The sequence below is a fragment of the Ktedonobacter sp. SOSP1-52 genome, from assembly GCF_016587395.1.
This window is the reverse complement of sequence record NZ_BNJH01000009.1, coordinates 1-56,529: the sequence shown is the minus strand read 5'-3', so window position 1 is coordinate 56,529 and position 56,529 is coordinate 1. Positions and strand designations below refer to the sequence as shown.

57 protein-coding genes and 8 pseudogenes (1 of these 65 only partly in view) are annotated in these 56,529 nt (G+C 54.0%); 31 read left to right on the top strand and 34 right to left on the bottom strand.

The features are described from left to right. Positions 1–110, top strand: the 3' end of a protein-coding gene (locus JMJ16_RS53375; RefSeq protein WP_201394816.1) for a hypothetical protein. It extends 331 nt beyond the left edge of the window; only the last 110 of its 441 coding nucleotides appear in the window; the start codon falls outside the window, past its left edge; its stop codon occupies positions 108–110. A gap of 43 nt (positions 111–153) precedes the next feature. Here JMJ16_RS53375 and JMJ16_RS53370 read toward each other — a convergent pair. Beyond that, positions 154–1,636 (bottom strand): annotated as a pseudogene (locus JMJ16_RS53370) (ISNCY family transposase). Between the two features lie 255 nt (positions 1,637–1,891). Next, positions 1,892–2,698, bottom strand: coding sequence for an SDR family NAD(P)-dependent oxidoreductase (locus JMJ16_RS53365; protein WP_201394815.1), 807 nt, complete (start codon positions 2,696–2,698; stop codon positions 1,892–1,894). A 165-nt stretch (positions 2,699–2,863) separates the two neighbouring features. Between JMJ16_RS53365 and JMJ16_RS53360 the strand changes: the two genes are divergently transcribed. The 7 genes from JMJ16_RS53360 (at position 2,864) to JMJ16_RS53330 (ending at position 8,810) form a co-directional block, all read left to right on the top strand. Continuing rightward, positions 2,864–4,042 (top strand): helix-turn-helix domain-containing protein, encoded by a 1,179-nt coding sequence (locus JMJ16_RS53360; RefSeq protein ID WP_374229203.1) that lies wholly within the window; start codon positions 2,864–2,866, stop codon positions 4,040–4,042. Between the two features lie 657 nt (positions 4,043–4,699). Next, positions 4,700–5,410, top strand: coding sequence for an MFS transporter (locus JMJ16_RS53355; protein ID WP_201394814.1), 711 nt, complete (start codon positions 4,700–4,702; stop codon positions 5,408–5,410). After that, positions 5,407–5,763: an MFS transporter gene (locus JMJ16_RS56395; protein WP_201394813.1), complete on the top strand. Its 357-nt coding sequence runs from the start codon at positions 5,407–5,409 to the stop codon at positions 5,761–5,763. The genes JMJ16_RS53355 and JMJ16_RS56395 overlap by 4 nt, the downstream gene beginning before the upstream one ends. Beyond that, positions 5,751–6,005, top strand: a complete 255-nt coding sequence (locus tag JMJ16_RS53345; protein WP_201394812.1) for a hypothetical protein — start codon at positions 5,751–5,753, stop codon at positions 6,003–6,005. Before JMJ16_RS56395 ends, JMJ16_RS53345 begins: the two co-directional genes overlap by 13 nt. A gap of 163 nt (positions 6,006–6,168) precedes the next feature. Next, positions 6,169–6,477 (top strand): hypothetical protein, encoded by a 309-nt coding sequence (locus JMJ16_RS53340; protein WP_201394811.1) that lies wholly within the window; start codon positions 6,169–6,171, stop codon positions 6,475–6,477. Between the two features lie 903 nt (positions 6,478–7,380). Beyond that, on the top strand, positions 7,381–7,944 hold the full coding sequence (locus JMJ16_RS53335) for a GNAT family N-acetyltransferase (protein ID WP_201394810.1): 564 nt from the start codon (positions 7,381–7,383) through the stop codon (positions 7,942–7,944). Between the two features lie 224 nt (positions 7,945–8,168). Continuing rightward, positions 8,169–8,810 carry an HAD family phosphatase gene (locus JMJ16_RS53330; protein WP_201394809.1) on the top strand — a complete coding sequence of 214 codons (642 nt, stop codon included), beginning with the start codon at positions 8,169–8,171 and terminating at the stop codon, positions 8,808–8,810. A gap of 265 nt (positions 8,811–9,075) precedes the next feature. Here JMJ16_RS53330 and JMJ16_RS53325 read toward each other — a convergent pair whose 3' ends face one another. Together JMJ16_RS53325 and JMJ16_RS53320 are read right to left on the bottom strand one after the other, a co-directional pair. Beyond that, on the bottom strand, positions 9,076–9,429 hold the full coding sequence (locus JMJ16_RS53325; protein WP_201394808.1) for a phosphotransferase: 354 nt from the start codon (positions 9,427–9,429) through the stop codon (positions 9,076–9,078). 590 nt (positions 9,430–10,019) lie between these two features. After that, positions 10,020–10,163, bottom strand: a complete 144-nt coding sequence (locus tag JMJ16_RS53320) for a hypothetical protein (protein ID WP_201394807.1) — start codon at positions 10,161–10,163, stop codon at positions 10,020–10,022. 45 nt (positions 10,164–10,208) lie between these two features. On the opposite strand from JMJ16_RS53320, the gene JMJ16_RS53315 reads away from it, so the two are divergent. Next, positions 10,209–10,670: a hypothetical protein gene (locus JMJ16_RS53315; RefSeq protein WP_201394806.1), complete on the top strand. Its 462-nt coding sequence runs from the start codon at positions 10,209–10,211 to the stop codon at positions 10,668–10,670. Here JMJ16_RS53315 and JMJ16_RS53310 read toward each other — a convergent pair. Together JMJ16_RS53310 and JMJ16_RS53305 are read right to left on the bottom strand one after the other, a co-directional pair. Further along, on the bottom strand, positions 10,660–11,406 hold the full coding sequence (locus JMJ16_RS53310) for a DUF2306 domain-containing protein (RefSeq protein ID WP_201394805.1): 747 nt from the start codon (positions 11,404–11,406) through the stop codon (positions 10,660–10,662). The genes JMJ16_RS53315 and JMJ16_RS53310 overlap by 11 nt on opposite strands. A 104-nt stretch (positions 11,407–11,510) precedes the next feature. After that, on the bottom strand, positions 11,511–12,056 hold the full coding sequence (locus JMJ16_RS53305; protein ID WP_201394804.1) for a TetR/AcrR family transcriptional regulator: 546 nt from the start codon (positions 12,054–12,056) through the stop codon (positions 11,511–11,513). Between the two features lie 143 nt (positions 12,057–12,199). Between JMJ16_RS53305 and JMJ16_RS53300 the strand changes: the two are divergent. From JMJ16_RS53300 to JMJ16_RS53290, 3 genes and pseudogenes are all read left to right on the top strand, one after another. After that, a pseudogene (locus tag JMJ16_RS53300) lies at positions 12,200–12,917 on the top strand (IS6 family transposase). Positions 12,918–13,210: 293 nt separating this feature from the next. Continuing rightward, on the top strand, positions 13,211–13,738 hold the full coding sequence (locus JMJ16_RS53295; protein ID WP_201394803.1) for an SMI1/KNR4 family protein: 528 nt from the start codon (positions 13,211–13,213) through the stop codon (positions 13,736–13,738). Between the two features lie 183 nt (positions 13,739–13,921). Continuing rightward, on the top strand, positions 13,922–14,059 hold the full coding sequence (locus JMJ16_RS53290; protein ID WP_201394802.1) for a hypothetical protein: 138 nt from the start codon (positions 13,922–13,924) through the stop codon (positions 14,057–14,059). 462 nt (positions 14,060–14,521) lie between these two features. Here JMJ16_RS53290 and JMJ16_RS53285 read toward each other — a convergent pair whose 3' ends face one another. The 3 genes from JMJ16_RS53285 to JMJ16_RS53275 form a co-directional block, all read right to left on the bottom strand. Further along, the gene (locus JMJ16_RS53285) at positions 14,522–15,178 is read right to left on the bottom strand and encodes a response regulator transcription factor (RefSeq protein WP_201394801.1); all 657 of its coding nucleotides are present in this window, start codon (positions 15,176–15,178) and stop codon (positions 14,522–14,524) included. A gap of 3 nt (positions 15,179–15,181) precedes the next feature. Beyond that, positions 15,182–17,326, bottom strand: a complete 2,145-nt coding sequence (locus tag JMJ16_RS53280) for a sensor histidine kinase (protein ID WP_201394800.1) — start codon at positions 17,324–17,326, stop codon at positions 15,182–15,184. Between the two features lie 175 nt (positions 17,327–17,501). After that, a complete protein-coding gene (locus JMJ16_RS53275) occupies positions 17,502–18,173 on the bottom strand; it encodes a hypothetical protein (protein WP_201394799.1) in 672 nt (223 codons plus the stop codon). A 309-nt stretch (positions 18,174–18,482) separates the two neighbouring features. Between JMJ16_RS53275 and JMJ16_RS53270 the strand changes: the two genes are divergently transcribed. Further along, entirely contained in the window at positions 18,483–19,055 is a 573-nt protein-coding gene (locus tag JMJ16_RS53270) for a radical SAM protein (RefSeq protein ID WP_201394798.1), read from the top strand. 42 nt (positions 19,056–19,097) lie between these two features. Continuing rightward, entirely contained in the window at positions 19,098–19,295 is a 198-nt protein-coding gene (locus JMJ16_RS53265) for a hypothetical protein (RefSeq protein WP_201394797.1), read from the top strand. Positions 19,296–20,423: 1,128 nt separating this feature from the next. Here the strand turns inward: JMJ16_RS53265 and sigZ are convergent. The 3 genes and pseudogenes from sigZ to JMJ16_RS53255 form a co-directional block, all read right to left on the bottom strand. Next, positions 20,424–21,002: pseudogene (gene sigZ, locus JMJ16_RS53260) on the bottom strand (RNA polymerase sigma factor SigZ); the annotation flags it as partial. Positions 21,003–21,305: 303 nt separating this feature from the next. Beyond that, a complete protein-coding gene (locus tag JMJ16_RS56390; protein ID WP_255553356.1) occupies positions 21,306–21,440 on the bottom strand; it encodes a hypothetical protein in 135 nt (44 codons plus the stop codon). A gap of 48 nt (positions 21,441–21,488) precedes the next feature. Further along, positions 21,489–22,650: pseudogene (locus tag JMJ16_RS53255) on the bottom strand (IS630 family transposase). A gap of 310 nt (positions 22,651–22,960) precedes the next feature. Here JMJ16_RS53255 and JMJ16_RS56460 point away from each other — a divergent pair. From JMJ16_RS56460 to JMJ16_RS53235, 4 genes are all read left to right on the top strand, one after another. After that, positions 22,961–23,320, top strand: a complete 360-nt coding sequence (locus JMJ16_RS56460) for an ATP-binding cassette domain-containing protein (protein WP_305068480.1) — start codon at positions 22,961–22,963, stop codon at positions 23,318–23,320. Between the two features lie 29 nt (positions 23,321–23,349). Continuing rightward, positions 23,350–25,308, top strand: coding sequence for a glycosyltransferase family 39 protein (locus tag JMJ16_RS53245; protein ID WP_201394796.1), 1,959 nt, complete (start codon positions 23,350–23,352; stop codon positions 25,306–25,308). Positions 25,309–25,396: 88 nt separating this feature from the next. After that, positions 25,397–26,551, top strand: a complete 1,155-nt coding sequence (locus tag JMJ16_RS53240; protein WP_201394795.1) for a bifunctional lysylphosphatidylglycerol flippase/synthetase MprF — start codon at positions 25,397–25,399, stop codon at positions 26,549–26,551. A 57-nt stretch (positions 26,552–26,608) separates the two neighbouring features. Then, complete coding sequence (locus JMJ16_RS53235; RefSeq protein ID WP_201394794.1) at positions 26,609–27,202, top strand: GtrA family protein; 594 nt, start codon at positions 26,609–26,611, stop codon at positions 27,200–27,202. Here the strand turns inward: JMJ16_RS53235 and JMJ16_RS57835 are convergent. Next, positions 27,199–27,426, bottom strand: coding sequence for a hypothetical protein (locus tag JMJ16_RS57835; protein ID WP_374229202.1), 228 nt, complete (start codon positions 27,424–27,426; stop codon positions 27,199–27,201). The genes JMJ16_RS53235 and JMJ16_RS57835 overlap by 4 nt on opposite strands. A 92-nt stretch (positions 27,427–27,518) precedes the next feature. Between JMJ16_RS57835 and JMJ16_RS53225 the strand changes: the two are divergent. Continuing rightward, positions 27,519–27,878: pseudogene (locus tag JMJ16_RS53225) on the top strand (DDE-type integrase/transposase/recombinase); the annotation flags it as partial. Between the two features lie 146 nt (positions 27,879–28,024). On the opposite strand, the gene JMJ16_RS53220 reads toward JMJ16_RS53225, so the two are convergent. From JMJ16_RS53220 to JMJ16_RS53205, 4 genes are all read right to left on the bottom strand, one after another. Further along, entirely contained in the window at positions 28,025–29,047 is a 1,023-nt protein-coding gene (locus tag JMJ16_RS53220; RefSeq protein ID WP_201394793.1) for a C-terminal binding protein, read from the bottom strand. Between the two features lie 123 nt (positions 29,048–29,170). Beyond that, positions 29,171–30,910: a dihydroxy-acid dehydratase gene (gene ilvD, locus JMJ16_RS53215; protein ID WP_201394792.1), complete on the bottom strand. Its 1,740-nt coding sequence runs from the start codon at positions 30,908–30,910 to the stop codon at positions 29,171–29,173. Positions 30,911–31,108: 198 nt separating this feature from the next. Further along, entirely contained in the window at positions 31,109–32,227 is a 1,119-nt protein-coding gene (locus tag JMJ16_RS53210) for a glucose 1-dehydrogenase (RefSeq protein ID WP_201394791.1), read from the bottom strand. Positions 32,228–32,305: 78 nt separating this feature from the next. Further along, positions 32,306–34,180 carry a glycoside hydrolase family 15 protein gene (locus JMJ16_RS53205; RefSeq protein WP_201394790.1) on the bottom strand — a complete coding sequence of 625 codons (1,875 nt, stop codon included), beginning with the start codon at positions 34,178–34,180 and terminating at the stop codon, positions 32,306–32,308. Between the two features lie 236 nt (positions 34,181–34,416). On the opposite strand from JMJ16_RS53205, the gene JMJ16_RS53200 reads away from it, so the two are divergent. The 5 genes from JMJ16_RS53200 to JMJ16_RS53180 all read left to right on the top strand — a co-directional run bounded on the left by JMJ16_RS53200 (position 34,417) and on the right by JMJ16_RS53180 (position 36,761). Then, positions 34,417–34,602 (top strand): hypothetical protein, encoded by a 186-nt coding sequence (locus JMJ16_RS53200; protein ID WP_201394789.1) that lies wholly within the window; start codon positions 34,417–34,419, stop codon positions 34,600–34,602. Positions 34,603–35,088: 486 nt separating this feature from the next. Continuing rightward, entirely contained in the window at positions 35,089–35,322 is a 234-nt protein-coding gene (locus JMJ16_RS53195) for a DUF308 domain-containing protein (protein ID WP_236602245.1), read from the top strand. 21 nt (positions 35,323–35,343) lie between these two features. After that, a complete protein-coding gene (locus JMJ16_RS53190; protein WP_201394827.1) occupies positions 35,344–35,784 on the top strand; it encodes an aldo/keto reductase in 441 nt (146 codons plus the stop codon). A 50-nt stretch (positions 35,785–35,834) separates the two neighbouring features. Continuing rightward, a complete protein-coding gene (locus JMJ16_RS53185) occupies positions 35,835–36,221 on the top strand; it encodes an FAD-dependent oxidoreductase (protein WP_201394787.1) in 387 nt (128 codons plus the stop codon). 18 nt (positions 36,222–36,239) lie between these two features. Next, positions 36,240–36,761 carry a DUF2721 domain-containing protein gene (locus tag JMJ16_RS53180; RefSeq protein ID WP_201394786.1) on the top strand — a complete coding sequence of 174 codons (522 nt, stop codon included), beginning with the start codon at positions 36,240–36,242 and terminating at the stop codon, positions 36,759–36,761. 371 nt (positions 36,762–37,132) lie between these two features. Here JMJ16_RS53180 and JMJ16_RS53175 read toward each other — a convergent pair whose 3' ends face one another. From JMJ16_RS53175 to JMJ16_RS53165, 3 genes are read right to left on the bottom strand one after another with little or no spacing between them, the layout of a single operon-like run. Further along, on the bottom strand, positions 37,133–37,486 hold the full coding sequence (locus tag JMJ16_RS53175; RefSeq protein ID WP_201394785.1) for a hypothetical protein: 354 nt from the start codon (positions 37,484–37,486) through the stop codon (positions 37,133–37,135). Positions 37,487–37,515: 29 nt separating this feature from the next. Beyond that, positions 37,516–38,118 (bottom strand): PD40 domain-containing protein, encoded by a 603-nt coding sequence (locus JMJ16_RS53170; RefSeq protein WP_201394784.1) that lies wholly within the window; start codon positions 38,116–38,118, stop codon positions 37,516–37,518. 16 nt (positions 38,119–38,134) lie between these two features. Beyond that, positions 38,135–38,320, bottom strand: a complete 186-nt coding sequence (locus JMJ16_RS53165; RefSeq protein ID WP_201394783.1) for a hypothetical protein — start codon at positions 38,318–38,320, stop codon at positions 38,135–38,137. Between the two features lie 300 nt (positions 38,321–38,620). Between JMJ16_RS53165 and JMJ16_RS53160 the strand changes: the two are divergent. Next, positions 38,621–38,980, top strand: a pseudogene (locus JMJ16_RS53160) (IS6 family transposase); the annotation flags it as partial. A gap of 16 nt (positions 38,981–38,996) precedes the next feature. After that, positions 38,997–39,659 (top strand): hypothetical protein, encoded by a 663-nt coding sequence (locus tag JMJ16_RS53155; RefSeq protein WP_201394782.1) that lies wholly within the window; start codon positions 38,997–38,999, stop codon positions 39,657–39,659. A gap of 30 nt (positions 39,660–39,689) precedes the next feature. On the opposite strand, the gene JMJ16_RS53150 is transcribed toward JMJ16_RS53155, so the two are convergent. Then, positions 39,690–39,920: a hypothetical protein gene (locus tag JMJ16_RS53150; RefSeq protein WP_201394781.1), complete on the bottom strand. Its 231-nt coding sequence runs from the start codon at positions 39,918–39,920 to the stop codon at positions 39,690–39,692. A gap of 614 nt (positions 39,921–40,534) precedes the next feature. On the opposite strand from JMJ16_RS53150, the gene JMJ16_RS53145 reads away from it, so the two are divergent. Continuing rightward, positions 40,535–41,290, top strand: coding sequence for an alpha/beta fold hydrolase (locus JMJ16_RS53145; protein WP_201394780.1), 756 nt, complete (start codon positions 40,535–40,537; stop codon positions 41,288–41,290). 35 nt (positions 41,291–41,325) lie between these two features. On the opposite strand, the gene JMJ16_RS53140 is transcribed toward JMJ16_RS53145, so the two are convergent. From JMJ16_RS53140 to JMJ16_RS53130, 3 genes and pseudogenes are all read right to left on the bottom strand, one after another. After that, complete coding sequence (locus JMJ16_RS53140) at positions 41,326–41,721, bottom strand: hypothetical protein (protein ID WP_201394779.1); 396 nt, start codon at positions 41,719–41,721, stop codon at positions 41,326–41,328. A gap of 9 nt (positions 41,722–41,730) precedes the next feature. Further along, a pseudogene (locus tag JMJ16_RS53135) lies at positions 41,731–42,122 on the bottom strand (DDE-type integrase/transposase/recombinase). Positions 42,123–42,250: 128 nt separating this feature from the next. Continuing rightward, a pseudogene (locus JMJ16_RS53130) lies at positions 42,251–42,925 on the bottom strand (tetratricopeptide repeat protein); the annotation flags it as partial. 440 nt (positions 42,926–43,365) lie between these two features. On the opposite strand from JMJ16_RS53130, the gene JMJ16_RS53125 reads away from it, so the two are divergent. Continuing rightward, the gene (locus JMJ16_RS53125; RefSeq protein ID WP_201394778.1) at positions 43,366–43,512 is read left to right on the top strand and encodes a hypothetical protein; all 147 of its coding nucleotides are present in this window, start codon (positions 43,366–43,368) and stop codon (positions 43,510–43,512) included. A 23-nt stretch (positions 43,513–43,535) separates the two neighbouring features. Here JMJ16_RS53125 and JMJ16_RS53120 read toward each other — a convergent pair whose 3' ends face one another. The 8 genes from JMJ16_RS53120 to JMJ16_RS53085 all read right to left on the bottom strand — a co-directional run bounded on the left by JMJ16_RS53120 (position 43,536) and on the right by JMJ16_RS53085 (position 49,757). Next, positions 43,536–43,946 carry a transposase gene (locus JMJ16_RS53120; protein ID WP_201394777.1) on the bottom strand — a complete coding sequence of 137 codons (411 nt, stop codon included), beginning with the start codon at positions 43,944–43,946 and terminating at the stop codon, positions 43,536–43,538. A 31-nt stretch (positions 43,947–43,977) separates the two neighbouring features. Further along, positions 43,978–44,334: a transposase gene (locus JMJ16_RS53115; protein ID WP_201394776.1), complete on the bottom strand. Its 357-nt coding sequence runs from the start codon at positions 44,332–44,334 to the stop codon at positions 43,978–43,980. Between the two features lie 308 nt (positions 44,335–44,642). Next, positions 44,643–44,861, bottom strand: coding sequence for a hypothetical protein (locus JMJ16_RS53110; RefSeq protein WP_201394775.1), 219 nt, complete (start codon positions 44,859–44,861; stop codon positions 44,643–44,645). Between the two features lie 44 nt (positions 44,862–44,905). Further along, positions 44,906–45,166 carry a hypothetical protein gene (locus JMJ16_RS53105; RefSeq protein ID WP_201394774.1) on the bottom strand — a complete coding sequence of 87 codons (261 nt, stop codon included), beginning with the start codon at positions 45,164–45,166 and terminating at the stop codon, positions 44,906–44,908. After that, positions 45,166–45,621, bottom strand: coding sequence for a glycosyltransferase family 2 protein (locus tag JMJ16_RS53100; RefSeq protein ID WP_201394773.1), 456 nt, complete (start codon positions 45,619–45,621; stop codon positions 45,166–45,168). The genes JMJ16_RS53105 and JMJ16_RS53100 overlap by 1 nt, the downstream gene beginning before the upstream one ends. Positions 45,622–45,623: 2 nt before the next feature. Beyond that, on the bottom strand, positions 45,624–46,127 hold the full coding sequence (locus JMJ16_RS53095; protein ID WP_201394772.1) for a GtrA family protein: 504 nt from the start codon (positions 46,125–46,127) through the stop codon (positions 45,624–45,626). Positions 46,128–46,191: 64 nt separating this feature from the next. Further along, a complete protein-coding gene (locus JMJ16_RS53090) occupies positions 46,192–48,228 on the bottom strand; it encodes a glycosyltransferase family 39 protein (protein WP_201394771.1) in 2,037 nt (678 codons plus the stop codon). 272 nt (positions 48,229–48,500) lie between these two features. After that, positions 48,501–49,757, bottom strand: coding sequence for a serine hydrolase (locus JMJ16_RS53085; protein ID WP_201394770.1), 1,257 nt, complete (start codon positions 49,755–49,757; stop codon positions 48,501–48,503). Between the two features lie 521 nt (positions 49,758–50,278). On the opposite strand from JMJ16_RS53085, the gene JMJ16_RS53080 reads away from it, so the two are divergent. Together JMJ16_RS53080 and JMJ16_RS53075 are read left to right on the top strand one after the other, a co-directional pair. After that, on the top strand, positions 50,279–51,445 hold the full coding sequence (locus tag JMJ16_RS53080; protein ID WP_201394769.1) for a sensor histidine kinase: 1,167 nt from the start codon (positions 50,279–50,281) through the stop codon (positions 51,443–51,445). Next, positions 51,442–52,134, top strand: a complete 693-nt coding sequence (locus tag JMJ16_RS53075; protein ID WP_201394768.1) for a response regulator transcription factor — start codon at positions 51,442–51,444, stop codon at positions 52,132–52,134. Before JMJ16_RS53080 ends, JMJ16_RS53075 begins: the two co-directional genes overlap by 4 nt. Before the next feature lie 216 nt (positions 52,135–52,350). On the opposite strand, the gene JMJ16_RS53070 is transcribed toward JMJ16_RS53075, so the two are convergent. Further along, a complete protein-coding gene (locus JMJ16_RS53070) occupies positions 52,351–53,103 on the bottom strand; it encodes an IS6 family transposase (protein WP_201394767.1) in 753 nt (250 codons plus the stop codon). A gap of 416 nt (positions 53,104–53,519) precedes the next feature. On the opposite strand from JMJ16_RS53070, the gene JMJ16_RS53065 reads away from it, so the two are divergent. Next, the gene (locus tag JMJ16_RS53065) at positions 53,520–55,304 is read left to right on the top strand and encodes a serine/threonine-protein kinase (protein WP_201394766.1); all 1,785 of its coding nucleotides are present in this window, start codon (positions 53,520–53,522) and stop codon (positions 55,302–55,304) included. Between the two features lie 468 nt (positions 55,305–55,772). Here the strand turns inward: JMJ16_RS53065 and JMJ16_RS53060 are convergent. Then, the coding region (locus JMJ16_RS53060; protein WP_201394765.1) for a tetratricopeptide repeat protein at positions 55,773–56,529 on the bottom strand (757 nt) is incomplete at its 5' end.

Here is a 56,529-nt window from a genome sequence, read left to right as displayed (position 1 = left end):
AAGATCCGGCTTTCGCCAAACGTCGCCAGTCCTACATGACCTGGCGAAGGGCTGAGCTGGTTGACGAACTGCTTCGCGTCCGAACAGCCCATGAATGCGCAGACCTATAGGCTGCTATGAGTCTGTTTCCACGGCTCATCGACCGTTTTTTTCCTAGGGCCGCATTGTTTGCTGGTAGAGTTTTTCTTCCAAGGCGGCAAGATACTCCACAGGGGCCTTTCTGAAACGATACTGCTCACGACGAGCTTCGTGGCGACCATCCACCTGAGTATGCAGTCTTCGCCATTGCGTGAGGTCGTGTGGTTGGAGTTCTGGCCCACTGAAGTGATAGCGCTGGCTGGCAACCGAGGCGACGATTCGCACAGCATCTCGTACAACGAGGTCAGGGGATGCCTGTTTCCGACCGGTGCATTGCCGTTCATGATAGCAGGTTGAGCCAAAGAGATGTTCCAGGTCATTGTTCGTACGTGGAAGATCAGACATATCATAACAAGGAAAGAGTCCCGACAGTAACTGACAGTCACTTTGAGAAACGTGGCGATCATCTGACGAAGCGGCTCAGATGCGCATGCTTCCTGTTGCATTTCGTCGAGGAGGGATTGGTAGAGCTGCTGCACCTCACTAGCAGATCGTTGTTCAGTATTGGTAAGGAGGTGTGCGGCCCGATGGACCCATTGATATCCAGCCTGCACATCGGGCCAGAGGTCAGCAGTTGTGGTTAACCCCTTCGTCAGAAGATGGTGCAGACGCTCAAGCGCGGTTGGCAAGCCTCTTTTTTGCGCCACGCGTTCGAGGGAAGCAGCGATGAGTGTGAGTCGCTCGTGCAACTTGAGCCCAGCCGCAGAGAGCGGAGGATGCCCATCATCCGTGAGGGCACCACGCACTGCCGAACAGTAACTGCGAATGATTGCCGCTTCGTCATCATTCTGTTTCTCGATTGTGCGCTCAATGGGACGGACGCCACGCACCTGCTTCTTCAATTCTTTCTTGGCGTGGCGATCTGCCTCATAGATCGGCTTGGCCGCTTCTCGAAGGTAATGAAAGTGGCAGAGTTGATGGGGCGCTTCTGGCAGCGCAGAGGCGACCGCATTGCGAATGGAGTGTTGTCCGTCAGAAATCACTCCCCGTATCGGCACGGGCAAAACGGCCTGCACTTCCGCAATCAATGCTGCCAGATCAGCTTCGCATTCACTGAGGAGAGGGCGTGCTAGCAGAATTTCTCCAGACACACATTCACGAAAGACCCACAACACCTCATGGCCTACGTCGGGGCGCAACCCATCAAGAGCTAAAAAGGCTGAGTTTTGTTGGGCAAAAATCTTTTGGATGCGGGACTTTTCGGCCAGATGGAGGGACACCAATTCCTCATGACGGGCCAGAAGGTTGAGCACCGTTCGTTCTCCAATGGCAATACCACGATCACATAAGGCCAGGTGCAGTTCTGCCAGACTGTGGTGATAACGATAGCGTAACATCCCGATGAGTGCAATCACATCCAGGCCGTATTCTCCATAGGGCAGTGCCCACCGTCCCTCCTCTGGAGGCTCGGTAAGGCCGGTGATAACGGGGGCAGGATTCCTGATGACACCATCGAACTGGAAGTCGAGAGACGGAAATGGCCTTGCAGGATCGTCACACGCCGCTGTGTATGATAAGCAACCCGCGCTGTGTTGCCGCACGCAAGACATTTTGTCGAGAGTGGTTGTAAAGAGACAACCGTTTCCGTATCGGAAACCCGCGTTGGGCGACCCACATCGTCCTCCTCAATCTGTTGAACTGCACCTTGCCGCGTATCATGGACCGTAGCGCACGTTTCCATGATACGCGGCGGGGCAGCACGGCCAATGGTATTCAGCCTCCGCACTGCCAGGGAAGAAGCATCGTTGCAGTTTTAGATCACCGAACGAATCGTGCCGCCATCGACGCGGATCGTTGCGCCACTCACATAATCAGCGAGCGGGCTCGCCAGATAGGCGACTGCGGCGGCGATCTCCTCTGGCCGACCGAGGCGTCCTACGTCATTAGGAGCCAGGGCCTGCGTTGCGTTGTGTTCAATTTCCTCCCACGTCTCGCCCCCCCAGCCATGAGCCTGTGCCAGATAGGTGAGCTGTGCCCGAGCTGCCTCGCTTGAAAGGATCGCGCCGGGAGCCACGACGTTGGATGTCACGCCGGTGTTCTTCAGTTCACGTGCGAGGGACACCGCAAGGTTGTGGCGAGCTGCCAATGTCGCGTTGTAGTTTGGCCCGCCAGCCTGGGGCTGCTGCGACAGGCCACCGCCAATCTGGATCACCCGACCCCAGTGTCGCTCGCGCATCTGCGGGACCAGGCGCTGGATCATCCGCACGCCAGAAATGACGTTGCTGTTGTATATCTGAGCCCAGTCTGTGGCCGTCGTCTCCGTCCATGAACGGCGTGGAATGACTCCGGCATTGTTGACCAGAATATCAATCGGTCCGAAAGCCTGCGCCGCGACGGCTACCGCGTCAGCTCCAGCATCGGTGGTGAGATCACCCAGAGCGACCTCAGCTTCCCCTCCTTTGGCGCGGATCGCCTCGGCGACCGCATTGGCTCGGCTTTCGTCGCGACCATGCACCACGACTGCAACGCCTTCCGCAGCGAGCAGCTTCACGATCGCCTCGCCTATCCCAGAACTCGATCCTGTTACCAGTGCCTTCTTTCCTGCCAGTCTTAAATCCATGGGGTTCTCCCTTGCCTTTCATTTGATTTGTCCCAGGCACTTTGCCTGTAGATCTATGGTATACTGATGGGAATCCTGGGACAAGATGAGCAACATTCATAGGAGTAAGACTCCTATGGTTCATTCGGTCATCGTTCCCAACTGCCTTTCGTAAAGGGGGTGCGTTTGGTACTCAAGCCTCAACCACAAGACCATCGCCTGCATGAACTGGGAGATTTTCTGCGGACGCGCAGGGCAAGGCTGACGCCTGAAGAGGTAGGACTGCCGAAAGGAACCAGGCGCAAAACACCTGGACTCAGGCGAGCGGAAGTGGCCCAACTGGTGGGTGTGAGCGTGGATTGGTACACCTGGTTAGAGCAGGGACGTTCGATTACGCCTTCCACGCAGGTCTTAGAGCGCCTGGTGCAAACGTTGCGCCTGGATGCAAATGAGAGAACCCATCTCTTCCTGCTTGCCCAGCAACAACCACCGCCAGCGCTTTTGCTGGAACCCGAGATCGTGAGCCCAGCGTTACAACGTTTCCTTGATCAGTTTGGTGCTCGTCCAGCCTTTGTGTCAGGAAGACGATGGGATATCCTGGCCTGGAACGATGCCGGGTGCGCGGTCTTTGACGATTACCGCCGCAGGACCGCTCCCCGCGAACGCAATACGATCTGGGGCATCTTTACCAATCCCCTGGCTCGGCAACAGATTGTCAATTGGGAAGAAGATGCGCGCCAGCTCTTAGCACAATTCCGGAGTAGTTGTGGTCGTTATCCTGGAGATGCACAATTGACGGAGTTGATCCATGATCTCATGCTCGCCAGTCCTGAATTTCGCGCCTGGTGGCCTGATCATGAAGTCCGGAGTGGACAAGAAGGGCGAAAAGCGCTCAATCATCCACAGGTGGGGTATCTTCTGTTTGAACGGCTCACCTTTCAGGTCTTTGACACGCCAGATCTCAAAGTCACCGTCTATACCCCGTTGGAGGAAGCCGACACGCCTCGCAAAGTGGAGCAGCTTCTGGAGCAGTGGTATCAACAAGAGGGGCAGGGGCCTCATCCTCCTCAAGCGGTCCACCATCTTCCACAGACCCAGCGATCAGGACAAGACACGGTTGGACGGTGGCTGGAAGCATGCGGTCAAAGAGTGGAAGGGGCATGGGTAGCGAACAGTGAGGTCATGATCTCCTATGCGCAGTGGTGCGAGGCACACGGATACGTCCCAAGGAAGGCGAAAGGCGTCTCTCAATCGTTAGCTGCACATGGCCTGGAAGTCAGTGTTCGACAATGGGTCTCCACAGGTCCAGGGAGACGCACAAAAACACGAGGAGTTCGAGGTCTCCGTGTGCAGGATGGCTCTTAGACATCGAAGGCAAGTGGGGACAAATCGTCATGAATGCTCATCTGTCCCCATTGGGAGATCATCTTCTCAAACGAGTTTCCTGCAAGGTCTCTTCTTTCGGAGAGAGAAGAAGAACATTTGGAAACTTCTCTCTTTTTTCTTGACACGTTGTCAGGTTTTCTGGCCCCATCTGTCCCCACATTTGAGGGCCAGATCTCTTCACTTTGTAGGGTATTTACCACAAATTGGCAGTGATGGAGCGAAAAGAAATGGTTTCTGCTCGTCAAGATGACAACGCAGATTGAGAGAGACGTGTGCGCGAGCCTCGCCTCCAGATGGAGATGAGCGCTCATCATGAGCAAGGAAGCTGAGAAGGCTTTTCGCAGGAGAGAATTCTTGCTGCAAGGATCTTCTCCTGCGAGATGTTGTCCACCGCACTTTTGCCAGCAACCAATGCGGTCCTAGTTTTTTTCTCATTCCAAATCACAACGTATTCCCTCGCCGCATGAGCTTCGACTGATCCCTTTCCAGACCTGGTGAGATGATCAGTCGATGGAAAGCATTGTAGAGTATATGGGTCACTCACAAATGGGTGAACATTGCAGCGTCATCGGGCGTTTGGCGTCGAGATGAATCTGCGCAAGCGCAATCACACCTTCTAGAAAGTACTCTCCGCGCATGAAAAGCGAATCACAAACCCCGTTGGAAGTGGAAGATTCAGCCTTACCTGTGACTTCAGATGAAAATCTCTCGGCTGCCCGACGTTCTTTTGGAACCTTTCGGGTCCTGGGCAACCGAGACTACGCGCTGCTCTTCTGGGGGCAGTTCATTTCTGCAACGGGAACGCAGATGCAGGTGGTTGCGGTGGCCTGGCAGGTGTATCTGCTCACGCACTCGGCGCTCGCCTTAGGACTCATCGGTTTGATGCAGGCGCTTCCGCGCCTGCTCTTCTCACTGGTGGGAGGAGTCCTGGCGGATGCGTTGGACCGGCGCAAGGTGCTTCTCATCGTGAACGTGGCCATGATGCTCTTCTCGGCCATCCTGGCCCTCTGTACCAATTTCCAGTTCGTCAATTTGAGCATCATTTTCGTGCTCATTCTTTTGAGTGCGGCGGCTTCGTCCTTTGAGTTTCCTGCGCGCTTGGCCATCATTCCCCATCTGGTTTCACGCAAGCAGATGACCGATGCGATTTCCCTCGATTCCATGATAGTCTACCTCTTTGCCATCACTGGTCCAACTGCTGGCGGTTTGGTCCTGGCCTGGTTCGGGGTCGCCTCCACGTACTGGGTAAATGTCGTCTCGTATCTGGTGGTTATTGCCGCACTCTTTGTGCTACGTGTGCCACCAATCCCCGCAGAAAAGCGTGCGCAGGCGGGGTTCGGGCCTTGAGTGAAGGCATGCGTTTCTTGCGTGCACATCCGGTGATCCTGGCACTGCTCACACTCGATTTCTGCGCCACCTTCTTCGGGGCACCACGCGCGCTGTTACCAGTCTACGCGCGAGATATCATGCACATTGGGCCACAGGGGCTTGGTCTCTTGCTGGCCGCAGGCGGAATGGGTGCGGTGGTGTTGATGCCCTTTCAAGGACTCATCACGCGCATCAAGCGTCAGGGGCTGGGTGTAGCGCTAGCCGTCATTGTCTGGGGGCTGTGCGTTGTCGCTTTTGGCTTCTTTCCCAATCCCCTCTGGTTAGGGTTCTTTTCCTGGCTGGCACTGGCGCGGCAGATATGGTCAGCGTGATTCTCCAAGGCATCGTGGTGCAGACCACGACCCCCGACGAGTTGCGTGGACGCATCAGTTCGGTGATGGCCATGTTTGCCATCGGTGGACCCGTGCTGGGCTCATTTGAGTCTGGCCTCGTTGCTAGCCTTTTCACCCCGATGTTCTCCGTCGTCAGCGGCGGAGTGGCCTGTATTCTTGCGACATTGTTCATTCTGGTCCTGGTGCCGAGCCTGGCAAAAGTGAAGGTCCGAGCTGAGTAGAAACGCAAAGGGCGCATGGTCCCATTGCCAATGTACCAACTCTGTCTCTGCTCTTGCTTCTCCCCACTCTTCTCTGGAGGAGATCAAGATCAGTAGGATGGTCAGTCGCAAGCAAAAGACTCGTAGTGCGTAGAGTCATACCGCTTGCAGAGCCAGAGGAGGTGTGTCAAAATCCATTAAAACGGACAATGAAGGAAAGCGCCTGGTCAAGGTCAGCATGGAGAGGAAAGATCACCTGGTCGGCATCAATGGATGTGGGCATTCCTGGCCGTGTTTTGGCAAACCTGCCATTATCTTCCATGATCGGGGGAAGATTTTCACCTCCGAGCGGGCGCGACAAGTGCTTGTGGATCGGTTGGGGATTATCACAGAGCAAGCCCCACCGTATGCGCCATCCGCAAAAGGAACGGTCGAAACGCTCTTTCGTTGGATGACGCAACATTTTGAAAAGAGCCTCCACCCTCCCCACTGACAAGTGCACACAAATTACAGGTCTTCGGAATCTGTTGTGGGTTCACACGCGGTCAAGCGGATTCGCGGCCCGAATCCACAACAAAATCCGAAGGACCAATTTCTCTGTAATTCATCAGTTTCGTTCTTGTAAGTCTGCGCTGGTAGCATCCTGATTGAAGTTCTCTGTTCTAGACCGCTTAAATATGAGCAGATCAAATATTCCTCGCCCGATTACGTAAGCGAGTACAGCGAGGAATACAATTTGATAAAGTTGTTGTTGGTAAAAGTCCGGCCCATGCAGTATCAGTCCTGCAATGGTTATTCCGAGGAGGGCTGCGAGTCCATTAAAACGAAATGTTCTGGGTCTCTTTCTTTGCTGATATGATTTTGGAGGCATTGGTTTCGTACTTGTCTCCTTTTTGTTCGCTTTTAAAAACGTTTTTGTATCGACCAACTCTCTAGATATTTTTAGATGAATAAGTTGGTGATGAGTTGTAGAAGGACAAAAGGTCATTTAGATCATGTTTCCCATTATATAAAGAGAAAATTGTTTACTGACAGGACAGAAACCGGACACTTGCAGGCAATTTGCGTCAAAAGCTTTATTTGTCTATTTTCTTCGTTAATGTTTATAGTATGCTGTAAATATTGAAATTCCATGAGGTAATTTTGGCAATTATCTGAGGTAAAGCAAGGAACTCTTCGGCCGCGCCAATGTAGCTTTATTGGCTTCCAAAGGGCTTTGAGCAGCGATGCCAGAAAAAGACGAAGGTAGTATTACCTCAGATAATTGTACGATTTTGCCTCTATCTAATTATCGTATTTACACATTACCACCACATGCTTTTGGAAGGAGAAAAAAAGAATAGCGTATACTATTCGCATGTTTATATCGAATACGCTTGAGGAGAGTATAATCATCATGGGCTTAAATATCCACCTGCACACCTTTCCGATCTTAGAAACAGAGCGCCTGATCTTACGGCAACTCGCAGCAACGGATGCGCAGGATTCCTTCCTCTTTCTGTCCGATGAAGAGACTATGCGCTACTACGATCCAGCCCCGATGACACAGCTCGAGCAAGTAGAAAAGAGTATTGAACGTCATCGAAGGCGTTTTGCTCAACATGAAGCACTACGCTGGGGCGTCACATTGAAGGGTGAGAACAGGGTCATCGGCAATTGTGGATATTCATGGGATGTCGATAATCGACATGCAGTTCTGAGCTATATTCTCTCAAAACACTACTGGAATAAAGGGATCATGACAGAGGCCCTGACCGCGATTATTCAGTTCGGCTTCGAACACATCTACTTGCATCGCATTGAAGCGCAGGTTGCATATCCCAATCTCGCTTCCGCACGCCTGCTCGAAAAGCTCGGCTTTCAGGAAGAGGGACGCCTCCGTGATCGTCAATATGCCAACAACCAGTTCGTTGACGAAATAATATTTGCGCTCATCAACACGAACAACGTGGACGGATAAATTTTCACTTGATTGTAAATCATTTTGCTTCGTGGGCGAAAAATCCGCGGATTATGTGGGCGGTATGATGGGAGATAGACGGGAAAAGATGCGAAATTTGAAGGACAGAAGCATGAGATGAAGAAGCGAATCATCAATGCCTGTTTTACCGCCCACCTAATTATCCAATTTTCGCCCACGAAGCAAAATGATTTACACCGCGGCTACCGGAAAGGATCAAGACAGTGAAAAAGTATATACTCTTCGATCATGATGGTGTTCTGGTGGATACCGAATTCTGGTATTACAAAGCTGGAGAACGCGCCCTGGCGGACATTGGTTTGACTTTGGACAAGGATCAATACCTCCGGGACATGAACCAGGGCTTAGGCACTTGGGCCCAAGCCAGGGCGGCAGGTATTGATGAACAGACCATCAGTAGGCAGCGTGAGGTTCGTAATGAGTATTATCAGGAATATCTGAGAACAGAAGCCATTGAGATTGAAGGCGTCGTTGAAACGCTTGCTGAACTGTCAAAATACGTCCGCATGGCCATCGTGACGACTGCAAAACGTGTGGATTTTGAAATTATCCATGAAAAGCGCCAAGTTAGACAATTCATGGATTTCGTCCTTGTTCGCGAAGACTACCAGTTCACCAAGCCGCACCCGGAACCATACCTGACCGGCTTAAAGCGCCTCGGAGCCACCAAAGAAGAGACACTGGTTGTAGAGGATTCATCCAGAGGGCTGAACTCAGCCGTGGCGGCCGGTATTGACTGTATCATTGTCTATAACGACTTTACAAAAGCACATGACTTTTCACAGGCTCGCTATCGAATCGAAACTCTGATTGAATTGAAGGATATCATCCTTAATGTAACCTGAAGGTGCATTTACCAGTGTGTCCCATACTTGTAAATCATTTTGCTTCGTGGGCGAAAATCCGCGGATTATGTGGGCGGTATGTGTAAATATTGAAATTCCATGAGGTAATTTTGGCAATTATCTGAGGTAGACTTTATCCAAATGTTCCAGACAATAGGTTTTGACTACGCTGCAAAAGCGAGCGTCTCCACGAGGTGATTGAAAAACACCCGTGGAATTTGAACGGTATCGCCTTCATATGACAACACCGAGAGAGCCAAGACCGTCAAAAAGGGCAAGGCCCAGACCCGCTGCGCCCCAGCGCTTTGTAGTAGTTAAGACCTTCTAGTTCGCTAGTAGAGATTGGGGCCTCTGCCAGATAGGCTTGCAGAAACTCTTCATGCATCCTCCTTCCTTCAGGAAAGAGCCAGAGGACGGTGAGGGCGACATCGAACAAGAGTGGTCCACGTTCGATAGCTCCCCAATCGATAATTCCCACATGACCAGTTTCCCGCTCAGAGAGGATTTCGATCCGATCTGCCCAGATCACACCTGTGGTCACCTTGCGTCGCGTTTCGTATGCTCGTGTTGTCTCCAGCGCTTGGTGGATCAACGAAGCAAGACCTGGTTGAGCCGTCACAGAGGGATCCTCAGCTTGCAAGAAATCATACAGCTCGAAGGTGACTTTCTCATCTCCTCCCTTGAGGAAGATGTGGTGAGTCCATCCTAGTCCTACAGTTGTAGATGACCTACAAGAGCGCAGCGGCGCTTATAATGGCAAAGGCGCGCAAGTGCTTGGTGCGCACGTCGCCAACATGACCAGCTCAGATAGTAGGCAAACGAGAAAAGTTGACCCCCGACGAGACGAAAAAACAGCCGCCGAATTTCCGCAACACTGAGAGGAATCAGCACTGGGAGGTCAGAAGGAATCTGGGCTTGAACAGAGTCGGCTGTTTCTGACTCTGATGAGGAGAGCGCAGGCTCAGCGTTTTTTTTCGCTGAGTGGCAAACTGGGGTTGAAGGGAGGTGTAGCCTAGAAGGAGAAAGCGTGTGAGAACCCCAAGAGGAGAAAGAGTATGGCGAGAGTCACACCACGCCCCGAAGCGACGCAGAAAAGAACCCTCATTCCGTTAAAAGAGCGATGTGACCAGTGCGGCCAGCCCCTGTCGGTCTTCAATCACGGCCTTCGCAGCGTGGCCACGTTATCTGGCCAATGGAGATTAACACTCGTCATTCGCCAATGTATCCAGCCGGGCTGCCCCAACTACCATCGACGCCAGCGGACGGCAAGAAGAAGGGCGCTGGGCCCTGCCGCATGGCGAGTTTGGCCTGGACATCATTGCTCTCATTGGTCAGTGGCGCTTCCGTGAGCATCGCAGCGTCACCCACTTGATGCATCGGTATGAGGAGCTGGTAGCCTTGCGTATCGCGGACCAGGAGCGGGTCAAAGCGCGACTGCAGAAACAGGGTCACGTGATCCTGGCTCTCGACGGCTTGCAGCCCGATGTCGGGCACGAGGTCCTCTGGATCGTCCGCGACTGCTTGATCCTCTTAGCACGTCCATTACTCAGCAGTACACAGGGCGATTTGACCGCCTTGCTTACCGAGGTCAAGCAGTTGCTGGAGTCATGGAAGGTGCCAGTCACAGGCATCATCTCGGATGGAGAAGAGACCATTGGCAGCGCCGTGGCTTTTGTCTTCCTGGAAGTTCCCCATCGGCGCTGCCAGTTTCACTACTTGAAGGATGCCACAGCGCCGCTCTACGACGCGGATCGGCATGCCAAAACGGAGTTTAAAAAGCAGCCGAAAAAAACCTTACTACACAAAATTGCTAGGATCTTAGCCCTCCCTCCAAGAGCACTTAAGCGGGTTAATGCTTGATGGCCTTCGCTGTAAGCTGGCGCGTTGCTTCTTCACTCCTGACCTCGTGATCTTGTTTCAAGGTTAACGAGCGTAGCAATCGCGCATTAATGAACCATTCGGTGAAAACTAGCGTTGAGACCCAGGAAACCCAGGCCGCGCTCACATAAACAACGCTTGATGTAACCGCGCCATGCATATTGTGGGTGAGGACCAGGACAACGATGCCCAGCCCCAACCAGATACGCAGCGTGACAGCCGCGAAAGTTAAGGCATAATTACGTGCCATCCAGATGCGATGTAATTGTACCTGTCCACGCCGGATCGCGAGGTATGCCTGGGCTACACTGTAAAACCAGAGCACTGCCAGGAACACAAAGCCCACTTGTGCTACAAAGCCATCGACTGAAACAATAGCAGAGTAGAGAGCAGCCAGACTGCCGATAACTACGCAAACTATATAGACTAATCCACATCTGCGGTGAAGCATGGGATGGCGGGCACGCAAACGAGGTAGAAATTGCCATGGTCCTAGTAGGAGTGCTACGCCTCCCGTTACTGCGTGAATGACAAGGATAGTAAAGTGCCATGTCACGGCAGGATTAAGAGGGATGCGACTTCTAGTGGGATCGAGTGTCAGGTAAGGGACAGCGGCGTAAGCAGCAATGCCGATAGCCAGCAGAGCCATCAGCCCCCAGAGAATTATTCGTGATTTTACTCTCCCACCATGTGAGTTTCTGGTTGATTGCATATCCATTCTTTTGGTTCCTTTCACATTGTAAAAAGCGCCTGCTCTCTCTTTGCCACCACCAGTATTGATAGTGAGTGATCACTATCAATACTGGTAAAAAAAAACGAGATTTAACTCAAAAAGAGGTGTGCCCATTCTTCGTCATCGGCAATCTCAGAAAGCTTCATCGCAGTGGCGATTGTCAGTAACATGCCATCGGCATAAAAAGTACGAGCCTGTTCCCTACTAATCCCGGGCATCTCTGCAATTTGCTTGAAGATCTCAGAGGTCGAACGGCGCATGGTCTCGCGAATCTCCTGATCCTCACTGGCCGCGTATCCTTGCAGCAAAAGCAACACTAGTTCACGATCAGCAAGCACGTTTCGATAGGCGCGTTTCATAGCGCTCAAAGAATTTTCTGGATGTTGTTGTCCAATAACGATCATTTTTTGTTGAACGCGGAGCGCAACTCTTTCAATCGTACTCATGAACAACGCTTTTTTCGTGGGAAAGAGACGAAACAGGTTTGGCTGTGAGATGCCGACGAGTTTGGCAATAGTTACTGTTGAACCGCCATGAAAACCTTTTTCGCTAAATTCGGTAATAGCCGCGGCAAGAATGTCTTCGCGGCGTTCTTGTGCCGATTTCCTAGCAAAATTCCCAGGTGTATTGTTCATGATGATAGTGTACACTCACTATCAGCTCATGTCAAGTTTTGAAGGTGTATCTTTCAAGGTTTGTCTATGTGAGCGTTTTTGCAGGTATTGTCAAGTTGATGAAGCCACGCACAAAAAACTGAACAGCATGATACAATGGTTTCATGACAAAGAACATCTCTGCATCACCCGACAAAGGATATCGCTTCCCGCCAGTGATTATCAGTCATGGTGTGTGGCTGTATTTCCGGTTTTCGCTCAGTTTTCGTGCTGTCGAAGAACTCATGGCAGAGCATGGAGTCATGCTCACCTACGAAACCGTTCGTCAGTAGTGCCACAACTTCGGCCAAACGTATGCCAATGAACTGAAGCGTCGCCGCGCAAGGCCGGAAGACACATGGCATCTGGATGAGGTGTTTCTCAAAATCAATGGAGAGCAGCACTCTTTCTGGCGAGCGGTTGATCAGCACGGGAACATCCTCGACCTTCTGGTCCAGAGCAAACGCAACAAGGATGCCGCCAAGACATTCTTCCGCAAACTGCTCAAAGGTTTGCAGTACGTTTCACGTGTCATCATCACGGATACACTGGCGAGCTATGCGGCAGCCAAGAAAGAGATCCTGCCAAGCGTCGAGCATCGCCAGCACAAAGGCTTGAACAATCGAGCCGAGAACTCGCATCAACCGACCAGACAACGTGAACGCACCATGCGTCGCTTCCGCGTCGGCTGGTCACGCCCAACGTTTCCTCTCAACCTTTGGCCCCATCTCCGATCATTTTCGACCGCAACGACATCGTCTCAAGGCCGCAGAGTATCGTATCTTGATACAAGAGCGATGTACAACTTGGTACGAAATAACCCACGCAAAACAAGCTGCATAACCACGATCGCCTTCCCCCCATCTTCGTGCCTCTTTCATCGCCTCCCATTTTTACAATTTCTATTTATTACAAGCAATTAAGTTGACAGTATCCTCACCCTAGCCCCAGAGTCAGCACGTCCTCATACTGTGTTCAGGCAGTGAGAGGCAGCGCCGCTTCCGTTTCTCAAGGGGAGAGAGAGAAAGAGACGAAAACGGCAGGAACATGTTCCTCTCACCCGATCACAAGCGTGCCCAGTGGGTGCGCTTGAACCACAAACAAGCCAAACATCCCTACATGAACAGGAGAGACAGATGAGAGACCCATGGGACGTCATCGACCATTTCCTCGACCAGACTCGCGATGCAGCCATCCAGTCAGGCTGGGTAGACTCCCCTGGCGCCACCGAAGCGCAACTCCTTGCGGCAGAACAGCGCCTGGGGCGAAGATTACCGCCCTCCTACCGGAAGTTCTTGCAACTCACCAATGGCTGGCCCTGCGGCTTAACCGAGCCCCTCTTGCCTATCGAGCAGGTTGATCTGTTCCAAGTCAAGGAGCCAGACTATGCACGAGACTGGATCGAGAATTGGGATTGGGAAATGTTCGATCTGTCTGAGGCTGACCACCGTGTCTATGGCAAGCAGCAGGAATCGTCGTATTTTCACGCTGCCTACTTGCAAACAGCCTTGCAGATCAGCGAGCAACAGGATGGGTATGTCTACCTGCTCAATCCTGAAGTGGTCACGCCGGAAGGAGAATGGGAAGCCTGGATTTTGGGAAGCAAGATCCTTGGGGCACAGCGCTGGCCCTCCTTTTGGGAGATGGTGCAGGAAGAGTTCTGAATGGGGTTTCCCAGAGTTCCTCCCAGCGACGCGGTTCCTGGGCAGGCGAAGCCCCTGCCGCCAGAAGAGTAATGCAGAAAGCCCAGGTACAGACGCCTGAAACCCCGTGGGTTGCTTCCCTGAGGAGTCCTCTCCGGAAGCAGCCCCGCTTTCCTCTTTGCCCCACCTAGCAAACATGCGCACGTGCCAGGTGAGACCTACATCGGTCTTCACGCGAGCAGTCGTAATCAGTTTTACAAGCAATGGATGCGCGACCGTGACCGAGGCGACCAGGGGGCGAAGTTGATCGCAGAGATACCAGGCATTGGTGGTCGCTTCTAGCACGACAGCATCTGTTGCGTGCAAGTGCTGTTGGCTCCAGAAGAGAAAATCAACAAGACTCAACCCGGCGTGGAGAGAGGACGATCTGCTGCCTGGCGTTGACGGCCCCAACAACGACATACCGTTTATGGATATCCAGGGCAACAAACCGTTCTGCAGAAACAGGTGCAAGCAGGCAGTTCTCCCTTGTTGAGGTAACAACGAAGATCCAAAGAGGACGCCGTTGAGGGTTCGAGGTATTCATACACCGATTCGGGCTACGATCTTTCACGTTCCCAGTTAAGCGGATTCGACGGGTGGCCAAACATCCTGTCGGGCTTGGTGTCCCACCGTGTAAACGGGCCAACCCTGACGCCGCGTACTGATCGAGCGTCCCCGTCAGCTTGACCTGACCAGGATACCGGAGCGACGCACTCTCTGCAACTCCATGCTAACATCCTGGGCCTATCGCTGTAAGAACCTTCATCCCTGGCCAAGTCCCGCTTGCCTGGCTCGCAGCACCGCTTGAGCGCGGTCAACCACCTGCAATTTGCTGAAGATGTTGGAGACGTGGTTGCTCACCGTCTTAGAACTCAGGACCAACTCTTCGGCAATCTCGGCGTTGCTTTTCCCCTGGGCGATGAATCCCAGGATTTCTCGTTCGCGCTCTGTGAGATCGGGAAAGGCGGATTGGGGCAGAATGGGCTGCATGTTGGCAAAGTATTGCATGAGGCGTTGGGCGATGGATGGGCTGAAGATGGCCTCCCCGTGAGCTACGACGCTGATCGCCCGCAATACGTCCGCTTGGTCTGCTCCCTTGAGGAGATAGCCCCGCGCTCCCGCACGCATGGAGGCAAAAACGGAAGCGTCGTCTTCGAGCATGGTGAGGGCCAGGATGCCAATACGGGGACTGGTCTGCACGATGCGACGTGTGGCTTCGATGCCGTTGATGCCGGGCATGTTGAGGTCCATCAGGATGATATCGGGTTGCAGCTCCGCCGCCTGCGCTATCGCTTCCTCGCCGTTGGAGGCCTCGCCGACCACTTTCATCTCTGGTATGGAAGTGAGCAGCGCCCGCAGACCGCTGCGCACAAGTGGGTGGTCATCGACTAATAGGATACGCAGTGGCTCGCTCGTCATAGATCATTCCTCCTTCAGGAGCGGCAGGAAGGCCGTGACGCGCGTGCCAGTTCCGCCAGTGCTCTCTATTCTGCAGGTGCCGCCAAGCTCCGCTGCTCGTTCGCGCATGGCACTGATGCCTACTCCTGCAGAGGAATTCTCGGGTATCCCCACGCCGTTATCCTGAATTTCCAGCGTCAGCCCGCTGTCGATGAGGGCAAGACGGATAGTGCAGGTGGTGGCCTGTGCGTGCCGGATGACGTTTGCCAGAGCTTCGAGCACGATGCGATAGGCAGCGACCTCGATAGCAGCAGACAGCGGGGACAGATCCTCGGGCGCGTCGATGCTGACCTGCACATTGTTCAACTGATATTGTGCAACTTGTTCCCGCAGGGCTGCGATCAGGCCCCATTCATCGAGAATCGGCGGGCGCAGGTTATAGACCAGCCTGCGGATATCGGCGATGGATGCCTGTACCTGCCCTTTCAGTTCTTTCAGCAGTCCCTGGGCCGCGCCGAGATCGTGGTCGAGCAGGTTGGAGGCAGCATCGAGCTGGAAGGTCACGCTGGTCAATGCTGATCCCAGGCCGTCGTGGAGGTCGCGGCGCAAGCGGCGGCGCTCCTCTTCGCGGGTCGTGATTAAACGGGCCTGCGCTGCCTGGAGATGCTCGTTGGAGTGCTGGAGATCGGCAGTCAAGCGGATAGCGTGGGCCGCAAGGCTGACCTGGCCTATCACATCTTTCAGCAAGCGCAGATCGGCGGGGGCAAAGTCTTCGCCGAGAGCGCGGGGAGCGAGCAGCAGTTTGCCGATGGTTTCTTGCTGGTAGACCAGTGGCAGGGTGAGCGGCTCGCCCTTCAAGCTGCCGAAACTCGCGGCGGTGACGAAATCGTCATCTTGTCTGAGCAGAATGGCAGCGTAGGGCAGTTTGAGCGCGCGAACAAGCGTCTCGACAATGGTGGGCAGCATGGCATCGGGCGCGAGCGTTGTTTCCAACTGACGAGTCAGCCTCATGATCACGGTGTGCGGCTCGTCACGCTCTCCATAGAGCAATCGATTCACCCAGCGCTGGAGTAGTCCTCTCAGCGGCTGGAAGATCACTGCAACCAGTCCGGTAGCCGCCAAGGAAATGATGGGATTGCTGCCTGTGCGAAAAAGAGCCCCCAGGTAGCCAACAACGAGCACGTAGATGCCGATGACGCTCCCTGTGAGCAGACTATAGACCAGCGTGCGGTTGATGATGACGTCGATGTCCCACAGCCGAGAGCGCAGGACGGCAATAGCAATCGAGACGGGGATCAGCAGCAGCAAGATATTGCCCGCTGTCCCAAGTACCAGGATAGTCATTGTATGCGAATCGCGCACTTCCGGTGTGAGGGTCAGGTTTCCGACGATGATGAAGAGCGCGAAGCCCACAAGAGCGACGGTACAGCCGAACACCACCCATTTTGTCTGCTGACGCTCTCGAAAGGTGGAGACTCTGAGATACCGATAGACCTGCAAACCGATCAGGAAGAGCAGCAGGCCCGCAAATGACAGGCCGCTGAATTCATCAGTATTGCTATAGAGCAAGTTGCTGAAGAAGACGTACTGCGTTGCCTGCAAGACAACAACAATCACTCCCCAGCGGCTCCAGCGCGGTACAAAGCGGCCAGAGGGGAAGAGTAACAGGAAGAGAGGCAGGCTTATCTGACCTAGAAGGTCGAGCAGCCCGACGAGCCAGTACCACGTGGGGGCCAATGGCCTGAGTCCGTAGTCAAAGAGGCCGGTATAGGTGGCTCCTCCGAAGAGCACAAGCATGTACGCACAAACAAGCGCCATGCGATCATTGGAGCGCCGCCAGAAGATGAGGGCGGCCAGCGCCGAGTGAATCAGGACCGTTACCACGGCCCAACCTACCTGATACGCTGCAAAGAAGGCTGGCGAGAGGCCAAGCTGCTTGAGCAAACGCAGATCATCCTGCTGCAACTGGATGTCGAGGCATGGCGCATGTGGCTGGCAGACCGATTGCGCCAGGACTGTGAATCGGGGAAGCGCAATGGCTGTCAGTGCCAGAATCAGCAGCGTCAGGGTCAACCAGCCCAACCGTGCCAGCACCAGCCAATTCCCATGCACCTGTGTATCAGCCTGGTCATGTTGATGCTGAATCGTGTCTGTGCGTATTTGCTGCATTCGTCTGCTCCCCTCTCTCAGCGAGACGTCGTCACGTCTGGTTTCTTCCCATCGTGCAGGTATATACAGTGTAAACGATACCTGCGTTCAATGGAAGAGGCAGGAGGGGATGTCTGCGTGACGCGACGTGCATCCCCTCTGCTGTCAAGCGAGATCAATCTGCCCCTACAAGCTGTCAGCGGATCGGTTGGGCGACAGATGATGCTGGCGATGGATCTGCTACTGCTGCCTTGCCTGGGGCAATGAGCGCATAGCCGAACCACGCCAGCGCCAGGAAGAGGGCGGCGTCACTGAGCGGATCAATAATGTCTCCGACAGGCGGCACGACGAGCGCGATCAGGTAGATGGCGCCGGCAATCAGCAGCAGGAAGCCCGCCCAGCGTGAGAAGACTCTGGCGCGGATCGTGGCAATACCTGTCAGGATGCTCCCAACGATGAGCAGCAGCGCGGGACCGAAAATCAGCAGCAACCCGGCAGCGATAGGTAGATCCCCGTTTGCCAAGACCGAAGGCGCCACCTGCGCCAGGACCGGGAAGACGGTAATGCGGACCATCGAGAAACCCATTGCCAGCAACATCCCTACCCAGAGCACGACAAAGCCGATAAAGCCCAAAACGCCTGCACGCGCAGCCTGGCGTCCATAGCTGACAGGGAAACCCATCACCAGCAACAGCACCCCGACGAATAAGACAAGCTCGCTCAGAAACCAGGGAGTGCCCAACATCTGCTGGGGAGTGGCATTACTACCAGGAAAGAGAAAGGCACTTAAAGTAGAACTTGCCAGGCTCAACAGCCCGCCAACGAGCAGGATTCCCCCACTCCAACGAGACAACGTTTGTGATGACATGATTCATAACCTCCTTGCAAAATCATTTCCTGCATAGTGTGAGTAATACGTCGCGTTTCAATGCGAAACCTGTCTAAAGAATAACTGGAAGCACATTCCCATGTCATGAGCGAACTTCCCGTCGCGCCAGGAGGTTTTTCCAGGTAGATTGCCCGGTTGCCTAGGAAATCTTCCCAGGGCAAAATTTGAGCGGAGAATGATGAATCTCACGTAAATTGCAGACTTTGAGGCTAGGTAACAAGAAATAGGCCCAGGATAGATGCTGTTTGGAGTCGGCGCCTAAGCTGAACAAGAAAACCTCTGCATGCCTTGCTCTATTCTGTTCTTCTTTTTTGCAACACAACCGCAAAAAAGGCGAAGGAGGCTCGCAGCCGTCGCTACTGCATCGTGATCAGTACTCGTGGAGCCAATACACGCGAAATCAACTTTCTGACCAAAGCTGTGCGCCGCATCAAAGAGGAGGTCGATATCGCCATCTGTTGCAATCTTGGTCTGTTGACCGAAGAAAAGGAGCAGGCGCTCTATGACGCGGGTGTGGAGCAGCTCAATCACAATTTGAATACCAGCGAGCATTACTATCCCGAGATCTGTACAACTCATACCTACCAGGATCGTCTGGATACGCTGAAGGCGGCGCGCAAGGTTGGCCTTAAACTCTGCTCAGGTGCGCTTTTCGGTCAGGGCGAGAGCGAGGAAGATATCATTGACATGCTTCTGGCCCTGCGTGAGCTGGAGCCGCAGTCGATTCCGATCAATTTCCTGCTACCAATCGAGGGGACGCCTTTCTCTCAATACCAGCACTTGCAACCCTATGACTGTCTGCGTATTCTCTGTCTGACGCGCCAGATAGCGCACCCACCGCCAAAGCCAGTCAGTTCATAGACATCCGCCTGCCGCGAGAACAACAGGAGGGAACACCTTCACATGCCCACTACCACACACATCGGCACACACCGCATCGCACCACTGCCAGTGCGCGTTCCTCCACAACCCTGGGAAGACCTGCATTCCTTCCTCTCCCGTACCGCCAAACAGATGCTGTACGAACGCGTCAACCAGGTCATTCAAGCCTCCGATGAGTCCTTTCCGCATTGCCTCCTCTCAGGTGTCTCTGCTCGCTGAGTACGCTGACTATCGGTTCCTTTCCGATCTTCTTCTGCGAAGTCGAGGAAGCACTCTACCAGATGACCTTACATTGGTTCTCGGTTCCATTTGAGCACCTCGAATACTTTCCCGTCATCCCGCGTTCCTGCTTGGCGCACCGGTCGCATTGAGTATCTCAAACCCAAACCAGCTGTTCCAAAGTCCCTCTCCAGAAGCTGTCCCTCCACTGCAAGTGGCCATCACACACTGGATCTTTCGCGCCTGGCCCGACCATTTCATCGCCTTTCTTGATGTGCTCGCATGCTGGTCCTGGAAAACAAAAAAAACATGCCTTTTCCAACTTCCCCCACACCTTCCTCCTTGGTGATCTGGCCAAAGACGCCCTCTCCATCGTCTCCCACGCCTACCAACAGTATCAACCAACCTCTTCACGACAAACCCTTGAGCACCGCATCCAAGAACACCTCACGCCTGCAATACCGCCTTCTCCTCTTCCCCATAATCCCTCAAGATACTTAATGGCTATAAGATATCCAGGAGGAGAAGACACAGCAGACAACGCCGTCCAGGAACCTCAAGGACACCGTTTCTGGGATTTCCCTACACACTCCTCTCCTACGCAGACGCCAAGTAGGATCCCACCAATCGTGTCTTTCTTCCCACCATTCCTGTCTTTGGACCCATCCCCCATTGCACCCAGCGCACGCAAAGAAGCGTATCAGCCGACTCCGCCATCACCAGGCCAGAATATGCTGTAGGGCAATGACAGGTTTGGTGGGAATTCTGTAGGGGAATGACACCTATTATGGGACGCAAAGACAGCAATTGTGGGATTTTTCACACGAGGTGAGCTGAGGCAAAGACAAGAATTATGATATCCTACACGTGCGCCTCAGTTTGCGCCTCATATGAGGTCTCCTTCTGAGAAGAGCAAAAAAAAGGCTGAAGGAGACGTTCTCCTTCAGCCTCTGCTTCTTGGTTCCCCTAAAGCCTCTTAAAGAGCAACCGTTTTTCCCTTTTTCTCCGACCACTCACGGATATCGCTCAGTATGTCCTCTCCGTCGTGAGGGGTCGAGACGCTCACCTTCATCAATGTTAGAGGTCACTACCTCTTTTCTCATTCGTAACAGGCAAGAGAATATTCTTCTAAGAAGATGGGTATATCGCTTGAGAAGTGCATGCGCACTGCCCAGCCGAGCAATCTCTCTTCTCATGCTCTTGCGTCTGGCAACATGCACAATGGGAGTAATAATCAATAACACGCCCAAGACGGTCAAACTCAATATGGCAGCAATCGAGCACCATCTGTTTCAGCTTTTCGCGTGCTCGCTGCACCCGTGATTTGGCTCCTGAAAACGAAAGGTCCAGGCGCGTTGCCAGTTCTTTCTGTGAAAGTCCTTGCATCTCGGTCAGCAGAAGGGCCTCTTGATAGGCAGGGGATAAACAGGCAATCATCGCAGCGACTGACGCAGCCAACCGTGCCTGGAGATCTTCCTCTGGGATTTCGTCGAGAGGCAGCATGGTCTCGGCCTCCTCTAAGGGAACATCCTGCCGCCCTTTGCGATAGTGATCGATAATGAGGTTGCGCGCAATCTGATACATCCAGCGTTCCAGTTTGTCCTGTTCGCGCAACGAACCGATCTGCATGTGCATCTTGAGGAAGACCTCCTGGAGCAGGTCTTCGGCCTGCTCCTTGGTTGCCACGCGTCGGCGAATAAAGCGATAGAGGGGGTCGTGTAGTTAGTAAATGAGGCAAAATCCTCAACACTTTTGAGGTAAACGTGAAATAATCAGCGCGAATTGTAGGAATTCAGCATGGAGCATCTGGAGAAACCGCTTCTCATCTGAGGCATCAGCAGAAAATTCTGTAAATAACTTGGGGTTCGAGGGGCAATCATTCAAAGAGAAACGTCCTCGGCATTCCGTGAATGCCGAGGACGTTTCTCTTGTCAAATCACTCTTGCGCATATACCCACATCACTGTAGCAGAAATCAAGCGTGGAAGCAAGACTCAAAGGCTACGAGCGTTTACGCGAGCAATTCCTGCACCAAGCGAAGCAAACGATCTAATTCAAAAGGCTTCTCAAAGACGATGAGGTCTTTGCGTAACAGAATGATATCAGCTTGGAAGTGTCGCCACTTAAACAACGAATCATGTTGCATAGAGAAATACCTCTCACTCAGCAGGATCCTGATGAGTGTACTGCTTTGTCAATCTTTCTTTACAACATGTTTTGTTGAGGAGGAAGGTTTTTTTTCAGGGGAGGGGTAGAGGCGCTTGAGCTTGACACGCGCATCAGCGGTGGTAAAGCGCCAATTGACCGTAATAGCTTCCTCGTTGCGACTTTGTTGCCAGGCTTGAATTTCACGTTCCAACTCCTCCTGGGTCCCAATGCGGCGAGAGAGGCATTGGCGAGCCAGAGCCGAAAGTTCAATCTCAGCCATGCACCGGTGTGTAATGGCTTTCCAGCTTGTGCAGGATGCGGCGTGCTTCGGCTGGAGCAAAGGTGGAGTACAAGGAGGATGGCGTATGCGTATTGAGATTATCCATGACCAGCACGACCTTCTCTGCCTCGGGATAGTACACATCTACCAGTTCGCGTGTAAAATGCGCCCAGTCCTCGCTGGTGCGGCGCTCAGTCACTTTGACGAAACGTTTGCCAGCGAGCGGTTCACAAGCCAGGAAGATTTTGCGCATGCCACCTGATTCAAAGGGGTCATCAACCCGCTCAGGCTGTCCCGATTGCATTGTCAGGCTCTCTCGTTTCTCCTGCAACAGGTGTTTGGCGCTCTCATCCATACAGACCTGGGGAAAACGGGGGTCGTAGGGACGCGTGTAGACCTCCAAGGTATCTTCCATACGCCAGACAAAGGCGGCGCTCGCCGCAGGGGGAATGCACCAGTATTGTTTCAACCAGGGCTTGAGTTCGTTTTTTTTGAGCGTCTTACGCACGGTTTCGTGGCTGACCTGCTCGACATAGCCCAATTCCACCATCCGATTGGCGAGCAAACGCAAGGTCCAACGGGCTTGTCCGGTCGGACATGGGCGACACGAGAGCGCGATGAGATGCGCCTCTTGTTCCCCATCGAGGGCTTGTGCTCGCGTTTGGGTATGAAGACGGTGGTTGAGGGCATCGTCTAACCCATGGTTCACGAAGCGCTCGCGGATCACGGTGTAGCGGCTCATCTCGAACGCTTCGGCCACTTGCTCATCCGTCCAGCGGGGGCCAGGAGCGTTGCGATCGATTTTGAGGAGGATGCGAGCATGGGCCTGTTATCGAACGGGGGCTTTTCCACCAGAAAGCAATTGCGGTAACACGAAGCGTTGTTCTTCGGTCAAGGTCACCTCATACTTGTGAGGGCGCTCTCTCATCTGTGTCTCCTTGCATGGATATTCTTGAGCTTCAAGGATATCAGATATGTTCTTCTGTTGCAAACCTCACTTGACAGGACAGTACCCCATCATTGCCATTTCTTGCAACACAACCGCATGAGCCCCGTCGAGATACCATGTCAATTCCTGCACCTGTCCACTGCATCTTTCTGCAATCTCTCGCTGCAGGCTTTGACGAGAGAAATATGCAGGGTTTCTCGATAGCTTTGTCTTTCACTCCCAGCTACACTGATGACTCACGGCATGCTATAGCCGCGAACAAGGGAATTGAAGAAAGAGGTATTCGGACATGGAAACCGAGATGTCCAGCGAGAGAGGACAGGAAGATATCGTCATCGAGGCAATCGATATTCACAAGCACTACGATACTGGGCAGGTCGTGGTAAAGGCCTTGCAAGGGGTGACATTGCGCACCCAGCGTGGGGAAGTCGTCGTCATTATGGGGCCGAGTGGTTGCGGCAAGGCCACGCTGCTCAATTGTCTGAGCGGATTGGATCGAGTCACGCAAGGGACAATCAGGATTACAAACCAGGATATTCGTGACCTGTCAATCGCCAGCTCACGCTCTTCCGCGCCCGCGACCCACATCCGGCGCTGCTCAAAGCGCGCAACTAAAACGACAACCATGCAGGGAAAAGCGCATGAGTGATTTTTACGCCTAGCAAGGAGAAGCAAACTATGGCTGAGACTACTACTACACGTGCACAGGCTGAGGAGCCTGAACATCCGACAGCACCATGGGAACCGCAGCGTCTTGCTGCGCCCTGGCAGCGACTAGCGCTGGGGGCAATTCTGCTCATCTCTGTCTTCATGAACTTCTACAAGTTAGGGCAGAACGGCTTCGATACGTATTATCCCCCCGCCGTGAGAAGTATGATGGACAACTGGCATAATTTCTTTTTTGCCGCCTATGATCCAGGTGGCTTCACGTCGCTCGACAAGCCCCCCGTGGGCTTCTGGTTGCAGGTGCTCAGCGCCAAAATCTTCGGCCTCACACCCTTCGGCACACTCTTGCCCCAGGCCGTTTGCGGCGTGCTGGCGGTGCTGCTGCTCTATGCCCTGGTACGCCGCCAATGTGGGGTAATGGCTGGTTTGCTGGCAGCGCTTGCCCTGGCACTCTCGCCTGTCAATATCGTCACCAATCGCAACGTGACGATTGATAGCACCCTGGCACTGGTCATGCTCGTGGGAGCCTGGGCGGTCATGCGCGCTGCTGAGACTGGGCGGTTGCGCTGGCTCCTGCTGTGCGCCGCCATGGTCGGCATCGGCTTCAATATCAAGATGCTGGAGGCCTACCTGGTGCTTCCTGCCTTCGGCCTGCTCTACCTGATCGCTGCCCCCACCAGCATCTGGAAGCGTCTCTGGCACCTGGCGCTCGCTTTACTCTTGCTCCTGGTGATCTCGTTCTCCTGGGTGGCGGCAGTGGACCTCACCCCAGCAACGCAGCGGCCTCATATTGGCGCCACGCAAGATAATTCGGAGATCGGCCTGGCTCTCGGCGGTAATGGCCTCCGGCGCCTGCTGGGCGTGGGAGGAGGAGCGAACAGTACATCTGCCCCTGGCAAGGGAAAGGCGGTGGCCACTATCACGAATGCTCCGGGGGACACGGTGCCAGCTCCATTCTACCTCTTCACTGAACCTCTTGCGGGCCAGGGAAGCTGGCTCTTGCCGCTGGCGATTTTTGGGATGATCGCTCTCGTGAAGTTTCGGCGCCCCCGCCCGCGAAGTGATCGCACACTGCAAGCGCTGATTCTCTGGGGCATGTGGTTGCTCACGATGGGCGTCTTCTTTAGCGTTGCGACAGGGAGAATTCACGAGTACTACCTGACGGTGATGTATCCAGCTCTTGCGGCGCTATGCGGGATGGGTCTGGTGACGATGTGGCAGGACTATCGGCGTTCGGGCTGGCGCGCTTGGTTGTTGCCCCTGGCGCTGATCGCCACTGCCGCTGAACAGATCTTTATCCTCATTGGGTATCCCAATTGGGGCCGCTGGATGATCCCGCTGCTCATCATGCTGTGCCTGCTAGCAGTGGCCGTACTCATCGGCGCCCGCATTCCTTTGCGCTTCATACACAATGAGAGGGTGGCCCGCCTGCTCATGCCCGCATTGACTCTTGGACTGATCGCCCTGATGATCGGCCCAACACTGTGGGCAGCCATCCCCATCTTCCAGGGAACGGAATCGGATGTGCCGCTGGCGGGTCCCTCGCAAAATGATGGCCCTGTGGGAGGCTCGAATTCAGCGCTGATTCGCTACCTGTTGACCCATCAGGGAAACGCGCAAATCCTGGCCGTTGTAGCTGGTTCGGCTGATAGCATCATTCTCGCGACCAACAAGCCGGTGATCCCACTTGATGGTTGGTCACGTTATCCTCTGACGACCACTGAGCTCGCGTCCCTGGTCGCCTCAGGAAAGCTACGCTTCTTGCTGCTACGTGATTCGCCAGATCCCAATCAGGGCAGGAATGGTCAACAAAATGATCTGCTGACCTGGGCGGAGCAGCACTGTAAGGTGGTACCGTCGAGCGAACGGCAATCTGCCTCGACCAGTTCCAGTACTGGTAAAGGCTCTCAGCTTAGTTCAGGCCCTGATTCCACTAGCCTGCAGTTGTACGATTGCGCCGCTGCACACTAATGAGCCACTGAGCGGCGAGGGCACTGGTCGCTCCCAGCTACCAGTGCCCGGCTCCTGACCTCTTTGTGCTGAAAAGGACTTGCGCATAATGAACAAACAACCTCCGAGAGCAGATGCCGATCCAGAGGACCGGCTTGCCCAGATTCATCAGCCAGAAGCAGAATTGCTGCGCCTCTATGGTGAGCACCCGCTCGCATTCTTCGGGCTGGCCCCGAAAAACAGGCATTTCCTGGCACCTGGTGGATCGGGATTGGTGAATTATCAGCTGATACACAAGGTCGCGGTCGCGCTTGGTGACCCTGTGTGCGCACCAGGAGCCCATGAGCACGTTACACGTCTTTTCCTTGATTTTTGCGCCCTGCATCGTTGGCGTGTCGCTTTCTATCAAGCAGCCCCTGAGCACCTAGCCGCCTATCGCTCCCTCCATTTGCGGGCCTTCAAGATGGGTGAAGAAGCGATCCTGCATCCTCAAACCTTTACGCTGAAAGGCTCGGCTCTGGCAAATGTGCGCACTAGTTGTCGGCGCGCTGAACGCGAAGGCGTAGACATCCAGTGGTATGAAGGTGTGCCTCCTGTGGATGTGATGCAGCACCTCGAAGGCATCTCAAGGATCTGGTTGGGTCAAAAAGCTGGCAAGCAGGCATCAGAGAGGGGCTTTGGCATGGGGAGAGTGGATGAATTAGCCGAGTCAGCTGAGCGGGATAAAATGATCGCCACCATCCCCACACCAGCTCCAGCCTTGCCCCTCGTTGCCCCTCGCCTTCTGACCGCAGTTGCAAAAACGAGCACTGGCCAGTCCTGCGCCTTTGTGACTTTTACCCCCATCTATGGATGCTTCACCAGTAAAGCCGCGGTGCCAGATAGGCAATCAGAGATGCAGGGGTGGGGGTGGGCACTCGATTTGATGCGTCGGGTAAGAGATGCCCCGCCGGGAGTGATGGAACTCTTATTGGTGCGAGCTATGGAGCGCTTTCGTGTATGTGGAGCGCACAGGGTCAGCCTGGGACTGGCTGCCCTGACCGATAGCAGGCAGGAAATGACTGCTGCAGGGCGGGCGCTTGCCCGTTTTGTCACTGATCGGTCGGCGCTGTTGGGCACCAGCCGGACACTTTTCGCCTTTAAACGGAAATTCGATCCATGCTGGGAGAGTCGATACCTGGTCGCCAACACCACATTGGGCTTACCGAACATCGCGCGAGCTGTCCTCCAACTCCGAAACTCCTCGGGGTATGGACAAGGCTGAGAATACAATAAATACCATTTTTGCACTAGGCTCCTTGACAAGCGGGAGGGAGTAATCGTGATCTTGGGAAAAAGAAAAGAAAGACAGACACAAGCAGTTTCATCGAAGAAAATACCCAATGCTCCTATCCCTCACGACAAGGGCTGGAGCAGCCTCCTCTGGCAGTGGTTCCGCTACTGTCTGGTAGGTGTAACGAACACGCTCATAGATGTACTGGTCCTCAGTATCCTGCTCTGGTGCTTCCCCACCGATCAGGTGCAGATCCTGGTGGTCTACAATTCGCTGGCCTATCTCAGTGGTGCCACCAGTAGTTTTTTCTTGAACAAGTATTGGACGTTCGGGCGCCAGCAGAGACCCACGCTCCAGGAAGTAAGCCGCTTTCTCTTGAGCCTGTTGCTCGAAATCCTGTCGAGCAATGGGCTGCTGTGGCTCATAGGCACTGCCTTGCATCCCTTGCTGGTCAATGCCCTGCTCTGGGGCACTGCCACAAAACTGCTTACGGTGGCTGCGAACACCGTGCTCTCGTATCTCATCATGCGTTGCTGGATCTTTCGTGACCGGTCATCTCGTCGGCTGAAACCACAGGCCACCGTGCATTCGGCACTGGCTCGATCGCCAAGCGACGCACGCCCTCCCGAGAGGTGCAACTAAATCATAGGTAGAAGTCCTTTATTGATGGAAATGGCTCGTTGCAGCGCTCGTACATTAATAATGAGATAGATCAGCGTATTGAGATTGGCAATCGAACGCTGGTTGCGGAGCCGAGGTCGTTCAATGCCCAGCTCTTTGGCCTGGCTATTGATGCGCTCGCAACTCGTACGTTGGGTGTAAACAGCCTTGTAGAGCGGGCTGCTCCGATCCAGCAGGACACGCATGAGGCCATCTGCTTCCCAGTTGGGATCTTTGTGACAGCCTTGTCCATGATTGGATGAGAGTCGTTCACAGGTTTCCCTGGTTGGGGTGGGGGTTCTTTCAGCAAGCTCTCGCGGTAGTTGGCCATGCTCCAGAATCTGTCACCACAGATGGGCATCGTTCTTATCCACGCGCCGTACGTGAAACCAGGGGAAATGAGGTGACGCATCGGACGAATAAGTATCTCAACAATCGCATAGAACAAGATCATCGTGGCATGAAACAACGCTACTATCCCATGCGTGGCTTTGGGAACGTTGCGTCAGCAGCTCGTTTCTGTCGTGCTTTTGACGAATTGCGCCAGTATGTCCGTCCTCGTCACAGGGAAAAAGAAATGCTGCCACTGATGCAACAGCGGCAACTCTTCTGTGAGCGACTTTTGGCTTTACAAGAGCTGATGGATGCCGTCTCATAGTTCCACCGATGGGGTTTGAGAAACATTATAGCCCTGCTGGCTGTTGAGTTCTCAGTTCTGACACTACCGTTGATCGTAATCACCGGCACCAGGCCAATCTGGCCCAGTTTCTCAAACGCTTCTGTCATGCTCTTGCCCCTTGCTGCTCAGGCTGATGGCGTTGGATGACCCTTCGCAAGTTGGGCCGCATTGACCGGCGAGAGCGGAGGCTTCCCCGTGAGCACCCGCACTACTTCCTGCGCAGCAAAGTCGCGCACTGTATGGATTGCCTCTTCCGAGTAGTAGGCGGCGTGCGGTGTCATGATCACATTCTCCAGGCTAAACAGCGGATTCGTGGGCTTCCAGTCGCGCACCTTCGCCGGCTCCTCCTCAATATCATCCAGACCAGCGCCCGCGATCCAGCCTGCTTTCAAAGCCTGGTATAGGGCACGATCATCGACAATAGGTCCGCGAGCGGTATTGATGAGGAAAGCCTCTGGCTTCATGCGACGAAGTTGCGCCTCCCCGATGAGATGGTGGGTTTCCGCGGTCAGCGGCGCTTGAATCACCAGGTAGTCTGCCTGCTCAATCAACTCGTCGAACGAGACCGGCGTGGCGCCTTGGGCCGTGATGTTTGTGGCGGGCATATACGGGTCGTGGGCAATGACGCGTATGCCAAACCCGCTGGCTCTGGCCGCGATTGAGCGCGCAATGGCCCCGAACGACAACAGGCCCAGGATGCGCCCGCGCAAACGGTAGATGGGCTGACCGGACTGCCAGAGCCAGACCCCGGAGCGCGTCGCGCGGTCATAGTCGCGGAGCTTGCGCGCGACGGAGAGCAGCAGGGCCATGGCATGATCGGCCACCTCGTTCTCGCACCAGTCATTCGGGACATTGGTGACCAGGATGTTGCGTCGCGTGGCCGCGTCCACATCCACAATGTCCACACCCGTGCCGTAGCGCGCAATCACCCGGCAGCGGGCCAGGGCGTTGATCACCTTCGCGCTCACCGGCGCATACTGCGCGATAATGGCGTGCGCGTATTGGGCGACATCGATCACCTCGTCCTCGCTCTTGCACTGAGCAGCAACCAGTTCCAGTCCCGCACCCTCGATAATCGCGCGTTCGATCTCGACATCGCCATAGTCATAGTCAGCAATCACCACGCTCTGTTTCTCATGTTTCTGCATAATGCCTCTCATTTCTCGTAAAGGGATCTGCTCCCCTGCCCGCCGGCCGATAGCAACCAGGAGGCAGCATTGACTCTGGAGGTGCGCTCTCAAGCGGCGCAACAGGGGGCTTTCCGTCCGGTTCTAGGTGATGGAGGCCCCATCGGATGCGCCGCGAGCGACACGGGCGTACAGAGACAGGATGCCTTTGCTATGACGCGGCTCCGGCGGTGTCCAGTGACGGCGCCGATCTGCGAGGATGCGTTCCACCTCATCTTCGGGAAGATGCTGATTTTGCACACCCACAATGGCCAATCGCCGTTCAGGAATATTGACTTCGATCAAGTCGTTCTCTTCGAGCAGGGCGATCGGACCGCCATCCAGGGCCTCTGGCGTGACATGTCCAATACAAGGGCCTCTCATCGCGCCGGAATAGCGCCCGTCGGTGACCAGGGCAGTGGTCGTATTGAGCGTGTGGTCGGACGAGAGAATTGCCGAGGCGAAATACATCTCCGGCATCCCATTCGCTCGCGGCCCCTCATAGCGAATCACGACCACGTTACCTGACGTCACCTGACGTTCCACCAGCGCTTTGATGGCCTGATCCTCAAAGTCAAAAATGCGCGCCGGTCCAACATGGACATGCATTTCTTTCGGCACGGAGAAGGTTTTGACCATAGCCCCCTCAGGCGCCAGGTTGCCGCGCAGTATGGCCACGCCCCCATCCGTCCCGAACGGATCGGTACGCGGGCGAATGATCTCATCCCTGGGAACCTTGACGTTCCGCAAGTAACCGAGCCTTTCGGCGAAGAAGAAGCGGCTGTGCTCGATCTCCTCCAGGTTCTCGCCCAGCGTCTTGCCGGTAACGGTGAGGCAATCCAGGTGCAGCAGGTCGCGCAGTTCGAGCATCACGGCGGGAACCCCGCCAGCATACCAGAAGTACTCGACCGGGTAGCGACCGGTGGTCTTGACATTTGCCAGCACCGGGACACGGCGGTGGATACGGTCGAAATCGTCGATGGTAATCTCAACCCCAATCTCCCGCGCGATCGCCGGTAGATGAAGCAGCGCGTTCGTCGATCCGCCAATGGCGGCGTGGAGGGTGATGGCGTTCTCAAAAGCCTCGCGCGTCAGGATGCGGTCGGGGGTGAGATCCTCCTCGATCAGCCTGAGGATCTGCTTGCCGGTCGCGCGGGCATAGCGCAGGAGTTTGGTCAGTGGCTCTGGAACCAGCGCGGAGCCAGGCAGGGCGAGCCCGAGCGCCTCAGCCAGCACCTGGCCCGTGCTGGCGCTACCCATAAACTGACACGCGCCGCAGGTGGGACAGGCCCCGCGCTGCGCAAGCTCCAGATCATCCTTGGGGATCTCTCCTCGCTCGACGGCAGCGCCCATGGACCACATCTTATTCGAGGTCACATAATCGGGCGCATTCAATTGCGTCCCGCCAGGCAGGTGAATGGCGGGCAGGTTGCAACGAGCAATCGCTACCAGATGTGCCGGGACCGACTTGTCATTGCCAGAGATCAACACCATGCCATCGTGAGGATGGCCCAGGGCATGGATCTCAATCATGGCAGCCATAATGTCGCGGGAAATCAGCGAATAGCTCATGCCGTTCGTTGCCTGAACGACCCCATCACAAATATCACTGACATTGAAGACGCCCGGCTTGCCTCCGGCCTCATACACGCCGTTGCTCACCTCTTCAATCAATTGCCGAAAGTGGAAGGTGCCCGGATGTCCCATACCATAGGCGCTTTCCACCAGCACCTGTGGTTTGGCAAGATCTTCTTCGGTCCAATTCATTCCCAGGCGAAGCGCATCGCCCTGGAAATTCACGGCGCGGAGGCGCTGACTCCGCAGGTGTTGTGAGTCTTTTGGCATTGGCATCCTTCTTTCGTTCGTTCGTTCGGCTTGTGAGTACGCACCAAACCAGCAGAGACAAGATGGGAGATCGCCCATTCCCTCGTCAGGAAGTATCATCACGCGTGTCTACGTCTATGGTAGCGCCAATGGACAAACGCCAGTATTGCATCGTGTCAGGCCGACCTGGCTGGCCCTCTGCTCTGTTTTATGCCTTTCTCACGCGCGGAAGGAAATGACGCTCTTCATACCCGCTGGCCGTCCGAGAATGCGTTCAACCGCCTGTTCAATCGGAGTTCGTTCCGCTAGCAGCGCACGCACGGCATCTGGCCAGCGCTGGTGGAAAATCTCCAGATCCGAGATGGCCGCACTGAAATCGTGCGGTCCCGCGTTGACAGTTCCAAACACCACCTGATTTTTTAAGACCATCTCGCGAAACAGGGCGGCGAGATCAGCTTCAATCAGGGTTTGCCATCCAGGGACCCCCGTGAGCACGTAGATGCCATTAGGACCAAGGGCGCGGAGCACCTCAAACGCCAGCAGGGAGTGTCCCGCCGCTTCATAGACCAGGTCGATCGGGCCAACGCGCGCTGTAAGCTGCGAGGTGGGCAGTTCCTGGCTCGACAGGTAGCTCGCGCCAATGGCTTGTGCGACCTCGATCCGGGGATCTGGTGCTTGCTGCCGTGAGTAGATGAACGTCTCGAACTCTCTGGCTCGCAACGCCATCGCTCCCAACAATCCCACTGGACCAGCGCCTAGGACCAGCGCCGTGTGCCCGCGCCCCTGGGCGCGTTCGGAGACCTCCGGATCGATCCAGGGAGGACGGCGCTGCATCAGTGGATACAGTTGATACTCTGCTTTTTCGGCGATGGTGAGTGGCTCGACCAGGACGGCAATCTCGCGCAGATGGCGCGGCACCGGATGCAGATACCGGGCCTTATCCACAACAAACTCCGCCAGATAGCCATGGGCGCCCTTGATGCCACGTTCGGTACAATCGTCGGTCTCACAGAAGTCCTGGTGACCTGCCCGGCAGGAGCGACAGTGCTCATGTGGACAAGGGCGGCGCACGGTGGGCACCACCAGATCACCGGGTGTAAGATGGGTGACGGCCGCTCCAACTTCAACCACTTCCCCCAACGCTTCGTGACCGATCACCAGGTAATCTGACCCCGCTGGTGGAGTACCGTACGCGAATGAACAGATCTCTTTATCAGTGCCACAAATGCCAACCTCCACCATACGCAATTTGACCTGATTCGGTTGCGTTATCACCGGCTCTTCCTGTTCAATGAGTTTTACTTCCCGGTGTGCAGGAAACACAGCTATCGCTTTCATCTCTCCTCCTTCTTCTTTCTCGAGCATCGGGAGCACATCTGCTGGTAGACAAACGAGAGCACTAACCTCTAGAGAGGCTTACAGGCTCAGGTAGAGATGGGGGGCTATCTTATTTATGGCTTCATCCACGCACAAGCAAGCGCGAATCAAGGCCAGGTGGGTAAACGCCTGTGGAAAATTTCCCAATGCCTCGCCTGTAGATGAGATTTCTTCGGCATACAGGCCCACATGGTTCGCATAGGTCAGCATATGTTCCAAAGAGAGTCTCGCTTCTTCCAGCCTCCCCGCTCTGGCTAGGGCTTCCACCAGCCAGAAACTACAAATGTTAAACGTCCCCTCATGCCCCGCTAAACCATCGCTTGCGGCCGTATCAACATCATAGCGATACACATGAGGCATATGAGTCAGGTCCCTCTGGATACGCTCAATAGTTGTCAGCATGCGCGGATCACGGGCCTCGATGAAACCGGTTAGCGTGAGCAACAGAGCGCTCGCATCTACCGCATTCCCACCATAATATTGCACAAAGCTTTGGCTTTGCTCGTTCCATCCTTGCTCCATAATTTCACGATAGATCTGCGTGCTGATCTTCTGCCACTCGTCAAGGGGTGCTGGGAAACCGCGCTCACGAGCAATGCGCTGCGCACGGTCAAAGGCAACCCAACACATCAGACGGGAGTGCAGGAAGTGTTGAGTCCCGCCACGAACCTCCCAGATCCCCTCATCAGCCTCCTGCCAGTGCTGCGCCAACCAATCGAGTTGCTGACATAGGTGCAACCAGCTCTCGTAGGTCAGGCCACGATGCCGCGAGTAGACATACAGGACATCCATCAGTTCTCCGTAGATGTCCAGTTGACGCTGGGTCGCCGCCCCGTTGCCAATACGTGCCGGACGACTCTGCCGATAGCCCTCCAGGTGATCCAGCAGGATCTCCGGCATCTCATGATTGCCACGAATCGTATAGATGGGCTGAAGTTCTCCGCCCTCCCCAAGGGAGTTGAGGCACTTCTTCAACCAGCCGATAAAGGCTTCCGCCTCCTCCGCAAAACCGAGCGCCAGCAAGCTATCCAGGGTGAAGGAGGCGTCACGAAACCAGGTAAAGCGATAGTCCCAGTTGCGCTCGCCCCCAATAGTTTCCGGCAGACTGGTCGTCGGTGCGGCCACGATGGCCCCAGTGGGCGCGTAAGTAAGCAGTTTCAGAGCCAGCGCGGAGCGTTGAACGTGTTCGCGCCAGCGCCCCTGATACTGACACTGGCTCAGCCAGTGCCGCCAGTAGTGACGTGTTTTGGTAAATTGCGCGTTATACAGCTCCTGTCCAACAGGGTGCGGACGCATCTCCTGGTCCTGGGAACTGTCCAGAAAAAAGAAAGCGGATTGGTCTTCCGAGAGCGTGAAGGTCGCCTGCGCTCCCCCCTGTCCATCATCGTTCAAAGGCACCGACGATGAAAGCGCCAGCGTCAACTGAGGGCTGCGGAAGACTGCTCCATGCTCGGAAAGCTGAAGGATATGGGAATCGCGCGCATAGTTAAAGGCAGGTCGGCAGGTCACCTGGAACGTGAGTGAGCCACGCACCATATGGACCGCACGTACGAGATGGTGTTCGTAACGCTGGGTACCTTTCTGTTTAATTGGCATGAAATCGGTGATTTCCCCGACGCCATTATGGGTCAGAAAGCGGGTAATTAGAATATTGGTCTCCGGGAAGTACATCTGTTTGGTGCTGACATCTTCCTGCTCGACGGGGGCCAGGCGAAACGAACCGCCTTTGTCAGCATCCAGCAGCGCGCCAAAGACGCTCGGCGAGTCAACATCGGGGAGACAACACCAATCAATGGAGCCATTTTTGCCGACCAGCGCTACTGTCGTGAGATCTCCAATCATGCCATAGTCTTCAATGGGAAGGTAGCGCGTTTCTATGGTAGACGGAGTCGGTTTCGGTTGCGTTTTGAGCATGGTCGTGTCCTTTTTCGGGTTTCGGCTGAGGCAAACAAGGTATTTCTCTTTGCAGTATAGGGCGGGTGAAAAAGACTTTATGAGAGAGATATGTAGTAAATACAAGGTAAAATTCGGCTCTGCCTACGGGATGCGCAACGAGATAGAAGCAAGCGATGGGCAAGGGAATAGAAGAGATTGCTGGAGATGGACAGGAGTTCTTGGTCCTCATAATCAGCCCAGAGGAATGAGAGCCCATGAGAGAAAAATCGGCTGTAGTTTCCCAGTACCCCCTTTGCTACTTGCTGATGAGGAAGGCGGGAACGCCAGCTACCACCATACGCAGTTGGGATGGTCCCATCACGCATTGTGTGCCAGTCGATCCTGCCAATTCCAGCAATGGTGCGAGCGGGGCGCACGAGGGGAACGAGGAGGAGGCTTGACCTCCTGTTGAGCCTGAGCTACTGGAGGTATCTCTACATATTGCCGTCATCAATGAGTTGCCCAGGTATGACGAAGCGCTCGGCCAATCACATCCACCTACCGCATTGCTTATTGAAGGTGAGAAGCGCGACCAGATCTATGCCAGAGAGACGCAAGTCCATCCAGGCACGCCGAAGTATATCTAAAAGATGATTCTTTCCCATCCGCTTTGAGCGCTCCTGGCTCATCAAAAGATTTTGCGTGATAGTTCTCATAGCACGAAAGTTGCGAAAGATCCACTAACCAGGGAGAAGCTCAGCTTTTTTTGCCACCTTATACTGGAGGGAGAGCGTCAAATGAGGAGGTGAGCATGCGTCTACGTTTTCCATCCATAATGGGAACAACAGTATCAAGCCATAGTGCCTGGTGGTTTGCCATGATCACAGGGATTGCAGCGATGGTTGTGGGAGTGTTGCTTCTTATCGCACGATGCGTTCGTTATGGGGGTGACACAGAACATCCATGCGTTCAGAGGTGGCGGTTCCAGCCTCGCTATCCTGGGCATCATGAATGCCATCTTTGCCATCATTTTGCTGTTGAACCCGCTCATTGGAGTTCTTCTTCTGCCGATTCTTCTGGGTATTATTGCGGTGATTGGCGGAGGTCTTGCAGCTATTCGAGCCTTTGCTTCGCGTTCGCGACAGACACCCCTCCAACCACCCGGGGTGCGGCCTGTGTAACGAGTAAGGAAGGTAGACACCCTGCAGCCCCCCTACAGCCTCTTCCGTCGCGAGATCGAGACTGAGATCCTCCTATTGCCAGGCCGCAGGCATCGGAGTGTTCGCATATGGCCCACTCACCATAGGCTGCTTGGTGGATCGTGTACGCCACAGACGACTTTCGCGCCCAACGACTGGCGCAGCCAGCATGAGTCCTTCCATGGAGAGAACTTTGCGCGCAATGTAGCGGTCGTCGAGGGCTTGAAGCACCTTGCGGCAAGGCAGAGAATGTCCATCGCCCAATTAGCTATTACCTGGGTACTGGCCCAGCCTGCCATTGATGTGGCCATTGTCGGAGCGCGCAATCCCGAACAACTCACACAAACCGCTGTAGTGAGCGAGAAGCATCTCACGCCAGAAACGCTACAAGAAATCAAGAGTGTTATGCGCACAGCCGTTCCTATTAGGAGGATCGGCTCCTGAGTAGGGGGCACGACCACTCTTTCTCAGCGTTGAAAAGAGAGAAGAAGACCATGAGAGTCCTTATTCTGGGCGGGGCACCAGCAGGCGTCACTGCGGCCCTCCAGGCACGGGAGTTGCAGGCGGAAGTGATCTTGATTGAGAGTAAGCGAGTAGATGGCACCAGTATCAATGAAGGCCCGGCGCCAGTGCGGACGCTGGCATGTACTGCGCGGTTGCTGCGCGATAGCCGCGCCTGGGACCCCTTTGGGCTGCGGGGAGCGCCACCACGGGTGAACCTGGCCGCAGTGCTGGCCAAGGCCCGGCGGATTGAAGAGGTGGCGGAACTCCAACTCGCCTATCCCACGGTGACGGAGGGAGTCGGGATGGCCGCGCAAAAGATTGTGCGTGAACTGGGGGTTGCACCCCTGCCACAACTCTGGGCAACCATGATATCGTAACACCTAGAAGATGATTTGATGACGATCGAGACGATGATCCATATTATTAGCTTGATTCTCATTCCGGCTGTCATAATCTCTGGCTGTGCTCTGGTCTTCAATGGGTTGTTGCAACGCTATGAGTCGATCGGAGGGCGCCTTCGACGAATGCATGAGGAACTACTTGATCTGTTGCGAACACTGGAGCAGGACCAAACAGAGCATTCGGCCAGCAGCCTGAGGATCAGCCAGGTACGGCGAGTGGAGATCGAAGAACAAATTCCGCGTCTCATGCGGCGCTATACCTTGATTCGCAATGCGTTGTTGCTAGTGGAAATGGCTGTGATTACTTTCGTCGTCGATATGTTTGCGGTTGCGCTTGCGGAGCTCTTCCCGTCCGTCGTATTCCTGGTGACGGCGCCCCTGGTCGGGTTCTTGCTTGGGGTCACATTCCTTCTCATCAGCCTGGTGCTCTCCATTCTTGAGATCTTTCATTCGCATCGGGAAGTGGCCTATGAAGCGACCCAGGGGTTGCATCTCTCGCAATCCGAACCACGTTGACGCGCGGACCAAAGCGAGAAGGAGTTTCTGACACATACGCTTCTTGGTTCTACTCTTGAAGCAAGGAGTAATGAAAGAGAACAAAGGAAGCCGAGCAATGAAGCCGAGCAATATCGCTGCGAGTTTATACGTTTGCCAGAGTTAGCGTACACTTTCCCTGGCTGCTCCCTTTTCATCCTGCGCGTACAGTTTTTCAGTTATCTCTACTTCACGCTCGCTGACCTGTCAACGACGTTTATCACGAAGCTGCCTCCCGTGCAGGCCCGCACCGGAAGGGGACACGGTCGCGGTGCTGCGGCAGACGGCTGACAGGAACACAGAGGGGAAGGCTCACGTTCGGCAGGGGAAACGTGGGGGCCGCTTCGGCGACTCTAGCTGACCCGTTTTGTGCTAGAGCTGATCAGCGCCTGCTGCTGGCTGGTAGAACTATTCGGGTTAGCCGTTACTCCTGTGGCGAGTTGCATGGTACAGATGTCCATTAGCCCATCATTGGGCTCACTCACAACAAAGGCCAATGTATGACCATCAGGCGAGAGAGACGGCTGGCGGACTCTTCTATTCTTCGGCGTCTGCGCTACGCCAGCGGCCTGAACTGGTGTATAGGTACCTGGATGGTGGGCAATAGCCGTGGCATCCTCCAGGTAGATCTGGTCCGCCTGACTGATCCCGCTGGTGTCATACATATAGTGCGTGTAAACGATCTCTTGTGGGCTGGTCTTTGGCACATAGGAAGGATCACGATCGCCGCCATCACCTAGCTGGCGTAGGCCAGCACCTGGGGTTTCGCGCTCGGATTATTGAAGTCGAGCGCAAAGACTTCTAAATCTTCGAATGGCGCTCTGTCAAACGGAGTTCCCAGGCTACGCCAGACATAGTTTTTCTCCAAATTGGCCAAGAAGAGCAGATGGCTGCCATCCGGCGACCAGGAAGGCTCCATGTACCAGTAGTAGTCGCTGTGAATAATGCTTGGATCAAGATTGTCATGGTAATAGTGTCCATTGCCAGAGACCAGCACTTTCGGCGTTCCGCCGCTGGTCGGGATAGAGGCCAGGTTGGAGTAGTCCTTGTAGAGCTGGACAAAGGCAATCTTGCTGCCATCTGGCGAGATGGCGGGATCGTAGATGTTGCCGCCACCTATGAGTTGTTTTGATGAGCCATCACCAGAAATTACCGTCAGGTTATGCCCAATGGTCGCATAGATCTTTCCTTTGAAGACATTCTGAATCACGCTGACCTGTTTGCCGTTATTTGTGCTCACGTTCCTCGTGCTGGGTCCACCAATATCCAGACAGCCCTGTAACGCAAACGCCAGTAGGCTGAGCAGCAGAGGCCCTCCGATCCGCCGTTTTTTCCTCATTCTTGTGCTCCTTTGCTTATGCCTGCGGCGAGTCCAGCAAGACCATCGACATCAGATCGATGATATCGCGTAAACCAAAGAGATCGCTAGATATATTCAACAGGCCAGAAGAGGACGAACTGACATCCACGAGTTGAGTGGTTGCCAACGAACGTGTGGCTGGCTGAACGGTAGAAGCCAGGGGAGTTTGCTGACCATGCATAGACAGGGCAATCGCATCTAAATTTTTAAGTGGCCTCTAGAGGGCACCTGCACAGCAGAGCTTTAAAATCTAGCACGTTATGACATGGCTTGTAGAGCCAGTTCCAAAAATTAGATGCGATTGCCCCGCATGCATAGAGATCACCTGGGAACCGCGCTGGCCGGTATCGCTGATATTACATGTCGCCGTCGTCATATGCAAAAATTGATTGATCGCCGGTACAATTGCGTCACATGGTTGTGTTGCAAGAAGTAAGCTGATCTGCTACAGTGGAGAGAAAAGAGCAAAAGAGGACTCACGGTGACTGAGCAACCCCCGCTCAAAGGGCGCCACTTCCAAGCCGATATCATTCTCTTGTGCGTACGATGCTACCTTCGTTATGCTTTGAGCTATCGCGATCTTGAGGAAATACTGTTGGAGCGAGGACTGCCTGTCGACCATACGACGATCTATCGCTGGGTTCAGCACTATGCGCTCGAACTCGAACGGCGTTGTCAAACGCACTTGACGACCACGTCGGACTCCTGGCGGGTCGATGAAACATACATCAAGGTCAAAAAAGAGTGGGTATATTTGTACCGAGCGGTTGATTCGCACGGAAAGACGCTCGATTTCTTCTTCAGCTCGACGCGAGAGGCACAAGCAGCCAAGCAGTTCTTAGGGAGCCTCCCTGGCGATGGGAGGAGCCTATCTGCTGGCCAAAGCGCTGCACGACACTGCCGATTATCAGGAAGCGTTCCGCCGCTACGAACAGCAGATGTCTGCCTACGTGCTGGAGCAGCAAAAGAGTGGGCGCAGTTTTGCCAAATTCTTTCTGCCTAGCAGTTCCCTGGGCCTCTTCGTCCAACAAGCAATGATGAAAGTGCTCTTCCACGAGGCGGTTGGTGGCCTGCTGCGCCGCCAGTTATTTGCACCGAGCATCTTGCATGCGCCAGATGTCAAACCAGAGCCGCTGGGAGCATCGCCAGATTCGCTCTCGTATCCCGCTGATCCCTGTCTCCCGGCGGGAGACAGGGATCAGCGGGATACGAGAGCGATGGAGTGGATGAGCAGGTTGCGCGTGAGTTCTCCGCTCTCGCGGGGCGAGACAAGGAGATGCACCAGTTTCTCAAGGGATCTGCGACAGTTGCCAGATGGATCTCTGGCAATCCTATTTCTCTCTTTTTTACCAAGAACGGCAATCATGTCTGGAGCAAACGAGCTTCGATCTGAGCAAGGTAAGCGGCGGGATTCTTCCGGAAGCGGAATTGCTGCCGCCACACCTCTTGCCGATAGGTCAAGCGTTCGCGGACCTGACGCCACAGTTGGTCATCTCGCAGGCATAGTTCCTCAGCGGTAAAGCAAGAAAACCGCGCGGCGACAGCCGCGACTACGCGAACGGAGCCGCGCACGACCAGGCCAGGAACAGCGCCGCGTCGTCCGGTCCTCGTCGCTCATGATGCCGCACGGAGCCAAAACACTGCTCTGGAGCAGTGTTGGTGCGTGGGAGATCTGGCACCTGATAGCAGTGAAAGAGGCCAGGTGCGAAGCTGGTGGTCACCTTGAGAAACTGTTCGATAGCCGATGCGAGCGTGCCAATAGTCGTTTTGTGATCGGGCATCTCTTGCAAGAGGGTCTCATACCGAGCACGAACTTATGTGGCAGATCCCTTCTCGGCATTGTTCAGGATGAAGGCAGCGCGATGAACCCAATGGTAGGCTTGTGCAATGGGAGCCCAAAGCACCTCCGTTTTCTGCAGCCCTTTTTCAAGAGTCGCTGGAGTTCATGTAGGGATGGTGGGAGAGCCCCTTTTTTCCCTCAACCCGTTGGATAGAGTCCTGGATCTGCTGTAAGCGGTCATGTAAGCGGAGGCCATCCGCACACAAGGATGGACGCCCATCATCCCTCAGCGCGCCGCGGACGGCCAGACAGTAATCACGATATTGTCAACTTAAAAATTTTTGTTGATGAGCACAACGACACACCATCACTCTCGTGGGTTGCTACAGTGGGACACCTCGGCGTAACATGCTTGACGTATTTGGTCAGTGCAAAGTGAGCAAATACGTCAGAGCAAAAGACATGCCGGAGAAGATGGTAGCACATGTGACACAATGTTTGACATTGCTAAGTATGGGGCAGTCTGCCATCAAGGAAATACATTGACATGAAGTGATAAGATAGTTGAGGTTTAAGAAGAGAATTTTCATAACGAATGAAAGAGATAAAATACGTATGTTTACCACATCCCCTGATGGGGTGCGAATTGCTTACGAGAGACAGGGTCACGGGCCAGCACTACTACTCTTGCAAGGTTTTGAAGCGACGCGTCACATCTGGCACAAGCTGGGCTATGTCGAGCCGTTGAGCCAGGAATTCACGGTCATTACGATGGATCGACGCGGGATAGGTGAAAGCGACATGCCGACCGATCCCGCAGCCTACAGTATCGAGCGAGTTCTCGGCGATGTTGAGGCAGTCTTGCAAGCCTGCGAGGTGAGGCGCTACAAGGTCTGGGGTCACTCATTCGGTGGATCGACAGCACTTCAACTGGCGACACGCTCCTCGCAAGTCGAGCGCGCGGTTATCGCCGGAAGTTTCTTTGGACGTGTGTATCCTCAAGAGCGCATTGATGAGATTGTAAACTGGTTTGAAAGCTACCTGGAAGCCAAAGCCAAAGGCACACTGGCAGAGCTGGGTTTCGATGCAGAGGAAGATATCTATCTGAGTCAGATGAACCTACCAGCACAAATTGCCTGCTGGCGTGCTCTCGTTCACTGGCCTATTGCTCGTCCTCAAAATATACACTGCCCGCTGCTCGTCTATGTTGGCGAAGCGGACGAACGCGTCGCTACTCCACTGAAAGAGAGCCGCCAGGAGATCGAACAGGCTGGTGTTCAACTCCGCTTCTTCGAGAATCTTGATCACCAGCAGGAGATCACCGAGCGCGAAATTCTTTTGGAACCTGTCCTGTCATTCTTGCGCGGCTAAAGAGGATGTATCTCTTGTATGTCTTTCCTTGCTCGTCAGGAAGATGAAGTTGCTTGCTGCTGGCTCTCATCAATGTCTGGAAGTGGAAGCTGGATGATATCAATATCAACTGTCTTCCGCCTAGTACATGGCGCATAGTCAGGTAATTTCAGAAAGAGCAGCCATTCATCAGGGCCGAGTGTCCACAGCGCTAATTGTGGCGACCGATAGCCCGTCTCGATGAGGCGCGGATTTTTTACCTCTTTGATGTGTTTGTTGTCCTCCGCCCACTCCATCGTGTACAGCGCCAGCTCCGTATCTTGATATTCGATCTTGAGGGTGCTGGTGTAGATCTGAATCGAAACCTCTTGCCTAGCAAGGCCAGCTTCAGCATAGAAGGGTTGTGTTGCAAGAAAGAGTGAAGGAACCTCAGAGGTGTGAAGGAGTGCCATATGTTTTGTTTAAGCTCCCACCTCAAAGAGGCTGGTGATGAACATGGTCTGGCTTTGCACATTTCCTTTGGCGATCCCCTGCACTTGCCCTTTGCGAATCATGCTCATACGTTCAAATCCTTGTAGTGTTTTCTCTGCGGTTGTAAAAGAGAAGAAGCCCATCCCTGGTTTGGTTCGCCGTTTGATACAGCGATGATCCTGCCCAACAATGTTGTTGAGATACTTGACTTGTCGCAGTTCACAAGCTTCGGGAAGGAGCCCTGCCACTTTCAGGTCTTTGAACGCTTTGGGATACGCCGCGTTTTTGTCAACAGAAACGAATGCCGCAAATACCAACGAACACATAACAGAATGATATCGGCTTGGAAGTGTCGCCACTTAAACAACGAATCATGTTGCATAGAGAAATGCCTCTCTCTTGAGGATGCCTGACCAGAGCCTGTTCATAGGTGATAAGTGCCTCTTCATAGCGATGCACCTTTTCAAGGTTCATCCCTTTCAATCTATACAGGAATATCTCGTATGGGTCAAGAGCGAGAGCTTGATCGTAAAGAAGGGCAGCTTCTTCATACCGCTTGAGTTTTGTAAGCATCTGTCCTTTATCTCGATAAAAAGGAATACTATGGGGGTCTCTGTTCAGAGCCTGACTATAGGTGTCAAGCGCTTCTTCGTAGCGTTTAAGTTCCTCTAGCAATGCTCCTTTTTTGGCATAAAAGCTAGTATGCTCAGGATCAAGGGCCAGAGCCTGGCTATAGGCGGCAAGCGCTTCTTCGTAGCGTTTAAGTTCCTCTAGCAATGCTCCTTTGGCTTTATAGCAGTGAATATCCTGAGGAGCAAGGGCTAAGGCTTGCTCATAAGTGGCAAGAGATTCTTCATACCGGCGAAGATCATTGAGAGTAGATGCTTTTGTCTCATAAGCACGAGGGTCGTGGGGATCGAGGGCAATGGCCTGATCACCAACTGCCAGAGCCTCCTCATACCGCTTGAGTTTCTCAAGAAGATACGCTTTTCTGATATAGAAGAACATATCATCAGGGTACTGGGCAATAGCCTGCTCATATATTTTGAGTGCATCCTCATACCGCGACTCGCGAAAGTATTCTTCCCCTTCTTTTATCCATTCTATTCGGGATTTGCCCTCACCTGATGATGATGGAGATAGGTAACTGTGGACTTGAACGGTGGAGGCAAGGGCAGGAACCATGGTTGCTTGCACGAACAGTTCAGATAATGCAGCAAGGAACGCCAATATATCAGTGTAGCGATCTGTCTGTTGCTTACTCAGTGCTTTGAGAATCGCCGTTTCGGTAGCGAGAGGAAGATGTGAATTGTATTGGCGTGGAGGAGGTGGATCTGCTGTGAGATGCTGAAAGCCCAGAGCAAACAGACCAGGTGCAGTAAAGGGGACATGGCCGGTGAAGAGCTCATAGGCAATGCAGGCGAGCGCGTACTGATCTCCTTTTGAACGGGTGTTGAGCCTGGCGGAAGTCACGGAAGCGCAGCGTGCGGAAGCGTATCGGCGCTATGAGGTCGTCAGAGAGCATGTGGAAGAAGGGATTGCGCAAACGGTGGTGGCGCGAGAACGCGGTGTGCCGCTTTCGACGTTGCAGTGGTGGGTGCGGAAGTCACGGGAGGATGGACTGTGTGGATTGGCAAGACCGCCGCGTGGGGACCCTCGTGAAGCGGCGGGGGATCTGGGAGGAGGAGGTGAAGGTGGTGGAAGGGTTGGCGTTGCGCAAACCGCGCAGATCGATGGCGACGATCCATCGACAGGTGAGCAAGATCGCGTGAGAGCAGGGGTGGGAAGAACCCAGCTATATGCAAGTGTATCGGATGGTGAAAGAACTGCCTCCGGCGCTGGTGACGTTGGTGGTAGTAAGACTTATAACAACCACGACAAATGAAGAGGTAATTGGCCTAAAAGCTGCCTCCCATGCGGTTGCCCAAGTGGGGCGCATGCCTCTTTTTGTGAGCTTGGTCCGATCAAAAGAGACGCCCGTTTGATCTCGCCTGGGAGCCCAGCCGAAATAGCACTTCAGTTCGCTTGCCTTCTCAAAGTTGGCAATATTCCCGATGGTGGCGATGATAGTTGCCGCCTGTACCACTCCGATAGGCGACATGGAAAGCAAGATCTGCCCTTCTCGACAATTCCCCACGATATCTGCAATCTCTGTATCCAGGCGTTCCATATGTTCTTGGACCAGCCGTAATTCTTTGATTAACAACTCTTGCTCGACCTTCAGCCGCGCAATCGATCTACATTGGTGATGCCAATGCTCTGCTGAGCGAGCTGCTGGAGGCGTAGGAGGTTGGCTTCGGAAGGAAAATACCTTGCACGAACTGCTCATCCCACTCCGCTTCTTGTAGGAGCCACTGCACCCCATGCGCATTGGCTTCCCCAAGCGCCTCGGCCATCTGCCAGCCATTCTTGCGTCCCACGGGGGCCAACAAACCTTGGAGGTAGCGTTCCAGGCGCGAGCGGACTTCCGCACGGTGTACGTGCTTGCCCAAGCGTGCGGTGAGCTCTTCCAGCACCTGAGCTGCATCAGTGATGAAGCGTAGGGCCTCCTCTTCTTGTGGATGTTCCTGCTCGATCCTAGCTGATGTGGTCATGGACTTCTCCTCCTCAAGGGATCCTACCACATTTTCCCCTAAGTGGGACTTGTAGTACTTAGATCCAGAATATAGTCTGTTGCGAGATCCTCAAGCGAAACAAACATGTCCCAGGTGCTTTGCCTCGGAAATAGCCCCCCTACATCGCGCCGGATAAGGCAATCAGGCATCCTGGTCGATTCGATTGGCGCGCTATTGGATCTCCTTGGACTAGAGACTGCGGTTGTCGCCCTACGCCGTCGCCCGCCGGAAATGCTGCTCCAAATGAGAGCCTTCGTTCTATCCCTAATTAAGTAAAATGTAGCTCTTCAACGCAGCTTTGTGAGTATTAAACGGCCCTGCTTCTTTCTTTTATCCCAAACGGTAGTTGCAAGCCCCAGTGCACCCACGCCCTTAAAAAATCTCGGCGGGTTATACCTACACCTTTTTGAGTAGCCATCGCGTAATCCTTTTTGCACTTCACATAAGAGAAATACAATAATTTTTCTCGATGAAATTTCCAGCACATTGGGTGCCTTAGTTTGCATGGGTTTTCCTTACTTCTATACTAACTCGCATAAAAACAAGCATACTATATATGAAGGTAGCTGAAACTCGTGATCGCATCGAACGAGAGTGTCAACATCTTGCGCAGGGGATACTTGGTAACCCCAGCAAAGCGTTCTTCGCGCTCATAGGGAACGGACACCTGTCGGAAACCGACCCAGACAGAGAGCCCGCGTATGAAACGGTGGTGCTCAGGCATCGAGACAAGTACATCGACCACCCGCCGGTCGAGCAGGCGGAAATTCCCGGTATCCTGTGGAATGGGAACCGAGGTGAGCCGGGTCATCAGGAGATAGAAAGCCTTTGCCGATAACAATTTGAATGCTGCTCGCCACGTCGTTTCACCCGTTGGGCTGAGATGACTTCACCGCCCTCTCGCCAGCGTTTAATCAGTTGCGGAACGACCTCTGGCGGATCTTGCAGGTCGGAATCAAGCATAATCACCGCCTGCCCACGAGCATGAGTTAGTCCTGCCATAATCGCCTGCGCATGACCGAAATTGCGTGCGAAATCCACCACGCGCACGCGCACATCCTGGTTATGTAACCTACATAATATGTTATATGATTCATCACGACTTCCATCGTTGATGAAGATAAGCTCAAAAGATTCGCCTACTCCCTCCATCACACTGATCGCCCGTTGGTAGAAGTGGGGGAGCGTCTCCGCTTCATTATAGATTGGTGCCACAATCGAATAGATTGGCGTGTCAGATGGCTGTTGGGACTTCTCTGTACTCAATGCTATCTATCCTTTCCATTACGTTCTTCCTGAAAAATACTTGAACTGGAGTGAGGTCTCTCTCTGCGGAATACCAGGAACTCACCAAGCACAAAATTGGCGACAGCAGCCATGCCGATCCCCAGTCCAGAGGCCAGCAGTATCGGCAAGAGCGCCCGGGCAATGATGAATATCCCCTGGTTGAACAGAGCGGTTCCGGCGATGGAACCATGAAAACGGAGCCAGCGCCGGCACCGCGTCTTTCTCGCTGTGCGTATGGAAGGGCGATCATTCCAGGTGAACACGCTACTCAACGCAAAATTCACCTGAGCAGCGAGCAGGAGGGCTAGAATATTTGCTAGGATGGGTTCTATGTTGAGCTCTGCCAAGAGAGCTAGTAGCCCAAGCTGCAACATTCCGCAGGCACCACCTGTGAAAAGGAAACGCAGCGGGCGCACCTGCTCGGAGAAAAGCAGCACCAGCATATATTTTGCCCGCAGGCGCGTTTTCTGTGGAATGAATGACAAGAGTTTTATCTACTTTCGATCCTTTATATTGCCTGGAAGATGGAAGAAATGAGCGCCCTGCACCTCAGGAGATCACGGCGCAATTATACAACTGATTTCTACTTTCAGAGGCATTGCCAGGCCCGGCGCCATTGGCAGAAGATTGCCACAGGCGACTCTCCACGCTCTGACAATGCTGTTCCACCCAGTCGGTGAGTTGGGTGTGCTGGACTCCTCGTACAAGGACCGGCCCACCTTGTGGATTCTTTGCCGGCAACAGGAAGAAGTGTACTGTGCCCTGCTTGACCAGTGTCTCAAGCTCATTGAGCGTTAAAATGGGATCGCTGCCGGTGAAACCACCCATTGCCATCACTGGTTTGTTCGTCGCGAGCATGATTTTGCCTGCTATATCATCCTGTGCATTGGGCACGGCCAACAGAAATTTTGCCTGACCTCGATTGGCCTCCAGGTAATGAATCAATGCGGGATCAATCATTTGCGAACCAGAAAGGGGCCCCTCTCCCTGCGGAGGTCCCGCCACCGGCTCTAGTGGCTGACTCAGCGTGATGGGAATGATTGCCCACACGGTCGGCGTAAGCAGCAACGCTACCCCCCCGACAGTGACCAGCAGCAAGGCGAGGAAACGAGTATTGATTTCCTTTAGACGCAGGAACGGAACAGCACGAACACTCACAAGTGCCCCTGCGGTTATGAAGCTCAATATAACCAGCGGCGGAATCAGCCAGCGACCCCATATTGGATCAGGATAAACGCTCAAGAGAAAGACCTGCTCTGCCGTGGTGACGACGACAGCGATCGGCAAGAGCCAGCTCCGCCACCCCCCACGACGATAGTCCTGCCACATCGTCACCAGACCAATGCCAATAAGCGCGGCAATGGCCGGAGCCATTACGATCAGGTAGTACTGGTGGAAGAAGCCAGCCACACTGAAAAAGATCCCCATCGTGATCAGCCACATACCCCACAATACCAACGATTGTAGCTTCCGATCTTCCCGCACGTTCGGGCGTTGCTGCCAGGCTCGCGCCAGCATTCCCAGCACCGCCAATGGCAGGAGCCAGCCGATCTGACTGCCAAGTGAAAGCCCGAAAAGGCGTAATGGACCGGGAGTGCCGATATCAAAACCCATTCCACCTATTTCGATTACGCGCGGTGTTCTTCCATTCTCGCCTCCAGGAACTGAGGGAGGCTGACTGGCGGGTGTCTGTGGTTGCTGAGTTCCATCACCCGCACTAGGAGTTGAGATGGTTGGGGTATGACCAAACAGACGTTCGAGGCCATTGTAGCCAAGCGCCAGACTGAGCGCTGAATTATCTTTCGTCGAGTCAACGTAGGGCCGTTGCGAGGCTGGTGTGAGATCGACGGCCACCAGCCAGGAAAGCGAGACCACCAGGAGCAGTAGCCCGGCTAAGGCCAGATGCCCAATGCGCTTCCAGATGCGATGAGGTGCGGCAAGCAGGTAAAGCATCCCGTAGGCGGGCACCACCAGATACGCTTCCAGCATCTTGATGTTGAAGCCTATGCCGACGAGGAAGGCAGAAAGCGCCAGCCAGCGCAAGCTCCCGCTCTCCGCCGCCCGCATTACGGCCCACGCTCCAATGAGCAATGTCAGCGTCAGGGTGCTATCAATCGTGACATCGCGATTGGTCACGATGCTAATCGGGCACAGTGCCAGGACCAACGCTGCCAGCAAGCCAGCAACTCTGCCAAAGTGGCGCCGCACCAGAGAGTAGAGCAGGAGTACCGAGAGCGTACCGGCCAGCGCTTGTGGCAGTAGGATGCTCACGGGATTAAAGCCAAATATTTTGGCGCTGATCACCTGTAACCAGAAGCCCACAGGGGGCTTGTCAATCGAGACAAAGCCCGCTGGATCATAGGCAACAAAAAAAAAGTTCTGCCAGCTCTCCATCATGCTTTTGACCGCAGGAGGATAGTACGTGCTAAAACCGTTCTTCCCTAACTGAAAAAAGTTCATGAACATCGCGATGAGGACAATTCCCCCCAACGATAGGCGATGCCAGGACGGGAATCGCAGTTGCCTGGCTTGTTTTGTTGCATGTTTAGGCTCAGCCTGAGTGCTTGCTATGGGTGTCTTAGCCATTTCTCTCTTTTCCTTACACTTACATATAGGAAAACCATCGGGGAGATCCCCCTGACAAAGATTTGAGTTCCTCTAGGCAGGATAAGCGCTCTATGCGCTGGTTTATCCTGTTGTGGGTGGATGCCGTTTCCTTATGGGGACGCACACAATTGCTCCTGTACGATTATGTGAGGCTCCCGTTCGTAGGGGCTATCGTCATCATAAGCTGGATAGACTGGCATGTATCTTCTTCGAATTTCATAGTGCTTTCGTCCTCACGACAACATGCCCATCTACTGCTGAATGATGAGCATCTCAGCCCTCGTTACCAGCTTCATAAACGAATCTTGCGTTCCATAATTGCTCAGGATGACAAGATTGTAGCCCAGCGTGGGAAACATCTCGAATAAGGTGGAAGCGCCCTCAGAACCTCCACTATGCCAGACTGAACGTATCCCATTGGTCAGCGATTCTATCAGGCCATAGGCATATTTGCTCGTTCGCGGCGGCAGCGGCGGCATAGGAGTCCCCTGGGGTTGTTGCCTGGAAGGTGCCGTGGGAGCCGGTCCATTTGGGGAGGAAGGCAGCGGCATTTCAACCTTGCCTGTCATGAGCAGATCGGTGAATGAGGGGTTGAGCAACTGGTGTGTTTGCAGTGCCTGACTATAGCGCAACATATCCTCCACGGTCGTATAGGCGTCGCCTGCGGGTTCTCCAATGAAGCCTTGTTGCTCACTGATATCTATGCCCTCGCTATTATAGGGATGCGCAATATCCCCCCTCCGCTCTCGCTGTGGCTTCGTGTAAAAGCGGCTTTTGCTCATGCCAGCCACCGCGAAGACGTGCTGGTGGATATAGTCATAATAGTCCATCCCTGATACTTGTGCGACAATCGCACCCAGAGTCACATAGCCTGAATTGCTGTAGGACCAGGACGTTCCAGGAGTGAACTGTAACGGCTGCTGCTTGATCATCTCCAGCAGGCCATTTATGGTTTCAGCGGCGCTCTGCCAGGTGGCTAGCTTGGCTTTGTAATCGGGGATCAGATGAAAATCCCCCATCCCGGAGGTATGGGTCAATAACTGATGGATGGTGACTGAATCGGCAATGTCAGCAGGGAAACCTTGCAGATACTTGCCGATGGAATCGGTAAAGGTGAGCTTCTGTTGTTGAGCCAGTTGTGTAATGGCAGTGGCAGTGAACACCTTGGCAATTGAGGCAGTCGCATAGGGGGTCTGAGGGCCATTGGGAATGTGTCGTTCTTTATTCGCCATCCCATAGGCTCGCAATAGCACCGGTTTGTCCCCTTGGGCGAGGAGGAACGTGCCAGAAAACTGATCCTGTTCTGCCAGGTGCTTGACATACTGATCCAACTCTCCTCCAGGAGCCAGCGTCGCAGGAATGGATGAGGTGGTGTCATGAGCAGCAAAAGCGGACCGGTAGCCCTGAAAGGCCAGCAGACCACCCGCCAGCAAAGATACACCACCTGCCACCTGCACAGCCCGACGACGAGTCATAGGTATATAAAAAACCGAAGGCTTCGCGTTCATGAGATTCTTCTCTCTTTCTTTTTTCATCTCTCATCTTCTGAGAGGTGATTCATCACATGAGGTAGCAATGCAGGCGCGTGGTCCGCACGCTTGCTACCTGACCCCAAGTATAGCGGTGCTTACTGGTGCCCACATCGTCTCTTGCGCCAATCTTGTCCTGCCTTTCCAGACAGGTCTCTTTGTCCCTGTCTGTTCCGCCATGGCGGAAGAGGCATGCAGCAGGTGGAGAAACGGACAATGAAACAGCGAGCGGAGGGTGATATACTAGAGCCATGACTTTTCACGCCAGATACGTCTTGGGGGGCGCTATGGACACAGAGATGCACAGACGAGGCAAGAGCCAACAACTGAGAACATCCACTGGGAATCCGTCAGAGAAGAAGCTCTCTGCATCTGGATCGGATCGGCGTTCTCTGTTCTGGTTCCTCCTCTTGTGGGTGGGCGCTGTTTCCTTCTGGGGAAGTGCGCGGATCCTTCTAGAAGACTCTATCAAGCTTCCGTTCGGGAGTTTTACCATCATCATGACTAGTTCTCTCTCTTCCTCACAACGTACATTGCTCCCACCGTCATCAGGTCCACTCCCGCCGCCACGTTTTGAGCATCTCTCTGCTCCTCTGAATGTGATCTTTCTGCTGTTGATAGTCTTGCATTTCCTGCTTCACTATCTGTGCCTTTCAGGCAGATTCCCGCAACGCTGGTCCTGGCTCTATTTTCTCTTCCAGGCCGGATGTGTTTTTACGCTGAGCCTCATGTGGTCCGACCTGATCATCACACTTGGGTTCTCTTTGGTTCTGGTCATTGAAGCGCTGAATGTGCTCAAACAGATCAGGCATATCATGATCATTGTCGCCTGCTTTCTTGCCCTCTTTCTTGCAACGGCCATCATCCAGATACTGCAAATGACCATCTGGATGACGCTTGAGTCCGTTTTGCTCCTGGTGGTCTTTCTTATCGGGTGGATTCTGCTTTTGATTCAACAGATCCATGCTCGCAGTCGGTTGGAAGCGGCTCATCTCCAACTGGCAGCCTTTGCGATGCGCATGGAAGAACTGACCCTGGTGAACGAGCGGCAGCGCCTGGCGCGCGAGTTACACGATACGCTGGCACAGGATTTGGTGGGGCTGACATTGCAACTGGAGCGTATCGATCAACATCTGGAGAAAAAGCGGTATGAGCGTGCTCGCGAACTGGCTCAGCAGGCCATGTCTCGCGCACGGACAACACTGGCGGAGGCCCGTACCGCCATCGATGATCTGCGTGCCAATGCGCTCGGTCCTCATGATCTGCTCCAGGCCCTACACAGGGAGATCTATCGTTTTAGAGAGAGCACATCCATCGCGTGTATCGCTGACATCGCTGTGCTTGCACAGACGCCTTCTGCTCTCTGTGAGCATGTGCTACGTGCCATCACGGAAGGACTGACCAATGTCGCCCGTCATTCCCAGGCCCAACAGGTGCACATTTGTGCTCAGTTCCAAGAGGACTTCCTGACCATTGAAATAGGTGATGACGGGAGAGGCTTTGAGAGCGCTGCCCTCGCCACGCTACAAGGTCACTATGGTCTTCTGGGGGTGCGTGAGCGTGCTCATCTTTGTGGGGGCCACCTGACGATTGAGAGTGCTCCAGGGCACGGAACAATGCTTCGCTTGCACCTTCCCACGCAGACAAGAGGAGAGGTTCTCGGATGAGAGAAGAACAAGCAACCATTCGGGTTGTCGTCGTTGATGACCACCTCATTGTGCGTGAGGGGCTACGTTTTATGTTGGAAGAGGCCGATGAGGGGTTTGTCCTGGTTGGTGATGCAGGAGATGGTGCCGCCGCCCTCCAGGTGGTGGGCAGAGAACAACCTGATGTGGTCCTGATGGATTTACGGATGCCGGGCATGGATGGACTGGAAACCATCAAACGTATTCGTGCCAACTGGCCGCATATTGCCGTTTTGATTTTGACGACCTATAACGAAGATGATCTCATGATACGAGGCTTACAAATGGGAGCCTGCGGGTACTTGCTCAAAGAGACGGATCGAGCAACCCTGTTTCGGGCCATCCGTGCCGCAGCGCGCAACGAGATGACGGTCCAGCCAGAGATGATGAATCGTATTCTTTCGTATGCATCTCATGGTGTCTCTTCACCTGCTCTCTCGGCGATCCCCTCTTCCCGCAAAGAAACAGAGCTGACGGAGCGTGAGGTGGAGGTGCTGACAGGTCTTGTGCAAGGAGAACGCAATAAAGAGATTGCCCTGCGACTGGGAGTCGCCGAACGCACGGTGCGTGCTCATCTGAGCGCTATTTACATGAAACTCAACGTGGACTCCCGTGCTCAGGCAGTTGCCCATGCTCTTCAGCATGGTCTCATTCCTCCTCATCCCTTCTAATCTCAGCAGAGAAAACGAAAGCCGTGGGAGATGCCTTCCATGCTTTGCAAAAGAGAGAAGGGGGTGGAACGAACGAAGGCAGATAGTTTCTGTGTTTCGTGGGATGGAGTGGCGATGGTTGTGTTGCAAGAAATTGAAAGAAGGCAAAATGGGAGGAAGGAACTCTGCTTGCTCAGTTTAGGCTGTCCGTCCAAACAGCATGGTAACCAATGCAACCTACCCTTCCACATCGCCTTTGGCTACCCCTTGGACTTGTCCTTTCCTGATCATGTTCATCATTTCATATCCTTGCAAGGTTCGCCACGCCGTCTCGAAGGAAAAGAAGCCCATACCAGGTTTCGTCAAGCGTTTGATGAAGCGATGATCTTGCTCGATCAGATTGTTGAGATATTTCACCTGTCTGAGTTCGACCGATTTGGGAAGGGTACCAGCAGCTTTGAGCTCAGCAATCGCTTTGGGATACGCCGTGTTCTTGTCTACAGTGATCACGCGGAGGGCTAACATGGTGGTACCGGGGTCAAGCACAGGCGTGGGCGAAGCCATGTGCTCTTCGATCAAACATACTTGAGAGGTTGAAAATATCAAAAAGTGCAGCGCTTTACAGAAAAAGCGTTTGGCCGCTTCAGCGTCCCGTGTTGGACTGAGGAAGAACTCGATCGTGTTCCCTGCGGAATCCACAGCTCGGTACAAGTAAAACCACACCGCTTTGATCTTGATGTATGTCTCATCCACGCGCCAGGAGTCGTTGTATGCCTTCAGATGGGGTCGACAGCGTTTCTCCAATTCAGGAGCATATTTCTGAACCCAGCGATAGATCGTGGTGTGATCGACATACAGGCCCCGTTCGAGCATGATCTCCTCCAGATCGCGGTAGCTGAGCGAGTAGCGCAGATACCAGCGAACACACAGCAAAATGATGCCGGCCTGGAAATGACGCCACTTGAACGGATTCTGGCTTTGGTTGCTCATGAAGGAGATCTCTTTCGCTCTTTTCTTCCCACTGTAGCAGATCAGCTTTTTATTTGCAACACAGCCATCTAAGGCTCCACAAACGACATGGCAGCCTAGATGACTTCTTTTTACTTATGCTTGCAAGGTTGTATCCGATACCAACACCCTTTCCAAACAACTCACGATTACAGGTAACTATTCACCTTGAAGTGATATGACGTAGAAGGAAAAGAGGAAAAGGTAGGCCCCTCCTGCATGGGCGTGGGGATCAGACACTGAGAATACCCTTGCAGAGAGTAAAAGTTACAGCCATGGGGGCGGAATCACGTGTGATTCCGCCCCCATGGCTTTTCTCTATGACAGAGATGTGTTACACTAAAAAATATCAAATACACCTTATATTTCTATTTCTACAGATACATTGAGGGCGTCAAATGATCAATCTTGTAGGCCAGCAGTTGGGTAATTATCGTTTGCTGCATCTCCTTGGTCATGGTAGCTTCGCCGAGATCTATCTCGGACAGCATATCTGGATCCAGAGCAAGCAAGCCGCAATAAAGATACTGCGTTCCCAGATAGCGGAAGAGTATATCACCGATTTCCAGCAGGAGGCAGAGTTCATCTCCTTGCTACACCATCCCCATATCGTTCCCATTCTCGATTACGCCGTTGAGCGAGACACAGCCTACTTGGTCATGGATTACTACTCGGAGGGAACGCTCCGCAAGCGTCATCCACGTGGCTCACGCCTCCCCCTCGCGGAGGTCGTTTCCTATATTAAACAGGTCGCGGAGGCTCTCCAGTTCGCACACGATCACAAGCTCATCCACCGCGATGTCAAGCCGGAGAACATGCTCATTGGACACCAGGGCGAAATCCTGCTCTCCGATTTTGGCATTGCCGCTATGGCCCACCAGACATCTTCTATGAGCACCCAGAAGCCTACGGGAACCGTTCCCTACATGGCTCCTGAACAGATTAAAGGTGCGGCGCGTCCCACCAGCGATCAATATGCCCTGGCGGCCATAGCCTATGAGTGGCTGGCAGGTGAGCGCCCCTTCAACGGCACCCATGACGAGATATATGCTCAACACCTGATGAGTTCGCCCCCCCCCTTGCGCGAGAAGATCAACAGTCTTCCCATAGAGGTTGAACAAGTCATCATGCAGGGGCTTGCGAAAGAGCCTGCTCAGCGCTTTCCTAGCATCTCAGATTTCGCGCTGGCCCTTGAAGCCGCCAGCCTCTCTGGCACAGTGGGCTCGCTCTCGACCCTCCCGCGAGATCTCGCAGATCCCATGCCTACCTTCTCAGGCGAAGCCTCAATCCCGATTACGCCTCCCGAAGCCAATATTAACCCATCCCTCTCACATTCTCTCCAGACGCCTACGAAGAGCACGCAGCCACCGCCACTATCCACACACGTGCCTGAGCCCCAGAGCCGCGACCGGCGCAACCGCCCCCTCGGCATCGCACTTATCGCCTGCGCCCTGCTGCTGATCCCTGGCGTGCTGGGCCTCTTTACCCATCAGAACCACGAGGAGCAGGTACAAAAAGCGAACGCCACCGCGACCACCAGGGCTCAGCAGACTACTACAACCCGGGCCAATGTCAACGCAACGGCTACCTTCACCCATCTCTCGCCTCTCGAACAGTATAATCAGCTTAAGCGCACGCCACCAACGCTGAATGATCCCATGCGTGACAACTCACAGGGCGGTCATTGGGATGAGGAGGTGCGTAGCTTTGGCGCTTGCAAGTTCCTCGCGAACTCCTACCATAATATTGTCACTTCATCCGGTTACTTTAACTCCTGCGGCGGAGGTACCGACGCTCCCATCCATGATTTCGCCTTCGAGATCCAGGTCGCCATTCTCCAGGGCGATAGTGGCGGTTTATCCTTTGGTTACAACAATCAACAAGGGTACCACTTTGCCATTCGCGCCGATGGCACCTATCTCGTCTTACACTACACAAAGACCGAAAACTCCCTTGAAACCCTAACGGAAGGCTCTTGTGTCGCCATTAAGCAAGGCTTCAAGCAAATAAATACCCTGGCAATCATTGTGCGCGGCAACAATTTTTCCTTCTTCGTCAATAGCCAGTATGCCGCCAACTGGACCGATACCTCCTACAACGCCGGATACCTGGGTGTCTATGCCGCCTCAGCTCAAAGCCCCACCGAGGTCGCCTATAGCAACGCCCGTGTCTGGAAACTGTAATTTGGATACCTCCTATGAAATAATGTCCGCTCTTGGACCGATCTTGGATCACTTTCGACACAAACGATACAGTCTCACTGCAGAGGATTATCGTGTACTCATGCAGGGTCGCTTCCTCGTCTGGAACGAAGTGACCAGTGGGCAAACTGCCGCCTAACAGCGAGCCATTCTCTTCAATCTTCCGCTTGTTTCCTGCCCTTCTCCCTTCTTCCCCAAAAAGCTCTTCTGTTTTTTCGCCAAGTTGACAATATCGCTCCCGACGCCGCTAGGCACCGCCGCACCGCGCCGACCATATCATCGTCCTCAAAGATAGCAAGATCGACGCCTAGGGCGCGCTCTCCGAACTTCTCGCCACCAACGAGGAGATGCGCGGCCTATATAGCAGTGACGATGAGGATGGACGGGCTTAGACTGTGATGAAAAAGGAGCCCAAAAATGTTTTATGTAAAAACATTTTTGGGCTCCTTGCTATCTACCTCGTTCACGAAGCTGCTTGAGCACGCGTTCTATTTTAGAACGAGCGTATTGATGCTTTGGATTGAGCCGTAAAGTCTGCTCATAGGCGATGAGCGCCTGCTCATAGCGTTCTAACTGATAGAGCGCATTCCCTTTGTTATAATAGGCCGAAGTTTTATTAGGATCGTAGTGGAGAGCTTGCTCATAGGCGATGAGTGCCTGCTCATAGTGCCCTAGATCGTAGAAATTGATCCCTTTATTGTTATACGCCCTCGCGTCCTTAGGATTGAGGCGAAGAACCTGGTCATAGGTAGCATTGGCTTCTTCGAAGCGTCGCAACTGGCTGAGTGCGTTCCCTTTGTTGAAGTACGCGTCAACTTTGTTGGGTTTGAGGCGGAGCGTTTGATCAAAGGCCGTGAGTGCCTCTTCGAAGCGTCCTAACTTGTTCAGCATGTTCCCCTTGTTGAAATAGGCCGATGCGAAGTTGGGATTGAGGTGGAGAGACTGATCATAAGCCGTGATGGCTTCATCGAAGCGTCCTAATTTGTTCAGCATGCTCCCCTTGGCGAAATACGCATCAGCCTGATTGGGATTGAGGTGGAGAGACTGATCATAAGCCGTGAGTGCCTCTTCAAAGCGTCCTAATTTGTCAAGCGCGTTCCCCTTGTTGAAATAGGCGTCTGTTTGGTTGGGCTTGAGGTGGAGAGACTGATCGAAGGCCATGATCGCCTGCTCGAAGCGCCCTAACTCGTTCAGCGCGTTTCCCTTA

Coding starts and splice junctions, on each gene's coding strand:
- JMJ16_RS53365 (WP_201394815.1), bottom strand. CDS start 2,698: ATGGATTTAAGACTGGCAGGAAAGAAGGCACTGGTAACAGGATCGAGT.
- JMJ16_RS53355 (WP_201394814.1), top strand. CDS start 4,700: ATGAAAAGCGAATCACAAACCCCGTTGGAAGTGGAAGATTCAGCCTTA.
- JMJ16_RS53345 (WP_201394812.1), top strand. CDS start 5,751: ATGGTCAGCGTGATTCTCCAAGGCATCGTGGTGCAGACCACGACCCCC.
- JMJ16_RS53335 (WP_201394810.1), top strand. CDS start 7,381: ATGGGCTTAAATATCCACCTGCACACCTTTCCGATCTTAGAAACAGAG.
- JMJ16_RS53320 (WP_201394807.1), bottom strand. CDS start 10,163: ATGCTCACGGAAGCGCCACTGACCAATGAGAGCAATGATGTCCAGGCC.
- JMJ16_RS53310 (WP_201394805.1), bottom strand. CDS start 11,406: ATGGATATGCAATCAACCAGAAACTCACATGGTGGGAGAGTAAAATCA.
- JMJ16_RS53305 (WP_201394804.1), bottom strand. CDS start 12,056: ATGAACAATACACCTGGGAATTTTGCTAGGAAATCGGCACAAGAACGC.
- JMJ16_RS53295 (WP_201394803.1), top strand. CDS start 13,211: ATGAGAGACCCATGGGACGTCATCGACCATTTCCTCGACCAGACTCGC.
- JMJ16_RS53285 (WP_201394801.1), bottom strand. CDS start 15,178: ATGACGAGCGAGCCACTGCGTATCCTATTAGTCGATGACCACCCACTT.
- JMJ16_RS53280 (WP_201394800.1), bottom strand. CDS start 17,326: ATGCAGCAAATACGCACAGACACGATTCAGCATCAACATGACCAGGCT.
- JMJ16_RS53275 (WP_201394799.1), bottom strand. CDS start 18,173: ATGTCATCACAAACGTTGTCTCGTTGGAGTGGGGGAATCCTGCTCGTT.
- JMJ16_RS53265 (WP_201394797.1), top strand. CDS start 19,098: ATGCCCACTACCACACACATCGGCACACACCGCATCGCACCACTGCCA.
- JMJ16_RS56390 (WP_255553356.1), bottom strand. CDS start 21,440: ATGCAACATGATTCGTTGTTTAAGTGGCGACACTTCCAAGCTGATATC.
- JMJ16_RS56460 (WP_305068480.1), top strand. CDS start 22,961: ATGGAAACCGAGATGTCCAGCGAGAGAGGACAGGAAGATATCGTCATC.
- JMJ16_RS53245 (WP_201394796.1), top strand. CDS start 23,350: ATGGCTGAGACTACTACTACACGTGCACAGGCTGAGGAGCCTGAACAT.
- JMJ16_RS53240 (WP_201394795.1), top strand. CDS start 25,397: ATGAACAAACAACCTCCGAGAGCAGATGCCGATCCAGAGGACCGGCTT.
- JMJ16_RS57835 (WP_374229202.1), bottom strand. CDS start 27,426: ATGCGTGTCCTGCTGGATCGGAGCAGCCCGCTCTACAAGGCTGTTTAC.
- JMJ16_RS53220 (WP_201394793.1), bottom strand. CDS start 29,047: ATGCAGAAACATGAGAAACAGAGCGTGGTGATTGCTGACTATGACTAT.
- ilvD (WP_201394792.1), bottom strand. CDS start 30,910: ATGCCAAAAGACTCACAACACCTGCGGAGTCAGCGCCTCCGCGCCGTG.
- JMJ16_RS53210 (WP_201394791.1), bottom strand. CDS start 32,227: ATGAAAGCGATAGCTGTGTTTCCTGCACACCGGGAAGTAAAACTCATT.
- JMJ16_RS53205 (WP_201394790.1), bottom strand. CDS start 34,180: ATGCTCAAAACGCAACCGAAACCGACTCCGTCTACCATAGAAACGCGC.
- JMJ16_RS53200 (WP_201394789.1), top strand. CDS start 34,417: ATGAGAGAAAAATCGGCTGTAGTTTCCCAGTACCCCCTTTGCTACTTG.
- JMJ16_RS53185 (WP_201394787.1), top strand. CDS start 35,835: ATGAGAGTCCTTATTCTGGGCGGGGCACCAGCAGGCGTCACTGCGGCC.
- JMJ16_RS53180 (WP_201394786.1), top strand. CDS start 36,240: ATGACGATCGAGACGATGATCCATATTATTAGCTTGATTCTCATTCCG.
- JMJ16_RS53170 (WP_201394784.1), bottom strand. CDS start 38,118: ATGAGGAAAAAACGGCGGATCGGAGGGCCTCTGCTGCTCAGCCTACTG.
- JMJ16_RS53165 (WP_201394783.1), bottom strand. CDS start 38,320: ATGCATGGTCAGCAAACTCCCCTGGCTTCTACCGTTCAGCCAGCCACA.
- JMJ16_RS53155 (WP_201394782.1), top strand. CDS start 38,997: ATGGGAGGAGCCTATCTGCTGGCCAAAGCGCTGCACGACACTGCCGAT.
- JMJ16_RS53150 (WP_201394781.1), bottom strand. CDS start 39,920: ATGCCCGATCACAAAACGACTATTGGCACGCTCGCATCGGCTATCGAA.
- JMJ16_RS53145 (WP_201394780.1), top strand. CDS start 40,535: ATGTTTACCACATCCCCTGATGGGGTGCGAATTGCTTACGAGAGACAG.
- JMJ16_RS53140 (WP_201394779.1), bottom strand. CDS start 41,721: ATGGCACTCCTTCACACCTCTGAGGTTCCTTCACTCTTTCTTGCAACA.
- JMJ16_RS53115 (WP_201394776.1), bottom strand. CDS start 44,334: ATGACCACATCAGCTAGGATCGAGCAGGAACATCCACAAGAAGAGGAG.
- JMJ16_RS53110 (WP_201394775.1), bottom strand. CDS start 44,861: ATGCAAACTAAGGCACCCAATGTGCTGGAAATTTCATCGAGAAAAATT.
- JMJ16_RS53105 (WP_201394774.1), bottom strand. CDS start 45,166: ATGACCCGGCTCACCTCGGTTCCCATTCCACAGGATACCGGGAATTTC.
- JMJ16_RS53090 (WP_201394771.1), bottom strand. CDS start 48,228: ATGGCTAAGACACCCATAGCAAGCACTCAGGCTGAGCCTAAACATGCA.
- JMJ16_RS53085 (WP_201394770.1), bottom strand. CDS start 49,757: ATGAACGCGAAGCCTTCGGTTTTTTATATACCTATGACTCGTCGTCGG.
- JMJ16_RS53080 (WP_201394769.1), top strand. CDS start 50,279: ATGACTAGTTCTCTCTCTTCCTCACAACGTACATTGCTCCCACCGTCA.
- JMJ16_RS53075 (WP_201394768.1), top strand. CDS start 51,442: ATGAGAGAAGAACAAGCAACCATTCGGGTTGTCGTCGTTGATGACCAC.
- JMJ16_RS53070 (WP_201394767.1), bottom strand. CDS start 53,103: ATGAGCAACCAAAGCCAGAATCCGTTCAAGTGGCGTCATTTCCAGGCC.
- JMJ16_RS53065 (WP_201394766.1), top strand. CDS start 53,520: ATGATCAATCTTGTAGGCCAGCAGTTGGGTAATTATCGTTTGCTGCAT.